58 protein-coding genes and 1 pseudogene (2 of these 59 only partly in view) are annotated in these 55,951 nt (G+C 65.7%); 26 read left to right on the top strand and 33 right to left on the bottom strand.

Features of this window, described 5'->3' with window-relative positions; all coding sequences use genetic code 11:
• A protein-coding gene (locus tag CH295_RS08745; protein ID WP_052048061.1) for an ABC transporter ATP-binding protein crosses the window boundary here: on the top strand, positions 1–420 show its 3' portion. The gene continues 381 nt to the left of window position 1, outside the view; only the last 420 of its 801 coding nucleotides appear in the window; the start codon falls outside the window, past its left edge; its stop codon occupies positions 418–420.
• Positions 417–2,000 (top strand): ABC transporter permease, encoded by a 1,584-nt coding sequence (locus CH295_RS08740; RefSeq protein ID WP_094740417.1) that lies wholly within the window; start codon positions 417–419, stop codon positions 1,998–2,000. The genes CH295_RS08745 and CH295_RS08740 overlap by 4 nt, the downstream gene beginning before the upstream one ends.
• On the opposite strand, the gene CH295_RS08735 is transcribed toward CH295_RS08740, so the two are convergent.
• Together CH295_RS08735 and CH295_RS08730 are read right to left on the bottom strand one after the other, a co-directional pair.
• On the bottom strand, positions 1,992–2,552 hold the full coding sequence (locus tag CH295_RS08735; RefSeq protein WP_094740416.1) for a sugar O-acetyltransferase: 561 nt from the start codon (positions 2,550–2,552) through the stop codon (positions 1,992–1,994). The genes CH295_RS08740 and CH295_RS08735 overlap by 9 nt on opposite strands.
• Positions 2,553–2,562: 10 nt before the next feature.
• On the bottom strand, positions 2,563–3,069 hold the full coding sequence (locus CH295_RS08730; RefSeq protein WP_094740415.1) for a GNAT family N-acetyltransferase: 507 nt from the start codon (positions 3,067–3,069) through the stop codon (positions 2,563–2,565).
• 32 nt (positions 3,070–3,101) lie between these two features.
• Between CH295_RS08730 and CH295_RS08725 the strand changes: the two genes are divergently transcribed.
• Positions 3,102–4,052 (top strand): D-2-hydroxyacid dehydrogenase, encoded by a 951-nt coding sequence (locus CH295_RS08725; protein WP_170945823.1) that lies wholly within the window; start codon positions 3,102–3,104, stop codon positions 4,050–4,052.
• 53 nt (positions 4,053–4,105) lie between these two features.
• Positions 4,106–4,549, top strand: a complete 444-nt coding sequence (locus CH295_RS08720) for an SRPBCC family protein (protein ID WP_037195120.1) — start codon at positions 4,106–4,108, stop codon at positions 4,547–4,549.
• Here the strand turns inward: CH295_RS08720 and CH295_RS08715 are convergent.
• The 6 genes and pseudogenes from CH295_RS08715 to CH295_RS08695 form a co-directional block, all read right to left on the bottom strand.
• Complete coding sequence (locus tag CH295_RS08715) at positions 4,546–5,796, bottom strand: Nramp family divalent metal transporter (RefSeq protein ID WP_094634976.1); 1,251 nt, start codon at positions 5,794–5,796, stop codon at positions 4,546–4,548. The two genes, CH295_RS08720 and CH295_RS08715, sit on opposite strands and share 4 nt — an antisense overlap.
• An 87-nt stretch (positions 5,797–5,883) precedes the next feature.
• Entirely contained in the window at positions 5,884–6,486 is a 603-nt protein-coding gene (gene lppU / locus CH295_RS08710) for an LppU family putative lipoprotein (RefSeq protein ID WP_502694480.1), read from the bottom strand.
• A gap of 118 nt (positions 6,487–6,604) precedes the next feature.
• Positions 6,605–7,849, bottom strand: coding sequence for a molybdopterin-dependent oxidoreductase (locus CH295_RS08705; RefSeq protein WP_094740468.1), 1,245 nt, complete (start codon positions 7,847–7,849; stop codon positions 6,605–6,607).
• A gap of 60 nt (positions 7,850–7,909) precedes the next feature.
• Positions 7,910–8,164 (bottom strand): annotated as a pseudogene (locus CH295_RS28600) (SCO6045 C-terminal-like domain-containing protein); the annotation flags it as partial.
• Positions 8,161–9,000, bottom strand: a complete 840-nt coding sequence (locus tag CH295_RS08700; protein ID WP_094740467.1) for an MbnB/TglH/ChrH family RiPP precursor modification enzyme — start codon at positions 8,998–9,000, stop codon at positions 8,161–8,163. The pseudogene CH295_RS28600 and the gene CH295_RS08700, both read right to left, overlap by 4 nt.
• Entirely contained in the window at positions 8,997–9,896 is a 900-nt protein-coding gene (locus CH295_RS08695; RefSeq protein WP_094740412.1) for a TIGR04222 domain-containing membrane protein, read from the bottom strand. The genes CH295_RS08700 and CH295_RS08695 overlap by 4 nt, the downstream gene beginning before the upstream one ends.
• A gap of 159 nt (positions 9,897–10,055) precedes the next feature.
• Between CH295_RS08695 and CH295_RS08690 the strand changes: the two genes are divergently transcribed.
• The 3 genes from CH295_RS08690 to CH295_RS08680 are packed head-to-tail and all read left to right on the top strand — an operon-like array spanning position 10,056 to position 13,708.
• Positions 10,056–11,351 (top strand): HNH endonuclease, encoded by a 1,296-nt coding sequence (locus CH295_RS08690; RefSeq protein ID WP_094740411.1) that lies wholly within the window; start codon positions 10,056–10,058, stop codon positions 11,349–11,351.
• A 60-nt stretch (positions 11,352–11,411) separates the two neighbouring features.
• Positions 11,412–12,710 (top strand): lipase family protein, encoded by a 1,299-nt coding sequence (locus tag CH295_RS08685; protein WP_094740410.1) that lies wholly within the window; start codon positions 11,412–11,414, stop codon positions 12,708–12,710.
• A 14-nt stretch (positions 12,711–12,724) separates the two neighbouring features.
• On the top strand, positions 12,725–13,708 hold the full coding sequence (locus CH295_RS08680) for an endonuclease/exonuclease/phosphatase family protein (RefSeq protein WP_094740409.1): 984 nt from the start codon (positions 12,725–12,727) through the stop codon (positions 13,706–13,708).
• Here CH295_RS08680 and CH295_RS08675 read toward each other — a convergent pair.
• Genes CH295_RS08675 through CH295_RS08645 form a run of 7 tightly spaced genes read right to left on the bottom strand, consistent with a single transcriptional unit; the run spans position 13,701 to position 16,450 of the window.
• A complete protein-coding gene (locus CH295_RS08675; RefSeq protein ID WP_094740408.1) occupies positions 13,701–14,279 on the bottom strand; it encodes a hypothetical protein in 579 nt (192 codons plus the stop codon). The two genes, CH295_RS08680 and CH295_RS08675, sit on opposite strands and share 8 nt — an antisense overlap.
• Positions 14,276–14,818: a DUF6286 domain-containing protein gene (locus CH295_RS08670; RefSeq protein ID WP_094740407.1), complete on the bottom strand. Its 543-nt coding sequence runs from the start codon at positions 14,816–14,818 to the stop codon at positions 14,276–14,278. The genes CH295_RS08675 and CH295_RS08670 overlap by 4 nt, the downstream gene beginning before the upstream one ends.
• Complete coding sequence (locus tag CH295_RS08665; RefSeq protein ID WP_037195612.1) at positions 14,815–15,195, bottom strand: Asp23/Gls24 family envelope stress response protein; 381 nt, start codon at positions 15,193–15,195, stop codon at positions 14,815–14,817. The genes CH295_RS08670 and CH295_RS08665 overlap by 4 nt, the downstream gene beginning before the upstream one ends.
• Complete coding sequence (locus CH295_RS08660; RefSeq protein ID WP_027495126.1) at positions 15,188–15,367, bottom strand: hypothetical protein; 180 nt, start codon at positions 15,365–15,367, stop codon at positions 15,188–15,190. Before CH295_RS08660 ends, CH295_RS08665 begins: the two co-directional genes overlap by 8 nt.
• Positions 15,368–15,382: 15 nt before the next feature.
• On the bottom strand, positions 15,383–15,667 hold the full coding sequence (locus tag CH295_RS08655; RefSeq protein WP_094634982.1) for a hypothetical protein: 285 nt from the start codon (positions 15,665–15,667) through the stop codon (positions 15,383–15,385).
• Between the two features lie 4 nt (positions 15,668–15,671).
• Positions 15,672–15,947: an Asp23/Gls24 family envelope stress response protein gene (locus CH295_RS08650; RefSeq protein ID WP_037195611.1), complete on the bottom strand. Its 276-nt coding sequence runs from the start codon at positions 15,945–15,947 to the stop codon at positions 15,672–15,674.
• A gap of 11 nt (positions 15,948–15,958) precedes the next feature.
• Entirely contained in the window at positions 15,959–16,450 is a 492-nt protein-coding gene (locus CH295_RS08645; RefSeq protein WP_037195609.1) for an Asp23/Gls24 family envelope stress response protein, read from the bottom strand.
• A gap of 119 nt (positions 16,451–16,569) precedes the next feature.
• Between CH295_RS08645 and CH295_RS08640 the strand changes: the two genes are divergently transcribed.
• Genes CH295_RS08640 through CH295_RS08625 form a run of 4 tightly spaced genes read left to right on the top strand, consistent with a single transcriptional unit; the run spans position 16,570 to position 20,726 of the window.
• A complete protein-coding gene (locus tag CH295_RS08640; RefSeq protein WP_052064936.1) occupies positions 16,570–17,127 on the top strand; it encodes an RNA polymerase sigma factor in 558 nt (185 codons plus the stop codon).
• The gene (locus tag CH295_RS08635; RefSeq protein WP_037195107.1) at positions 17,112–17,570 is read left to right on the top strand and encodes a hypothetical protein; all 459 of its coding nucleotides are present in this window, start codon (positions 17,112–17,114) and stop codon (positions 17,568–17,570) included. The genes CH295_RS08640 and CH295_RS08635 overlap by 16 nt, the downstream gene beginning before the upstream one ends.
• Positions 17,571–17,598: 28 nt before the next feature.
• Complete coding sequence (locus tag CH295_RS08630; protein WP_094740406.1) at positions 17,599–20,052, top strand: DUF4118 domain-containing protein; 2,454 nt, start codon at positions 17,599–17,601, stop codon at positions 20,050–20,052.
• Positions 20,049–20,726: a response regulator gene (locus CH295_RS08625; protein ID WP_094634984.1), complete on the top strand. Its 678-nt coding sequence runs from the start codon at positions 20,049–20,051 to the stop codon at positions 20,724–20,726. The genes CH295_RS08630 and CH295_RS08625 overlap by 4 nt, the downstream gene beginning before the upstream one ends.
• A gap of 19 nt (positions 20,727–20,745) precedes the next feature.
• Here CH295_RS08625 and ggt read toward each other — a convergent pair whose 3' ends face one another.
• Positions 20,746–22,677 carry a gamma-glutamyltransferase gene (ggt, locus tag CH295_RS08620; protein WP_094740405.1) on the bottom strand — a complete coding sequence of 644 codons (1,932 nt, stop codon included), beginning with the start codon at positions 22,675–22,677 and terminating at the stop codon, positions 20,746–20,748.
• A 21-nt stretch (positions 22,678–22,698) separates the two neighbouring features.
• The gene (locus CH295_RS08615) at positions 22,699–24,930 is read right to left on the bottom strand and encodes a putative bifunctional diguanylate cyclase/phosphodiesterase (RefSeq protein WP_037195101.1); all 2,232 of its coding nucleotides are present in this window, start codon (positions 24,928–24,930) and stop codon (positions 22,699–22,701) included.
• Between the two features lie 198 nt (positions 24,931–25,128).
• Here CH295_RS08615 and CH295_RS08610 point away from each other — a divergent pair, with 198 nt between their 5' ends.
• Positions 25,129–25,839 (top strand): Clp protease N-terminal domain-containing protein, encoded by a 711-nt coding sequence (locus CH295_RS08610; RefSeq protein WP_170945822.1) that lies wholly within the window; start codon positions 25,129–25,131, stop codon positions 25,837–25,839.
• On the opposite strand, the gene CH295_RS08605 is transcribed toward CH295_RS08610, so the two are convergent.
• A complete protein-coding gene (locus tag CH295_RS08605; RefSeq protein ID WP_094740404.1) occupies positions 25,836–26,810 on the bottom strand; it encodes an NAD(P)/FAD-dependent oxidoreductase in 975 nt (324 codons plus the stop codon). The genes CH295_RS08610 and CH295_RS08605 overlap by 4 nt on opposite strands.
• A gap of 237 nt (positions 26,811–27,047) precedes the next feature.
• Between CH295_RS08605 and CH295_RS08600 the strand changes: the two genes are divergently transcribed.
• Positions 27,048–27,290 carry a hypothetical protein gene (locus CH295_RS08600; RefSeq protein ID WP_230596480.1) on the top strand — a complete coding sequence of 81 codons (243 nt, stop codon included), beginning with the start codon at positions 27,048–27,050 and terminating at the stop codon, positions 27,288–27,290.
• Here the strand turns inward: CH295_RS08600 and CH295_RS27745 are convergent.
• A complete protein-coding gene (locus CH295_RS27745) occupies positions 27,287–27,454 on the bottom strand; it encodes a hypothetical protein (protein WP_170945821.1) in 168 nt (55 codons plus the stop codon). The genes CH295_RS08600 and CH295_RS27745 overlap by 4 nt on opposite strands.
• Before the next feature lie 253 nt (positions 27,455–27,707).
• Between CH295_RS27745 and CH295_RS08595 the strand changes: the two genes are divergently transcribed.
• Positions 27,708–28,598, top strand: a complete 891-nt coding sequence (locus CH295_RS08595) for an SGNH/GDSL hydrolase family protein (RefSeq protein WP_230596479.1) — start codon at positions 27,708–27,710, stop codon at positions 28,596–28,598.
• 62 nt (positions 28,599–28,660) lie between these two features.
• Positions 28,661–29,302: a LysE family translocator gene (locus CH295_RS08590; protein WP_094740403.1), complete on the top strand. Its 642-nt coding sequence runs from the start codon at positions 28,661–28,663 to the stop codon at positions 29,300–29,302.
• Here CH295_RS08590 and atzF read toward each other — a convergent pair.
• From atzF to CH295_RS08565, 5 genes are read right to left on the bottom strand one after another with little or no spacing between them, the layout of a single operon-like run.
• Entirely contained in the window at positions 29,252–30,985 is a 1,734-nt protein-coding gene (gene atzF / locus CH295_RS08585; RefSeq protein WP_094740402.1) for an allophanate hydrolase, read from the bottom strand. The two genes, CH295_RS08590 and atzF, sit on opposite strands and share 51 nt — an antisense overlap.
• A complete protein-coding gene (locus CH295_RS08580; RefSeq protein ID WP_094740401.1) occupies positions 30,975–32,984 on the bottom strand; it encodes a 5-oxoprolinase/urea amidolyase family protein in 2,010 nt (669 codons plus the stop codon). Before CH295_RS08580 ends, atzF begins: the two co-directional genes overlap by 11 nt.
• A complete protein-coding gene (locus CH295_RS08575; protein ID WP_170945820.1) occupies positions 32,981–33,613 on the bottom strand; it encodes an urea amidolyase associated protein UAAP2 in 633 nt (210 codons plus the stop codon). Before CH295_RS08575 ends, CH295_RS08580 begins: the two co-directional genes overlap by 4 nt.
• A complete protein-coding gene (locus CH295_RS08570; RefSeq protein WP_037195094.1) occupies positions 33,595–34,377 on the bottom strand; it encodes an urea amidolyase associated protein UAAP1 in 783 nt (260 codons plus the stop codon). The genes CH295_RS08575 and CH295_RS08570 overlap by 19 nt, the downstream gene beginning before the upstream one ends.
• A gap of 3 nt (positions 34,378–34,380) precedes the next feature.
• Positions 34,381–35,928 (bottom strand): amino acid permease, encoded by a 1,548-nt coding sequence (locus CH295_RS08565; protein WP_037195092.1) that lies wholly within the window; start codon positions 35,926–35,928, stop codon positions 34,381–34,383.
• 187 nt (positions 35,929–36,115) lie between these two features.
• On the opposite strand from CH295_RS08565, the gene CH295_RS08560 reads away from it, so the two are divergent.
• From CH295_RS08560 to CH295_RS08545, 4 genes are read left to right on the top strand one after another with little or no spacing between them, the layout of a single operon-like run.
• Positions 36,116–36,817: a TetR/AcrR family transcriptional regulator gene (locus CH295_RS08560; RefSeq protein WP_037195090.1), complete on the top strand. Its 702-nt coding sequence runs from the start codon at positions 36,116–36,118 to the stop codon at positions 36,815–36,817.
• A complete protein-coding gene (locus tag CH295_RS08555) occupies positions 36,814–37,479 on the top strand; it encodes an SDR family NAD(P)-dependent oxidoreductase (RefSeq protein WP_094740400.1) in 666 nt (221 codons plus the stop codon). The genes CH295_RS08560 and CH295_RS08555 overlap by 4 nt, the downstream gene beginning before the upstream one ends.
• A 14-nt stretch (positions 37,480–37,493) precedes the next feature.
• Complete coding sequence (locus CH295_RS08550; protein WP_094740399.1) at positions 37,494–37,934, top strand: cupin domain-containing protein; 441 nt, start codon at positions 37,494–37,496, stop codon at positions 37,932–37,934.
• Complete coding sequence (locus tag CH295_RS08545) at positions 37,927–38,745, top strand: spermidine synthase (protein ID WP_094740398.1); 819 nt, start codon at positions 37,927–37,929, stop codon at positions 38,743–38,745. Before CH295_RS08550 ends, CH295_RS08545 begins: the two co-directional genes overlap by 8 nt.
• On the opposite strand, the gene CH295_RS08540 is transcribed toward CH295_RS08545, so the two are convergent.
• Genes CH295_RS08540 through uraD form a run of 5 tightly spaced genes read right to left on the bottom strand, consistent with a single transcriptional unit; the run spans position 38,742 to position 42,685 of the window.
• A complete protein-coding gene (locus CH295_RS08540) occupies positions 38,742–39,518 on the bottom strand; it encodes an IclR family transcriptional regulator (protein WP_170945819.1) in 777 nt (258 codons plus the stop codon). The two genes, CH295_RS08545 and CH295_RS08540, sit on opposite strands and share 4 nt — an antisense overlap.
• Positions 39,519–39,549: 31 nt before the next feature.
• Positions 39,550–40,953 carry a nucleobase:cation symporter-2 family protein gene (locus CH295_RS08535; RefSeq protein WP_252341968.1) on the bottom strand — a complete coding sequence of 468 codons (1,404 nt, stop codon included), beginning with the start codon at positions 40,951–40,953 and terminating at the stop codon, positions 39,550–39,552.
• Between the two features lie 10 nt (positions 40,954–40,963).
• Positions 40,964–41,854: a factor-independent urate hydroxylase gene (gene pucL, locus CH295_RS08530; protein WP_094740396.1), complete on the bottom strand. Its 891-nt coding sequence runs from the start codon at positions 41,852–41,854 to the stop codon at positions 40,964–40,966.
• Between the two features lie 5 nt (positions 41,855–41,859).
• The gene (gene uraH, locus CH295_RS08525; protein ID WP_094740395.1) at positions 41,860–42,198 is read right to left on the bottom strand and encodes a hydroxyisourate hydrolase; all 339 of its coding nucleotides are present in this window, start codon (positions 42,196–42,198) and stop codon (positions 41,860–41,862) included.
• The gene (uraD, locus tag CH295_RS08520) at positions 42,191–42,685 is read right to left on the bottom strand and encodes a 2-oxo-4-hydroxy-4-carboxy-5-ureidoimidazoline decarboxylase (protein WP_252341967.1); all 495 of its coding nucleotides are present in this window, start codon (positions 42,683–42,685) and stop codon (positions 42,191–42,193) included. The genes uraH and uraD overlap by 8 nt, the downstream gene beginning before the upstream one ends.
• A 278-nt stretch (positions 42,686–42,963) precedes the next feature.
• Between uraD and CH295_RS08515 the strand changes: the two genes are divergently transcribed.
• Genes CH295_RS08515 through allB form a run of 7 tightly spaced genes read left to right on the top strand, consistent with a single transcriptional unit; the run spans position 42,964 to position 50,403 of the window.
• Positions 42,964–43,359 carry an allophanate hydrolase-related protein gene (locus CH295_RS08515; protein WP_032385160.1) on the top strand — a complete coding sequence of 132 codons (396 nt, stop codon included), beginning with the start codon at positions 42,964–42,966 and terminating at the stop codon, positions 43,357–43,359.
• 12 nt (positions 43,360–43,371) lie between these two features.
• The gene (locus tag CH295_RS08510; protein WP_094740393.1) at positions 43,372–44,196 is read left to right on the top strand and encodes a hydroxypyruvate isomerase family protein; all 825 of its coding nucleotides are present in this window, start codon (positions 43,372–43,374) and stop codon (positions 44,194–44,196) included.
• 9 nt (positions 44,197–44,205) lie between these two features.
• Entirely contained in the window at positions 44,206–45,102 is an 897-nt protein-coding gene (locus CH295_RS08505) for a 2-hydroxy-3-oxopropionate reductase (protein ID WP_094740392.1), read from the top strand.
• A gap of 1 nt (position 45,103) precedes the next feature.
• Entirely contained in the window at positions 45,104–46,903 is a 1,800-nt protein-coding gene (gene gcl, locus CH295_RS08500; protein ID WP_094740391.1) for a glyoxylate carboligase, read from the top strand.
• A gap of 2 nt (positions 46,904–46,905) precedes the next feature.
• The gene (locus CH295_RS08495) at positions 46,906–48,057 is read left to right on the top strand and encodes a glycerate kinase (protein ID WP_094740390.1); all 1,152 of its coding nucleotides are present in this window, start codon (positions 46,906–46,908) and stop codon (positions 48,055–48,057) included.
• Positions 48,054–49,097, top strand: coding sequence for an allantoicase (gene alc / locus CH295_RS08490; protein ID WP_094740389.1), 1,044 nt, complete (start codon positions 48,054–48,056; stop codon positions 49,095–49,097). Before CH295_RS08495 ends, alc begins: the two co-directional genes overlap by 4 nt.
• Positions 49,048–50,403, top strand: a complete 1,356-nt coding sequence (gene allB, locus CH295_RS08485) for an allantoinase AllB (protein ID WP_094740465.1) — start codon at positions 49,048–49,050, stop codon at positions 50,401–50,403. Before alc ends, allB begins: the two co-directional genes overlap by 50 nt.
• On the opposite strand, the gene CH295_RS08480 is transcribed toward allB, so the two are convergent.
• The 4 genes from CH295_RS08480 to CH295_RS08465 form a co-directional block, all read right to left on the bottom strand.
• Positions 50,400–52,697, bottom strand: a complete 2,298-nt coding sequence (locus tag CH295_RS08480; protein ID WP_094740388.1) for an HNH endonuclease signature motif containing protein — start codon at positions 52,695–52,697, stop codon at positions 50,400–50,402. The genes allB and CH295_RS08480 overlap by 4 nt on opposite strands.
• Positions 52,698–52,985: 288 nt before the next feature.
• Positions 52,986–54,062, bottom strand: coding sequence for an XdhC family protein (locus tag CH295_RS08475; RefSeq protein ID WP_212556154.1), 1,077 nt, complete (start codon positions 54,060–54,062; stop codon positions 52,986–52,988).
• 1 nt (position 54,063) lies between these two features.
• Positions 54,064–55,506 carry an NCS2 family permease gene (locus tag CH295_RS08470; RefSeq protein WP_094740387.1) on the bottom strand — a complete coding sequence of 481 codons (1,443 nt, stop codon included), beginning with the start codon at positions 55,504–55,506 and terminating at the stop codon, positions 54,064–54,066.
• A 122-nt stretch (positions 55,507–55,628) separates the two neighbouring features.
• A protein-coding gene (locus CH295_RS08465) for a xanthine dehydrogenase family protein molybdopterin-binding subunit (RefSeq protein ID WP_252341966.1) crosses the window boundary here: on the bottom strand, positions 55,629–55,951 show its final stretch. Its footprint extends 2,002 nt past the window's final position; only the last 323 of its 2,325 coding nucleotides appear in the window; its start codon lies beyond the right edge, outside the window; it ends in the stop codon at positions 55,629–55,631.

Genomic DNA, 55,951 nt, shown 5'->3' with positions numbered 1-55,951 from the left:
GCGCAGCGTCGAGACGAGCTGTTGAACGCGTTGGATCTCGCCGACGCCGGCGGAACCGTCATCGCCGACTACTCCGCGGGCATGACCAAGAAGATCGGACTGGCCTCGGCGCTGCTGCACGGACCCCGACTGCTGGTGCTGGACGAGCCCTTCGAGGCGGTCGACCCCATCTCCTCCACCACCATTCGCAACATTCTGGTCCAGTTCGTCAGGTCCGGCGGGTCCGTGATTCTGTCGAGCCACGTGATGGCCCTCGTCGAGCAACTCTGCACCCACGTCGGCGTCATCACCGGCGGCCGCGTCGTGGCGGTGGGAACGGTGGACGAGGTCCGCGCCGGCGGAAGCCTCGACGACGCCTTCGTTCGCCTCGTCGGTACTCGCGAGCAGAACCCCGACGGTCTGTCCTGGATGCGCTCGTGACGTCCCTCGGTCGCACCGCGCTGCAGATGCGAATCACGCTCTACCGCAGACAGTTCAAGGGCGGGCAAGCAGTGGTGAAGACCGTGTTCGGGTTGTTGGGCCTGGTCTTCGCCGTCGTGGCATGTGTGTTGTCTGCGCGCAGTGGAGCCTCGCAGGTGTTGGTCGGTGGCACCGTGAGCCTCGGGCTGACACTGATGGGTCTGAGCTGGGTACTGTTTCCGGTGCTCTCGGGGATCTCCGACGACAACATCCAACCCCGCCACTTCCAGATGCTGTCGGTGGAACCCGCACGCCTGGCGCGGGCGTTGTTGACCACGTCGGCGTACGGCATGGTGGTGCCGTTGACGGCCATCGCAACCGCGTCGATTCCGATCTATGCCGTGTCCCGTTCTCTCGCAACGCTTCCGCTTGCCCTGGTGGCCTGGCCTGCGACCGTCGTTCTCTTCGTGACGCTGTCCAGGGTGGTCACCGTGGCGATGTCTCAGCTGTTGAAGAGTCGGCGCAGTCGAGAGTTCGCTCTGCTCGCGTTCGGTGCGGTGTTCGGCGGCCTGTACTTCCTGCAGTTCCCCATCACCCAGAACTTCTCTCGGGTGCTGTCGGGTGAAGTGACATGGCCGTTGACACTGGCACATTCGATTCCGTTCAGCTGGGGAATCACCGGAGTCGATGCTGCGCTCGACGGTAATTGGCCGACGGCGATCGGCGCAGTGGCGGGACTGCTGCTGCTCGATGCCGTCCTGGTGTGGTCGTGGCAGCGACTCGTGCTGCGGCTCTTCGAGGGACGGGTGTCCGCCTCGTACGGCGCGTCGCGCAAGCAGATGGCAGCGAACGGCCACAACGGCGATACCGGCTGGCGTGCAACCCGTGTCGGCGCGGTGGTGACGCGCGAGCTGTCCCTGTGGCGCGGCGATATGCGTCGTCGAAGTCAGTTGCTGTCGGTCCTGATCTTCACGGTGCTCGGAGGCGTCGGTCCGTTGGTGACCGACTCGATTCCGTTCAGTGCCGCATGGGGTGCCTGGATGGTGATCTTCATGGCGATGGGCGCGGGCTCGAACCTGTACGGCCTCGACGGTGGTTCGATGTGGCACCTGGTGATGATTCCGCAGGCTCTGCGCGACGACGTTCGCGGTCGACAGATCGCATGGCTGATGGTCGCTGCACCGTTTGCGATCGTGTCCACGGCGGTCGTCCGAGTGTTCGGCGATCTCGGACTCGACCGGCTGGCGGTCCCCGTCTCGGTGACGTTGTCGATGCTCGGCGTCAGCGCTGGGCTCATCGTCGTGATCTCGGTCCGTGCCGCCTATCCGGTCCCCGAACCCACCAAGGCCTTCTCGCTGAACACCCGAGGGTCGTTCAACGGAGGGTCGTTCGCGTTGGTCCTGCTGTCGATGGTCGTGCTCGCAGTATCGGTGGTACCCGGTCTGCTGCTGGCACTACTGCTCCCCGGTGCCTTCGCGTATCTGTCCGTTCCCGTGGCCGCGGCGATCGGGTGGCTGGGGATGTGGTGGGGTGCGAGGATTGCCGTCGACACGCTCGTCGGTGACTCCGACAAGATCTTGCACGACGTGATCTCACGGTAGAGCGCGGATTGCCCGACACGGGTTGCCCGCAGCGAAGGTGTGCGACGGCACGTCGCGGGTGACGACGCTGCCTGCACCGATCACCGAGTTGTCGCCGATCGTGACTCCCGGGCAGACGATGACCCCCCCGCCCAGCCACACGTTGTTCCCTATGGTGATGGGAAGCGCGCTCTCCCAACGTGTTCGGCGTGCCTCGTGATCCTCCATGGGGTGCAGCGCCGTCAGCAGTTGTGCTCGTGGCCCGATCGATACATCGTCACCGATGGTGATGGGGGCGCAGTCCAACAGAATTGCGTCGTAGTTGAGGAAAGTGTTCGACCCGATGGAAATGTATGTGCCGTAATCGCATTGGAACCTGGGCATGATCCACGAATCGTCTCCGATGGATCCGAGCAGTTCGCTGAGCAGTTCACGCCTTTCTGCGTTCCGGTCTGCCGTGGTCGCGTTGAACCGGTCGAGCAGCTTCCCGCACGACACCCGGGACGCCACCAGGTCGGGGTCACTGTCTCGGTAGAGTTCGCCGCGCAGCATACGATCTCGGTTCTCGCCCATGGACGAGAGACTACCGATCGGTCGACTTCTCGAACAGGGCCACGCTGAACCACGCACTGCCGTCGGCGAACTCGCGGCGGCCGACGTGGCGGAACCCCTGATTCAGGTAGTAGCTGCGCAACTCACCGTTGGTCTCGGCGCAGTCCAGACGCAGCAGCGAGCGTCCTGCCCGACGAGTCTGCTCCGACGCCCAGTCGAGCAGCAACGTACCGAGGCCGGTGCCCGCCTCGCTTCTGTCGATCACCAATCCGTGTACGTAGCAGGCCGGTTCGTCGTGCTCGGGCCAGATGATCGGATCGGATCCGATCAAGCGTAGTGCTGCGGCTATCGGGCCGCGGGGATCGCGTCGGGCGACGTGGAACTCTCCTGCCTCGATCTGCGCAGCGACCGTGGTGAGGGGCACCTCGCGTGGCGTCCACTGATCGATGCCGCGAGCGAACAGCCAGTCCTCGGCGGCGTGCCGGAGGCCGAGTATCGTTGCCGCGTCGGAGGCAATTGCGGGTTCCACGATGAGCACGGTGTCATGGTACGGAGGTGGCGAGTCCTGTGGTGAACGTGCTTGTGGTCGAGAGTGGTTCGGACCGAAAGTCGTTCCCGGCGATCGATGGGGTCGACTTCCGACGCTGCTCGATCGATGAACTCGCCGATGTCGTGTCGTGGGCCGAGGTGCTGCTGTTTCGGACCTTCGAGACCGCCGATCTGCGGGCCGTCTGGCCCGATGCCGAGAACCTTCGCTGGATCCACGCGTCGAGCGCCGGCGTCGATCGACTGCTGGATCCGGTTCTGCGCGAGGGCCCGTGGCTGCTGACGAACTCCGGCGGAATCCTCGACCGGGCCATCGCCGAGTATGTCGCAGCCGGCATTCTGGCGTCGGTCAAGAAGCTGCCCCGCGCGCTTGCTCGGCAGCGCGATCGAGTCTGGGAGCACAGAGTCACCAGCGGAATTCATGGTCGCGCCGCTCTCGTCGTCGGTCCCGGTTTCATCGGGCGCGAGATCGGCCGGGTTCTCGGCGCGCTCGGGATGCGCGTCGATGCCGCCGCAACGTCCGAGCGGGCGGGCGATGCGGAGTTCTCGCGAATCCGAAACGTCCGACAATTGCCGACGTATGCAGGCGAATACGACGTGATCGTGCTGGCGACACCCTTGACCGACGCCACGCGCGGACTCGTCGACGCGGAGGTCCTGACGGCCATGCGCTCCGATTCGGGCCTGGTCAACGTCGCCCGCGGACCCGTCGTCGACGAACATGCCCTGTGTGACGCCCTGGGGTCCGGCAACATCGGGTGGGCGGTGTTGGACGTGTTCGAAGTCGAACCACTGCCGGAAACGAGCCCACTCTGGGGCATGGACAACGTCATCCTGACCGCGCATCTGGCGGGCGACGCCGACGACTTCGCCGAGCGTCTGTGGGCGCTGTTCGAGGACAACCTGCAGCGATATGTCCGCGGTTCGGCACTGGTCAACGTCGTGGACATGCGGTTGGGATACGTACGCCGCTGAAACGGACCGCGAAAGTATGCGTAACACTGCGTAGCGTGTACTAGGGTGCACCGGTGCGTGAAATAAATCGTTCGGCCGTGGCATCGACAAGTCGCGACGCGGCGTTCGCTTACATGGACGACTTCAGGAACGTCCCGCAGTGGATGTTCGGCATCACCCGGTTCGAGCCGAAGAGCGACATCCTGTCCGGCCTCGGTGCCACGTACGACGCGACGATGCAGATCGGTCCGAAGGCCCTCACCTCCGTTGTGCACGTGACCGAATGGGTCCACAACGAGAGGCTCACACTCGAATCGGTCGAGGGCCTGTCCAACTCGTCCACGTGGTCGTTCTCCGATACGGCAGACGGCGGTACCCGTCTGGACGTGGTGTTCCGCTACAGCCTGCCCGGCGGCATCGCGGGCAAGGTGCTCGGCGCTGTGGTCGAACCCGTTGTGGGTCAGGCGATCAAGCACACGGAGTCGACACTGCGGTCCCGCCTGGAAGCGGCCGACTAGTACACGTACTTGTCGAGCGCATCCAATACCTGGTCGACGGCGAGCCACGCGAACAGGAATGCGCAGACACCCAGCGTGAGGTTGGTGAACCAGCCGTTGCGCCACTGCCGCGGCACACGGTCGCTGTTGAGCAGAATCAACAGCGTCACCGCCAGGAACGGCATGAACACCGCCCCGAGGACGCCGTAGGTGAGCACGAGCCCGATCGGTTGGTCCAGCCAGAGCAGCGCCATGGGCGGGAACGTCAGCCACGCGACGTACCAGCGGAAGTATTTGCCGCCCACTCGCGTTTCCGGGTGACCCTGTTCGAGGCCCTTCAGATTGCCGACGAAGTCCGCGAACATCAGGCTCACGCCGTTCCACACCCCGATCAGCGACGAGAACGACGCCGACCAGAATCCGATGAGGAACACGTAGCCGAACACCGTGCCGTAGCGGTCGGCGAGTACGTCGGAGAGTTGGATCAACCCTTGATCGCCGGTGGAGATCGCGATCTGCGACGAGTACAGCAGTTCGGCACCGACGATGAGCATCGCGAGGACGAAGATGCCGGAGATGACGTAGGCCATCGAATTGTCGATGCGCATGACACGCATGAATTTCGGTGTGATCCAGCCTTTCTCGCGTAGCCAGTAGCCGTATGCGGCGAGCGTGATGGTGCCACCGACGCCACCGGCGAGGCCGAGGACGTACACGATCGAGCCGTCGGGAATGGTGGGGACGATGCCCTTGACGATCGCGGGAACGTTCGGAACCGCCACCACTGCAGCACCGATCACGGTGACGAACATGATCCCGACGAAGACGGTGATGATCTTCTCGAAGAATCCATAGCTGCCCAGCCAGATCAACGCGAACCCGAGGAGCCCGGATGCGATGGCGACGACCTTGAGATCCAGTGCCGGGAACAGTGCGACGATCGGTAACGCGCTCGACGACATCGCTGCCGCCCCGTAGACGAATCCCCAGATCACGATGTACGGCGCGAAATACACCGTCGTCCATCTACCCAGCGAACGCCAGCCCTGGAAGATCGTGTTGCCCGACGCCAACGTGTAACGGCCGGCACCTTCCACCAGAACGACTTTCATGACGACGCCGACGATGATGACCCAGAGCAGTGCGTAGCCGTAGCGCGAGCCGGCCACCAACGTGGCGACGAGGTCGGCGGCGCCGATGCCGGTTGCGGCGACCACCAGTCCGGGGCCGACCACCTTCCATTTCGGAGGTGCAGTGGTCTCGGTCATCGGTTCTCCTCGCGTGCCGGCGGGTGCTCAGTGACCTGTCTCACTCTTTACGAAACGCATGGTCTCTGGCAAGTCGGCTCGGCGCGACTAGGAGATCGTCGTGGTGCAGACGACGAATTGCCTTGATTCGTAGGCGAATCCACCTTCGGGGCATTCGTTGGGATCGGCGGTACCGGTTTTGATCTCGGTGACCTGTTCGACGTCGGTCGCACTGGGGTCGCTGCAGTCGACTCGTGATGGCTCGTCCATACCCATGGTGGGGACGCTCATGCAGCCGTCGACAACCCAGTCGACGTCGAGGCACAGAGCGCCCTGCTCGACCCCGTCGAGCGTCTCGTAGTAGGTCTGGTTCACGTCGGTGGGGCACTGCTCGTTCTGCTCGGCCTTGGCGATGACCTTGTAGTTCGATTCCATGCTGCCGCATTCGGCGTTCTCGATGGTGGCGGCCGTCATCGTCCCGCCGAGCTGGACGCATTGACCGATCTCCACATCGATGTCGGTGGAGCCGCCGGCGTCGATGCCCTCTTGGCCCGAGACGTCGTCGGTCGTGCTGGGAGCGGTGGACGTCGAGGCGGCTGTGGTGGTATCTGCGGCGACCGCGTTGCCGGCTTCGGACGACGAACAGCCTGCGGCGAACAGCAGAGTGAGAGCTGCACCTGCGGCGAGGAGGCCTCTGGACAAAGCAAGCATGGCGACATGACCTTCGGAACTCATCCAGGCGAGGGCATACCCTCGTCGGCAGCCCCGCGGGCCACCGAAGAAAGATTCTTTACCATTCGCGGGGGTTTGAAAAGCGCACAGCTGGAAGTCACGAACGGAACACGATGTCGGCGACCCATTTGGTGTTGTGGACGCCCGGGAGGGCAGGAACGATCACGCGCGCGGGAAATCCGTGATCGAGCGAGAGATCGACACCGTTGACCTTCAAGGCCAGCAACGAGTCCGGATGCGCCGCTTGATTTCCCTGCAGCACCGCACGGGTGAAGGCTCCGTTCTGCTCCAGCGAGCTCACCTCGGCCGAGCGCGGTGCGGGGACGCCTGCCAGCGCGGCGAGTTCGGCCAACGGGACGCCGGTCCACGTCTGCGTGGTGGACCATCCTTCGACGCACGCGATCGGAAGTTCGGCAGTGCGCTGCGGCATCGACAGCAGCCTGCCTCGGGTCAACACGATCGGGACGGCGTCCTCGGCTGCGCTGCTGATCGTCAGTTGCCAGTCGGCTCCGGTCTGCGCCTCGGTGATCCCCGCGGCTTCGGCCGTTCGGTTGATCTGGAAGTCGTTGGGGCCATCACCGTAGGAGCGCCCGCGGGGTAGCAGAATCGCTGCCTTGCGCAGCACTCCCCCGAGCGTCTGTCCCACCGTCAGCACGGCGATGAAACCCATTCCTGCAGCGACCAATCCGATGGCACCGCGTCGACTCATGGTCGACGGAGGGTTGTCGTCGGTCTGCTGGTCCGGCGCTTCGTTGCGGGCGCGCAGAACGTCCATCAGCGACTCGGACCGCAGGGTGCGCCACATCAGCGGGACCTTGAGACCCAGGTGGACCAGAAATCCGGAGATGAACACCCAGGCACCGAAGTAGTGAGCGGCGTAGAAGTCGAAACCGAACACGTAGTCGTACTGGATGTTGAGAACACCGGTGACGATCTCGAACAGCAAGCCACCGACCAGTGCCAACAGCGACAGTCGTTCGAGCGCATGTGCAGGCGATCGAACCGGTGGCAGTTCGACGAGCTTGGGCATCACCGACCACAGTTTGGCGATGACGAGCGGCACGATGATCAGCCCGAGCCCGACATGCAGGCCCTGCGTGAGTTGGTACAGCCAGGCAGGGTCGGTGGGCCAGTCGAAGTACGGCAACCGCAGCCACCCCACGGCACCGGGTTTGGCCTGGCCGAACTGCGGCCCGTAGGCGCTGTACGAGAGCAACCCCGTCACCGTGACGATCGGCAGCGCAACGAGAAGCACCGCACCGAACAGCGACGTCAACCACGTCCCGCGCAGCGGACTGCGAAAGCGCACGAGAGAGTTGCGGGCTTCGGCCATGTAGGGCATTCGCTGCCCAGGCAGTCCCGGATGTGTCGCGTCCAACTCCCCTGCCCGACGCATCGCCTCGTAGAAGGCTTTCGCATCGGCGGCGGTGGACGTCTTGGGTCGGTCGGACGCCCATCGGTCGAACAGCTCGTCGTACCTCTCCCCCAGCGCCGACGGCGCCGCCGGGTACCGAGCCGCGATCTCGGCTGCCCGCTTGCGCAGCAGAGCTGTTCGCGTGGCGTCGATGGTGGCCGAATCGAACCCCGGGGGCAGCGGGTCTCCCGCGACGAGTGCGCGGATCAGCTCCTTCTGTCGTCGCGCCAAGTTCTCGTTCACGTGGTCCGGCCCAGCAGCCGGTTCGGGGTGATTCGTGTCAGGCCGGCGGAATCGGAGATCGCATCGAGTTCGTCGAACAGCTCGTGTTCGGGCGGGTAATGGCCGTCGCGTTCGAGCATCAACGGCGGGCGGTGCCCTGCCGCGGTGAACGTGCGGAGCAGCTCGAGCACTTCCTCCGGTACGGATGCAGTGTGCGTGTCGTGGTAGAAGCCGTCGCGAACGGTGCCACCGGCGATGTGGCAGTAGGCAATTCGTTCCAGGGGCAGTCGTGTCAGTTCGATCCAGGGGTCACGGCGTCGGTTGCGCGCGTTGGCATGGACGTTGGCGATGTCCAACACCAGACACACGCCCGTGCGTTCGACCAGCTCGGTGAGAAACTCGCTCTCGGTGAGCTCGTCGTCCGGCCAATCGAACAGTGCCGCAATGTTTTCCACGGCCAGCGGGACGGAAAGGCCGTCCTGGGTCCGCGTGATGTTGCGAGCCAGCACCGTCAGGGCTTCACGAGTCCGCGGCACCGGTAGCAAGTGACCGGCCTCGATTCCGTCGGCGCGGACGAAGGCGACGTGCTCGCTGACGATCGGTGAGCCGAGCATCGACGCCACCCGTTCCAGGTGCGCAATTCGGTGCGGCTCGACCGGCTCGGCACCGCCCAGGGACAGGGCGATTCCATGAGTGACGACGGGGACGCCCAACGCGGTGAGGCGCTCCGGTGCGTGGTCCCCGATCGATTCGGCGATCACCTCGCAGAACGCGAGACCCGGCAATTGCGAGATGATCCCCGAAATCTCGGAGCGCCAACCGATTCCGAGGCCCGCAGGCAGGGCATCGATGCTCACCCGCCGCACCCGCCGCCGCAGCCGCCACCGCCACCACCGCCGTCACCGCCGCCGCTGTCGCCACTGCTTCCGCTGTCGCCGCCGAATCCGAACGATGCAGCTCCGCCGGCGTGAGCGGATCCGTAGCTCAGCGCGCCCGCCATCGCTGGATCGAGCAGCATCAGTGCTCCCGCTCCGAAGAGCGCGGCCGACATGCCAGCGCGCGACGGACCGTAGGCGGTGAAGGACGGGCGAGAGCGTGGCGAGAGATAGTCGTTCTCGGTGCGGAGGCGTCGCAGTTCGGCATCGCCGAGTGCGGTTCGACGTCGTCGGCGAACTGCGAACGGAAGTGCCACGAGCAGCAGGACGACGATGCCGACGAGGAAGCCGACCGGCTTACCGTTCGCGATGCCTGCAACGATGCGTGCGACCCCGAGGGCTGCGACGAAGAGGATGGGGAACGTTCGGGGCAGCATGGGCTGCGCGGCGGCGCCGTGCATCAAGCCTTCGTCGACGAGAGCGTTACGCAGCTGCGCACACGAACCGGACATGTTCGTCACCAGCCGGGATCGAACCAGGGGTGCCTTTCCGCTGCCGAGTCGTTCGAGGACGGCGCGCGTGAACCAATCCAGCTGCATGCGCTCGGAATCGGTCAGGGTGCGCCGCCGACTTCCCCGCGAATCGATCACGTCGGCACCGCGCAGGATTGCCAACGACGCCATCACCGCCTGGTCGTCGCTGGTGAGCGCCCCGACCTCGGGTGGGGTGAGGGCTCGTCCGGTCGGCGATGCCGAAGCGGACCGATGTGCAGCGAGCCGGTTACTCACCAGCGTCAGGGCCACTGCGAGGACGGCTGCGAGTAGATACCACCGCAGGAACTCCGCGCCGGCAATGCCCCAGGTGTCGGTACTCTCCACGGCTGCACCACCCTTCGGTCGGAACCAGCATCTGGTGTCAGTATCGGGCCCACCGGCCAGAAAGCAAGCCCGAGACGTCCCCGCGGGGACGAGTCGAACCCCGTCGAGAAGTTCTTGTCGGTGCCCCACCGTACTGTTCGTCGAACATGTATTCGATGAATGGGGGCGTTCGTGATCGACATGGCCGAGACGGGATCCGAGGCGGGACGGATCGAGACGAGAGAGATCGAAACCGAGATATGCGCTCTGGCCGGTCAGATCGCTGCGGCGTCGGCGCAGTATCTGATCTTGGTGGGTGAGTTCGACGTGCGACGCGGATGGGCGGGCTGGGAAGTGCGGTCGTGTGCGCACTGGTTGTCCTGGCGTGCGGGAGTCGACCTGCACACGGCCCGTGAGCAGGTGCGGGTTGCCAAAGCGATGCGAGAGCTACCGCTGATCACCTCGGCGTATCTGAGCGGCACGGTCTCGTACTCGAAGGTACGGGCGATGACGCGGGTGGCGACGGCCGAGAACGAGGCGTCGCTGCTGCAGAAGGCGCTCGATGCTCCCGCCGCACATATCGAACGGCTCTGCCGTGGTCTGAAGAAGGCGATGCGTCCCACTCGGCAGAACGGTGTGGACCGAGATCCGTGCGTCGGACGGTGGCGCTGGGACGAGGACGACGGCTCGCTCGTGCTGACGGCGCGCTTTCGGCCCGAGGACGGTAAACGGATCATGGCTGCATTGACCAGGGCGGAGTACGAACGCACCCGCACGGAGGAGGAACGCGGCGCAGATCGGGCCGCCCCCGCTCCCATCGATCCGGTGCCGGCGATGATCGCCATGGCCGAGATGGTCTGCGCTGCGCTGGATTCGCCGGTTGTCTCACCGGCAGCGGAAGTGTTGGTCCACATCGGCAACAGTGCCGAAGCCGGATGCGATCACGCCCATTTCGACGACGGCCCGGGTCTGGACGACGAAACGTTGGCTCAGGTGCTGTGCTGCGCAGTCGTGCGGACGGTCGGTCACGGCCGCCTCGGCAAGACCGTGCGTTGGAGTGCCACCGCCAAGGCTCCGAGCCGAACCCAGTTGCGTCAGTTGATCATTCGCGACCGATGCTGCGCGGTGCCGGGATGCGGCCGTACTCGCTTCATGCATGCGCATCATGTCACCTATCGGTCACGCGGTGGTGAGACCACTCTCGACAACCTGGTCCTGCTGTGCGGCGAACACCATCGAGCGCTGCACGACGGTTACTTCTTCATCGAAGCCCGTGGAGATCAACGCTTCTCGTTTCGTCATCCGTCGGGAACCGAGGTAATCCACGCTCCCGCGATGTCGGGAGTCGCCGACGAGATGAGGCGACGGTACGGCGGCATCGCGCCCGACGCCATCGTCCCGAACTGGGGTGGTGAAGGCCTCGACCTCAGCTACGCGACCGATGTCCTGATCACCAATTGGCAGCAGGCTGCATGAAATGGGGTCGTCGAGGGCAAGTTAGTGTGACGGCGAGACTCGGACAAGAAGCGGTGGCACATGAGCGTCGACAGATCATTGGGGGACGAACAGCCCTGGCCGGTGGAACGAGCACCGAGCCGGAGCGACGCGACCAGGCCCGAGGACGACCCTTTCTACACTGCGCCCGAGGGGTACGAAGCAGCTCTACCGGGCACGATTCTCAAGGTGCGGCCGGTCGAGGTCGCGATGTTCGGTCGCGTGCGCCAGCGAGTCGACGCCTGGCAGCTGCTCTATCGCACCGCTGATCTCGGTGGTTTTCCGCAGGCCAGCGTCACGACTGTGCTGCGCCCGCGGGATGCCCAGCCGGTGCTGCTGTCGTATCAGTGTGCGATCGACGGCGTCGCATCCTCGTGTTTCCCGTCCTATGCGCTTCGGCGTGGCTCGCGGGCGTTCGGTGCGGTTCCGCAGTTCGAGTTCCTGCTGGTACTGCACGCCCTGCGCCGTGGTTGGACCATCTCGATCCCGGACCACGAGGGTCCCGACGGTCACTGGGGTTCGCCGCAGGAACCCGGGTTCTGCACGCTCGACGCCGTTCGCGCGGCGCTGTCGTTCGAGCCGCTGGAACGGCATTCGACCACGCCGGTAGCGCTGTGGGGCTACTCGGGCGGCGGGCTCGCGACATCCTGGGCGGCGGAGATGGCGCCGGAATACGCTCCGGAGATCGAAGTGGTCGGTGCCGCCCTCGGCTCGCCCGTCGGAGATCCAGGTTCGGCGTTCACCAGGCTTAACGCAACGTTCCATTCGGCGTTGCCGACACTGGTGGTTGCGGGTCTGCGACGCACCTATCCCGAGCTGGACCGGGTCATTCGCCAGTACGTGGACGAGGACGGAATGCGCATTCTCGATTCCGTCGAGAACATGACGACCGTCCGGGCTGTCACCCGCCTCGCGCGGCACGATCTGGACCGCTACATCGACGTTCCGTTGGCAGACTTGCTGGCTCTGCCCGAGATCGTGCAGGTGTTCCAGGACATTCAGCCGGGCCGAACGGCTCCGACGGCACCGCTGCTGGTCGTTCAGTCGGTGCACGATCAGATCATTGCCGTCGACGACGTGGACGGGCAGGTGGATCGGTACATCGAGGCGGGTGCCCACGTGACCTATCTACGAGATCGGCTGAGCGAACACCTGTCGCTGCACCCGCTCAGCGCGCCGCTGACACTGGACTGGCTGGCCGATCGATTCGCCGGCCTGCCGGTCGAGGAACCGTCGACGCGAACGGTGTGGTCCACAGCGTTCTCGCTCTCGGCGGTGCGCGGGTTGTTGTCGCTGACCTGGACAACCATCACAGCGTTGGTCGTCGGCATCCGGGCGTAGCTACTCTCGGGCTGATGCGACGAACCTGGATACGAATACTCACCGGCACGATCGCCATTCTGGGCATCGCCACCGGGCTCGTGGCGATGGGCGTCTACTACACCGACACCCGGGTCAACGTGCTGATCGCGCTCGCGTCGTTCGCTCCGTTGATGTTCGTCGCCGTCGTCGTCGCTGCCCTGGTGGCGTTGATCGGTCGACGCTGGGTTCTGGCGGGAGTCTCCGCGCTGGTGCTCGCTGCAGGCGCATTCGCGTACGCACCGCTCTACGTTGCGGACGCGGCACCCGAGGACGGCACGAGCTCCGACGGCGTACGACTGCGCGTGATGCAGGCGAATCTGATGATCGGGCTGGCCGATCCGACTGTCGTGGTCGGGCAGGCCCGCGACAGCGCCGTCGATGTCGTCACGATTCAGGAATTGACCGACGCATCGGTCATCGGTCTGCGTGACGCCGGCATGGAAGAGCTCTTTCCCTACCGCTACCTCCAGCCGCACGTGACAGGCGGCGGTGGGGCCGGAATCTACAGCCGATTCCCGATCTCGGACAACCGTGAGCTCGACGGGTACGGCCCGGTGAATCTCGCCACCGAGGTCGAGATCCCCGGTTCCGAGCCGGTCACGCTGCTGGCCGTGCATCCCGGTCCCGCCTACATCACCCCGGCCGATATCTGGACCGCCGAATTGGACACGCTCCGAGACGATTTGGAGGCAGCGGCGGGCAGCGGTCCGGTGATCGTCAGCGGCGACTTCAACACGACGTACTCGCACAAGAAGTTCCGCAACCTGCTCGACGCCGGATATTCGGACGCCGCAGCGCAATTGGGGATGGGACTGATTCCCACGTATCCGACGGACAAGGGGACACCGGCCGTCGTCGGGATCGACCATATCCTCACCAACACCGGTCATGCTCGGTCCTTGGAGCGAATCGATCTCCCCGGATCGGACCACCATGGGTTGATCGGGGAGATCGAGTTCTCCTCGAGCGTCAGCTGACGCGAACGACCTGCTTCCGAGACTTGCCGCATTGCAGGAGGATTCGCACCGCGGCGGGAGTGCCGTCCAGCGACGTCACGATCTCGTTGCGGGTCTGTGCCGCCGCGCTTGCCACCTTGTCGAGTGACGTGACTGCTGGGTCGAGCGTCGCGGTGATCTCGACGACTCTCTGACCACGGTCGGACACCGAACGACCGGTCGCCGAGACGACACCTTCGTGCGCGGCCAGTGACTTCGCGGCGCTTCGAGCAGCCGTTCCCAGGTCGACACTGAGCCGGCCGTCGACATCTGCATCCGCAGTGGACGCGAAAGCGACGGTGCCGACCGAGCGGCGCGGCAGGTGGGCGAGTAGCCACCACAGACCGAGCAGAACGAGGACGATGGCTGCTGCTCCGAGAGCCCAGGGCCACCAGCCTGCGTCGACGGCGGTGTCGACGAAGGCCGCGTCGAGACGTTCGCGGCCGGGAAACTGTCCGCGCTCCCAGGCGATTGCTCCGCCGCCCAGAGCGATCAGGGCAAGGCCGACGACGGCGGTGCTGGTTCGGTCGACCGAAGCGGTGGCGCGTTTCACGATGGTTGTCCTGTCGTTCGCACTCGGGTGCGGACCTTGGGAGCCGACGCGAGTGGGCGGAGGGCGTCGTCCACGGAGGTGACGACGGAGGACTTCAGCTCCGAGGTGTCAGTGCCGGCGACGGTGGACACGGCGACGGTGACCTTCTTGTTGCCGGCCTTGGCGGTCGCAGAATCGACTCCGACGCTGTCGAGAGCGGCGGTGCGGGCAACGGCTGCTACGTCGCCCTTGCGGAGCCAGACGTCCTGCTCGGAGAGGGCGCGGTGGGTGCGCCGACGGGGGCGGATCGCGGCGAAAACCAGAACGAAGCCCACGACGACCGCGGCGATGCCTGCGGGCAGCATCCACTGCTGCGCGGTGAGTCCGTCCAGGTTCGTGGCGGCGGGTTCGACCCACTCGGGGCCGTCGATGGCACCCAGGGCGAGCAGTGCCTCGCGGCCGAGGACCACTCCGGCACCGATGAGGACGAGTGCGAACAGGATTGCGGGTACGGCTGCGGTGGGGTTCGCCACCGGCTTCTTGCCTGCCTTCTCGATCACTGCACTCTCCCTTCTTCATGGGTGGCCTCGGCGGGTACGCATTGGACGGTGACGTCGACACGGTCGACGGTGTAGATGCCCAGCTCGGACAGATCCCGTGCCACGGCGGCACGGACGTCGGCGGCCACCTTCGCCAGCGGCGAGGGCCACGTGACCGCCACCGCTACCTGCGCGCGCACACGGGAGCCGTTGACCGTCACGTCGGCCTTGGGCAGATCGCGCCCACCGAGGACGCGTAGACCCGGCTGAGGTCGGGCGACCGCGTCGGTGCTGCGGGCAGCGAGGACGGCGAGACGCTCGACGGCTTTGTGCTTGATCTCCAGCGATCCGCGTTGACCGGCGTCCCCGAGCGTGTCGGTCGTCACTGTCTCAGTCACGACCGCGACCACGCATGATCGAGTTCAGGTCCAGCTCGCCGTCGATGTAGCGGCCGACGAAGAAGCCGAGGCCGCCGAGAACGATGGCGATGAGGAAGCCGGTGAAGCCGCCTGCCGCTGCGGCGATGGCCAGCAGAAGTCCCACGAACAAACCGATGGTCGCTGTGGTCATGGTCTTGATCTCCACTCAGAGTTCGAAGTAGTTGCGCCTGGTGACGCGTTTGCGGATGCGAGCGATCCGCTTGGGAAGTGTGCGTATCGGGGACGGAATCGAGGACGCGCGGAACGCCGTCGGCGCACTCGCTGCGTTGGCAGGGGCCGAGGGCAGCACCGCGAATCGTCGGTCGACGGCGGCGAGTTCGGCCATGTACTGGGCCGGATCCCCACCGATATCGGGGTGGTGTTCGCGTGCCACAGCGCGCCGAGCCGCCTTGTACGCGGCGGCTCGGTCGTGCGCTGCATGCTCGTTCACCTGGTCAGACTCGCACAATGTCCTCGACGGTGACGTGCACGGGCCCGTCGACCATCGTCGCTACTGTGCGACGCACGGCGTCGGCGGTCTCACGTACCGCAACCCCGAATTCGAGAGTGACGTGAACCTCGGTTCCGTCCTCCCCGATTCGAATGCCGGCGATCCGGCGTCCGGGCAGGTACGTAGCGGCTTCGCCGAACATGCCTCCGTGCAGGCCGACGACACCGTCGATCGCCAGAACGGCGTCGGCGATGTCCTCGGACCTGTCACGTTCCGTCATGTGCGGATCGGTCACTGCACTCGGGTGGTGGCGGGCTCGGTGGCGGTGTCGTCGTCGTCCGAGCCGTCGTCGAGGTAGATGTCGTGGACGACGATGTTGACCTCGGTGACCTCGAGACCGGTCATGCGCTCGACGGCGTTGATGACGTTGCGACGGATGCCTGCCGCGAGGTCTGCGATCGAGACGCCGTAGTCGGCGACGATGTCGATGTCGACGGCTGCCTGACGCTCGCCGACCTCCACCGAAACGCCCTGCGACTGGTTGACGCGTGCGCCGGGGATGCGCTCACGGAGGGCTCCGATCGCGCGGCTCGCTCCGCCGCCGACGGCATGCACTCCCTGAACCTCACGGGTGGCGATACCGGCGATCTTGGAGACGACGGTGTCGGCAATGGTGGTGCGGCCCTGCGAACTGACGAGCACGGAATCCGACTTGGTGGTGATGTCGGTCTTGCCTTCGCCGGTTGCGGATACGGTTGCCTTGGTGTCCGTCGTGGAGCTCATGAATGCCTCTCTTCGTTGAGTGTCGTGCAGAGTGTGTGTCAGGAGTTGGTCGTAGCTCGATCGCCGAAACGCACGTACCAATAAAGTGAGCTACGTCATAGATTACGTCTGGGGGCTCGATGGAGTGGGTTGATGCATCGGACCGCGTACTCGTCGGCGCAGCCGCGCTCGGCGAGACGGATGCGTTCGAGGAGATCGTTCGGCGCTACGGCCCGGAGATGTTCCGGTACGCGCGGAACATGTTGTCCGATCAAGGTGCAGCCGAGGAGGTGGTGCAGGACGCCTTCGTGGCAGCGTGGAAGGGCCTCGACAACTTTCGTGGTGACTCGGCTCTGCGAACATGGTTGTTCTCGTTGGTCTCGCACAAGGTGATCGATCATCGACGCCGTCGCAGCGTTCCGCCCGCAGAAGATTGGGTATTCGAGCGAAAGAGCACCGGCGCGGGCAGTGATCCCGAGGCGGATGTCGAAGCCGACAGCTTCATGACCGAGCTGGGCACAGCGCTCGCCGAGCTGCCCTACCGGCAGCGGGCCTGCTGGCTGCTTCGCGAGGTGGAAGGCCTGACGCACCCCGAGATCGGGGCGATCATGACCCTGTCCGCCGGAGCAGTACGTGGTCAGTTGACCAGAGCACGAGCAACATTGAGCGAAAGGTTGGCAACATGGCGAACCCACTAGAGCCGGACTCGGTTCTCGCGCGTGCTGCCACCGAACTTCGGGACGCACCGCAGGAACCCAATTGGGTGGACATCAGCGCGTCCATCATCTCGAAGGTACGCAACACCACCAGACGCACGTGGCCGATCGACAGCGCGTTCCCCTCCGGCTCCACGGCCGGACCGGAGGACTCGCTGCGGGTCAGCGACCACATCGTCAAGACGACGCTTCGCCGTGCGCTGGCAGGCGTGCACGGCGCACAGCCGACCGAGATCGACCTCGATCTCGACGACCACGCCTGCATCGGTCTGTTCGTCGCGGTGATCGGGGTGTACGGCGACGACCTGCAGGCCGCCGGAGACGAGCTGGCGACCATCGCGATCGGTACCGTGTCGGACCTGTTGGGCGTCACCCTCGGGCGCGACGTCGTCGAGATACGCGTCGACGACATCGAGGAGCGCTAGCTGTACCGGCCGGGTGAGGAGACAGGCTGTGGCGGACAGGGGTGAGCTGAGGATCTACCTCGGCGCAGCACCCGGCGTCGGCAAGACCTTCGCCATGCTCGGCGAGGCGCACCGATTGCGCAGCCGAGGCTGCGACGTCGTGGCCGCGGTGGTCGAGACACACGGCCGAGCGCGGACGATCGACGCACTCGACGGCATCGAAGTGCTGCCGATGGCGACCGTGAACTATCGCGGTTCCTCGGCGCAGGAACTCGATCTCGACGCCGTCCTGGCCCGAAAGCCGCAGGTGGTGCTCGTCGACGAACTGGCGCACACCAACACCCCGGGGAGCGTGCACGGCAAGCGGTGGCAGGACGTCGAGGTGCTCCTCGACGCGGGTATCGACGTCATCTCCACCCTCAACGTGCAGCACCTCGAATCGCTCAACGACGTGGTGCAGCAGATCACCGGAGCGCCGCAACGGGAGACGGTGCCCGACAGCGTCGTTCGAGCCGCCGACGAGGTCGAGTTGGTCGACATCACCCCCGAGGCGTTGCGCAGTAGGTTGCGGCACGGCAACGTCTACGCCGCCGAGAAGGTCGACGCGGCACTGAGCAACTACTTCCGCGGCGGCAACCTCACCGCTCTGCGCGAGCTCGCGCTGCTGTGGATCGCCGATCAGGTCGACGCGGCACTGGTGAAGTACCGCAAGGACAATCGCATCACCGACACGTGGGAGGCCCGCGAGCGCGTGGTGGTGGCAGTGACCGGCGGCCCGGAATCGGAAACCCTGCTCCGCCGAGCGAGTCGGATCGCCTCGAAGTCCAGTGCAGAACTGATGGTGCTGCACATCGTCCGCGGTGACGGGCTGATGGGCGTCTCGGCACCGCAGATGGGCTCGGTCCGCACGCTCGCCTCCGGCCTCGGTGCCAGCGTGCACAGCGTTGTCGGTGACGACGTGCCGTCGACCCTGCTCGACTTTGCCCGCGGCGTGAACGCGACCCAGCTGGTGATCGGCACCTCGAGAAGGTCCCGCGCGGCGCGAATCCTGGACGAGGGAATCGGCGCGGCAGTGGTGCAGAACTCGGGAAAGATCGACGTGCACATGGTCACTCACGCCGAGCAGGCTCGGCGACGGGGAGTGCAGGTCGACTCGGGACGGCGCCGCATTCTTGCGTGGGTTGCCGCTGTACTGGTGCCCTGCCTGGCCGCGGCAGTGCTGAGCACGGTCGGGCCCGACTTCGACTCGAGCGGCGAGAGCGCCCTGTTCTTCATGGTGGTGCTGTGCGTCGCGCTGCTGGGAGGGGTTGCGCCGGCGGCGCTCTCGGCGTTGATCGCGGGCTTCCTGCTGAACTACTTCTTCACCACCCCCAGATACAGCCTCACCATCGCCGAGCCCGACAACTTCGTCGTCACCGTCGTACTGCTCCTCGTCGCCGTCGCCGTCGCAGCCCTCGTCGACGCTGCCGCCCGGCGGACGCGTCAGGCACGCCGGGCGACGCAGGAGGCCGAACTGTTGACGCTGTTCGCCGGCTCGGTGTTGCGCGGCGCGGACCTGACCGCACTGCTCGAACGCGCCCGCGAAACGTACCGGCAGAGCGGGGTAGCGCTGTGGGACAACCAGTCCGGATCGATCGTGGGTAGCGCGGGTGCGCAGGCTCCTGTCGATCGAGCCGGGGCGGACACCGAGGTCGACGCAGGCGACTTCACGTTGTTGCTCGTCGGCGAACGCACACACGCGCACGATCGGCGAGTACTCGCCGCAGTGGCCAATCAGGCCGCCGGCATGGTCCGGCAGGCGCGCCTCGCCGAGGAAGCCAGCCGCGCCAACGCTCTCGCCGAGGCCGACGCGTTGCGTCGAGCATTGCTCTCGGCCGTCAGCCACGATCTGCGGACGCCACTGTCGGCGGTCAAGGCGGCGTCCTCGTCTCTGCGCAGCACCGATGTCCAGTTCTCGGCCGAGGACACCGACGAGTTGCTGGCCACCATCGACGAGTCTGCCGATCAGCTGACCGCTCTGGTGAGCAATCTGCTCGACTCCTCGCGGTTGCAGGCCGGTGTGGTGCAGCCGAGCCTGCGGCCTGTGTTCGTCGACGACGTGCTCAGGGGCGCGTTGGTCGGAGCGGACGACCGAGTACGCGTCGAGGTGGGCGATGTCGAGGTACTGGCCGACCCGGGTCTGCTCGAACGGGTGCTCGCGAATCTGGTGAACAACAGTGCCCGCTACGCCCCCGTCGGCGACATCACCGTCAGTGCCGCCGCGCACGGCGAACGGGCGAGTATCTCCGTCGCCGACCACGGACCCGGCATCACCGAGGGAACCGAGGAGACCATGTTCGACGCGTTCCAGCGCCTCGGTGACCGCGACAATTCGGTGGGCGTCGGGCTCGGGTTGTCGGTGGTGCGGGGATTCGTGCGGGCGATGGGCGGTACCGTCACGGCATCGAACACCGTCGGCGGCGGGCTGACGATGACGGTCGAGTTGAAGGCGGCGAGCAGGTGAAGGTGCGGGTGCTCGTCGTCGACGACGAGCCGCAGATCGTGCGAGCGTTGAGGATCAACCTCAACGTGCGTGGGTTCGAAGTGGTCAGTGCGGCGAGCGGCGGCGAGGCGCTCCGGGTGGCTGCGAACTTTCACCCGGACATCGTGATTCTCGACCTCGGCCTGCCCGACATCGACGGAATCGACGTCATCGCCGGTCTGCGCGGCTGGACCGACGTACCGATCCTCGTGCTCTCGGCGCGAACCGATTCCGCCGACACCGTCGAAGCACTCGACGCCGGTGCCGACGACTTCGTCACCAAGCCGTTCGGGATGGACGAGCTGCTGGCCCGATTGCGCGCAGCCCTGCGCCGTGGACCGCACACCGTCGCCGACCCCGTTGTCGTCACCGAGGACTTCACCGTCGACCTCGCCACAAAAACCGTTGTGCGAGACGGTGCGAGCGTGCACCTGACCCGTACCGAGTGGGGTGTGCTCGAACTACTGGTACGCAACGAGGGCAAGCTGGTGTCGCAGAAGGACATACTGCGCACCGTCTGGGGGCCCGGCCATGAGCGCGAAACACATTATCTACGAATCTATCTCGGCCAACTGAGGCAGAAGCTCGAACGAGACCCGGCCTCCCCGGTGCATCTGATCACCGAAACCGGTATGGGTTACCGATTCGTGAGCTGACCCCTATCCACGCTCGCACCTATCCACCGAGTACCTCACCCTCACGGCGCGGGTCCGCTCCGCCGATCCAGCCGCCGTCGGTGCGCTGCAGCGCGCTCAGTCCACTGGACTGATCTGCGACCGACACCTCGTGGCCCATCTCGCGGAGCGCCGCGACCACCGGATCGTCCTCGCCCGAGACGTTCGGGTGTTCACCGCCGTAGTTGGTCGACGGCGTGTTGGCCGCTCCGAAGTCGACCATCGACACCGCCTGCTGCGGATCCATGCCCCAATCGAGCAGTCCCACCAGCGTTTTGACGACGAACTGGATGATCACCGAGCCACCGGGAGAGCCGGCGACGAGGACCAGATCGCCGCGCTCGCCGTCGTCGTTGCGGTCGAAGACCAACGTCGGGGCCATCGAACTGCGCGGACGCTTCCCCGGCTCGACGCGATTGGCCATCGGAGTTCCGTCCTCGGCCACGGGAGCCGCGGAGAAATCGGTGAGCTGATTGTTGAGCAGGAAGCCGTCGACCATGTGGAACGAGCCGAAGGCCGACTCGACGGTCGTCGTCATCGAGGCCGCATTGCCCTGACTGTCGACGACCGAGATGTGGCTGGTACCGAACTCTGGATCGGTGGACGAGGCGAACTGCACCGGGCCGAAGTCGCCGGGCTGCGCGATACCCATCGACTTGCCCTCGTCGATCAGTCCGGCTCGCTCGCTGAGGTATTCGGGATCGAGCAGCGCATCGGGTGAACCGCCGGGCAGGGGAACGAAGTCCGGATCGGCGACGTACTTGTCACGATCGGCGTAGGCCAGGCGCTCGGCCTCGGCGATCAGGTGCACACCCTCGGCCGTCGGGGTTCCGCCGTTGGCGTCCATCCCCGTCGGCGCGTACTGCGACAGGTCGAAGTTCGACAGAATCCCCATCGCCGACGCCACCGCGATACCGCCCGAGGACGGGCCTGGCATACCGCAGATGTCGTGGTCGCGGTACTCGGTGCACACGGCCGTGCGGGTCTTGGGTTCGTACGCGGCGAGATCCTCCAGCGTGATCTGCCCGGGAGTGCGGCCTGCGGTGGTGTCGGCGGTGGCGTCGACGATGGCCTGTGCGATGTCACCGGTGTAGAAGGCGTCTGCCCCGTCGGTTGCGATGGCGGACAGCGTCTTCGACATCGCCGGGTTGTTCAGCACCGTCCCGGCCGGCTTGCCGGTGCCGTCGGGCTGCAGGAAGTAGTCCTTGGACGCTGGGTCGAGGGCGAGCTTCGGTGCCGAGTCGGCGATGGACGAGGCCATCCGTGGGCTGATCTCGATTCCGTTGTCGGCGAGGTCGATTGCAGGTTGGAAGAGCTCGCCCCATTGCTCGGTGCCGTGATCGGCGTGGGCCTGCTCGAGCATCCGCAGCACCCCCGGGACGCCGATCGAGCGACCACTGGACCGGGCATCGGGTTGCGGCAGAGTGCGATTCACGTCGTCGATGTACCGCAGGTAGTCCCCGGTGGCGCTCATCGGGGCGGTCTCGCGGCCGTCGTAGCTCTGCACTTCACCGGTCGCTGCGTCGTAGTACATCAGGAATGCACCGCCGCCGATACCGGAGGACTGCGGCTCGACGAGGCCGAGCACCGTCTGCGCCACGATCAGTGCGTCGGCCGCGGTGCCCCCGTCCCGCAGGACCGCGCACGCGGCCTCGGTGGAGACCGGATTGGCCGTCGAGACGGAGTACGAGGCCGTCTCCACCGGGGTCATGTTCGATCGATACCCGGTCGCCACTTCGGGATTGGTGGAGATGTCGCCCGAATTCGCACTCGGTGTCGCTCCTACCGGGGTGCCGCCACTGGCACCGAGGACGCAGCTGTTCTCGGCCGCGGAGTCAGGATCGGTGCTCTCGCTGCTACTGCACGCGGCGAGCGGCACCAGCAGCAGGGCACATGCAAGGACAGTCGAGCGGTGCACTCCGATTACAGACACCGACCGACGCTAACATCCGGCTCACCTGCCGGCACGGGTCTCGGCAGATTCGAGAAGCCAGTGTGCGACGGGTGCAGGTCTACCGAACAGAAAGCCCTGCGCGAAGCGGCATTCGAGAGCCTCGATGATCTCGGCCTGTTCCTCGGTCTCGACGCCCTCGGCCACCGTCGCCACCGGCAGCGCCGACGCCATGGCGACGATCGCGCGAATCAGCTGAGTGTCGGATTCCGAACTGCCGATCTGGTGGACGAAGGACTTGTCGATCTTGAGCAGCGCGATCGGCATCGCGCGCAGCCTGCTCAGCGAGGAGTAGCCGATGCCGAAGTCGTCGAGAACGATGAGCACACCCATCGCGGCGAGTCGGTCGAGAACGCTTTTCGCCGTGCCCATGTCGTCGATCAGGACGCTCTCGGTGATCTCGAGGGCCAGATCCGCTCCGTCGAGGTCGTACGTGTCGAGCAGTCGCCCGACGATGACCGGCAACGAATCGTCCCGCAATTGCATCGGGGACACGTTCACCGACATGGTGACGTCCTGGCCGTTGGATCGCAGTGTCACCAGGTCCGACATCGCGGTGCGCAGCACCCATTCGCCGATTTCCTTGATGAGATTGGTCGATTCGGCAATCGAGATGAACTCGTTGGGGGTACGCACTCGCCCCTGCCAGTTCCAGCGCACGAGTGCCTCGTAGACGACGGTGGTGCGCGAGACGGTCTCGATGATCGGCTGATAGTACACCTCGAGCTCGCCGCGTCTGATCGCGCCGCGCAGCGCGGTGGCGGTCTCGATCGCGGATGTCGCTCGCGCACGCAGGGACTCGTCGAAGAATGCGTAGCGCGCCGCGCCGAGAGACTTGGCGTGATACATCGCGGTATCGGCCTCGCGGATGGCGTCGTGCAATCGGTCCGCGTCGGCGATCCCCACCGAGGCCGTGACGTATGCCGTTGCGGCGCTCAGGGGGAACGGTTCGTTGGTCCGATCGATGATGCGGCGGGCCAACGCCTCTGCTCCGCCGCGATCGCGACGGGTCAGCACGACGAACTCGTCACCGGCGTACCTGACCACGGTGTCGGCGGCACCGAGTGCGGCGCGGATGCGTCGCGCTGCGGCCACGATGAGTTCGTCACCGACGCGGTGACCGTACGAGTCGTTGACCATCTTGAAGTTGTCGAGGTCGACGAACAGAACGCATGTGCGTCCCGGAGTCTGGCTGCGCTCGAGCCGGGTGAATTCCTCGTCGAGCATCGTGCGGTTCGGTAGGCCGGTCAACAGATCGTGAGCGGCCAGGTATTTCGCGTGCTCCTCGCCGACCTGCACTCGGGTCAGCGCGCGTTCGCCGCGCAGGAAGGCACCCACCAGGATCGACGCGAGCAACAGGGACCGGACGATCAGATCTCCGGTGGACACGGCCGAGCCCAGCAGCGGCACCGTGGCACAGACGACCAGCAGCGTCACCACGAACACGACGCGACGGCTGCTGTGCGCCGGTGCAGGAGTCTGCCGTTGGGAGACGGTGCGCATCGACGGATCGAGGGCCGCCATCGCCAGGGAGAGATACGCGAACAGGTAGATGCCGTCGAGCAATCCCGAGGACGGCGCGTCGTCGGTGGTGGCAGCGAATGCGTACGAGATGTCGCCGACGAGTGTCGCGACGAGTGCGATCAAGGCCCACTGCAGCGCTGGGGTACGGGGCTTGGACGAGAACAGTAGGTAGGTGGTCAGGGTGATCAGTGCTGCGTCTATCGCCGGATACAGCCCGTTGACCACCGTCGATGCCGAGGAACGAGGAGATTCGAGGGCCGGTGAGATGAACAGCAACCACGACAGGAAGAGGGTGCCGAGGAAGATCAGGCCGGCGTCGACGAGTGGAGTGATGTCGTCGATCGACTGCCGATCTCGGATCCACCGCGAGAGTGCGTACCCGACGAGTGCGTACCCGGTCAGTGTGAACAGATCCGGCAGCAGCGGGAACGAGTGATTCAGTGCGGTGGGATCGCTGCGGAGCGAGACCCCGAACATGAACAGCACCGAGGCACCGAACAGTGCCCACCAGCATCGAGAGTCGTCGGGGCGGTATCTACGGATCGCGGCGCTGATGGTGAGTACCGATCCGACGGCAACGGTGGCGAGGACACCGGCCCGCACTCCGGCGTCGCCGAGAACGAAGACGGTGCTCGCGACGACGACCACTGCCACCAGACCCGCGGTTCTTCTGGTGTGCATGGGGAAGGGCGCAGCGACCTTCGTGTTCATCGAAGGACCTACTTCCTTCTCGCTCGTGGCGTTCGCATGGCTGTTCGCGACGCCTCCATGGGTGAATATACGTCTTTGCGCAGCGCACACGGGGCCGAAGTTCGCCGCCGTCGGTGAAGAAGTTCAACAGATGTTGCAACGGCACAGTGTCGTCAACCTAGGGTTGACGGCTGCACATCGTCAACCTACAGTTGACGCATGACGCAACCACTGAAGATGACGAACCCCGTCCGTCTCGACGATCTCATCGACGCCATCGAGAAAGTGCACACCGATGCGCTCGACCAACTCTCGGGTGCGGTGATCGCGGCCGATTCCCTCGGCGAGGTCGCCGACCATCTGATCGGGCATTTCGTCGATCGAGCCCGCCGCTCAGGGGCGTCCTGGACTGCGATCGGAGCATCCATGGGAGTCAGCAAGCAGGCGGTGCAGAAGCGCTTCGTTGCGAAGGGCGGCGACGATCCCGCCGATCTCGATGCCAGTCAGGGCTTCTCGCGCTTCACTCCACGGGCGCGCAACGTGGTGGTCGGAGCGCAGAACGAGGCTCGGGCCACTGCCAACGACTGCATCACCACCGGGCATCTGATCCTCGGTCTGCTCGGCGAACCCGAGGGATTCGCAGCGAAACTGCTGGGCGCGCAGGGCCTCACGCCCGAGCAGATCCGTTCTGCGGTGACGGCGACGCTGCCGGAACCGACCGACCCCGTACCCGATCTCGTGCCGTTCGACGCCGGTGCCAAGAAGGTGCTGGAACTGACTTTCCGTGAGGCGCTTCGGCTGGGGCACAACTACGTCGGTACCGAGCACATTCTGCTGGCACTCTTGGAGAACGAGGACGCCACGCTCGCCTCGCTCGGCGTCCGCAAGGACACCGTCGAAGAGGGGCTGGCGGCGGCGCTCGGTATCTAGGAAGCGATGGCCTTCGCTCGTTCGAGAGCGATGCGGACATCCTCCTCGATCAGGTCACCGTTGATCGCAGCGCCGGCCTTGACTCCAGCCGCGGACGCCGCCACCACGGTGTCCATCGGTGCAGACACGTTGCCTGCAACCCATACTCCGGGAACGGATGTGGCACCGACGGGATCGGCCTCGACGTACGTGCCGAGGACGTGGTCGTTCATGACCATCTCGGTCGTGGCCAACCCCAGCGACATCAGGATGTCCGCGCGCGAGGTGAAGTTGGGTCCTACGACCAACGCGTCGAGCGGGATCTGCGTGCCGCTCGCGAGTGTCACTCCCACGATCGCGTCGCTGTCGACATCGACCCGAGCGATCTCCTCGCCGACGACCTCGATGCCACTTGCGGCGAGTCGCGCGAGGTCCTCTTCGGCCAGTGTCGGTGCCGTGTGCGCGAACACCGTGACGTGCTCGGTGAGCTGACGCCACATCTGTGCCTGGTGTCCGACCATGGCGCTGCCGATGATTCCGATCCTGCGATCGCGTACCTCCCAGCCATGGCAGTACGGGCAGTGCAATACATCGCGCCCCCACCGATCGGCGAGGCCGGGGATGTCCGGAAGAACATCGGTGAGGCCGGTGGTGACCAGGAGGCGGCGGCCGCCGACGACGGAACCGTCGGCGAGAGTCACCTCGAACCCGGTGTCGGTTCGACTCGCGGATGCGGCGACGCCCTCGACGATGCGTACGCCGTAGTGCCGCGCCTCGTCTCGGCCGAGTCGAACCAGCTCGAGAGGCGACTCCCCGTCGCGGGTGAGGTAGTTGTGGGAATGCGCTGCCGGTGCGTTGCGGGGATCGCCCGCGTCGATGATCGCGACGGATCGTCGGGAACGGCCGAGGGCCACGGCGGCGCTGAGTCCGGCGACTCCGCCGCCGACGATGATCGCGTCGACCTGAGTGTGTCGATCGGTGTCTGTAGTCATGTGGAGAGTGTCCGGCAGAGGGTAAGTATTGGCAAGGAATATTGCCATTGCAGCAAATGGTCGGAGCGAAAAATACCGTGTGCTGGGATTGGAGGCGCAGATTCGGCCATTCGCCGAATTGTGATCGTGCCGACTGGCGTCGAGGCTGCCAGAGGTCGATGTAAGCGCGGATCTACCGCTTGAACAGGGCGTTCACTCGAGGTCTACTGGTCGGTAAGAATCGAGCCGGGGGGGCATGTGGGGCACTTCGAGATCGGCGAGACCGTGATCACGGTCCGCAACCTGGGACATGTGCGATGGCGCAGCGGAATTCCTAAAGGGACCGTGGGAATCGTCGTCGGAATCGATTGGCTCGGTGACGCTCGCGTGAACTTCACCGTCGACGAGTCGATGCTCACCCGAGGTGAGACGGTGGAACACATCGTCGCCGACGGCGACGTCCGCACGCTGCGGGCCGCTCCCCGCCGTCTGATCGGCTAGTTGCTGTCGGTTCGCTCGTCGTCGGTCGCGGGACCGGTTTCGATCGCTCCGCCTTCGCTCGACCAATCGTTGTCTTCCGCCGCTGCGGCCGGATCAGACGTCACGTCTTCCTTGGCGGCGGGAGCAGTGTCGTCGTTCTTCGAGTCGTTGTTGTGGGTAGTCATGACTCCGGGGTACCCGCGCGGAACCGAAGCAATCGTCGGCCCCGCGCGGGCGGGCGTTCCGGCGGTCTCTACAGCCCGAAGGGCAGCGTTCCCGGTGCCAGCTCGAAGCCGCTGCTGCCAGCGGAAATGGAGCCGAAGCCGCTGAGGATCTGGTTGATGAACGCGGTGATCATGTAATTCCTCTGTTCGATGCGATGGACGTTCTGTCCTGGACAACCAGGTCGAGGTTACCGGCAGCTGTAGCGTCGAAGCTGTGAGGAGCCAGGGAATTCTCGTCGGTCTTGCTGTGTCCGCCTGTGTACTGGCGGGCTGTTCGTCGGACTCTTCGGTGCCGGAATCGCCTGCTCGGCCGTCGGAAGCCCCGGCTTCGGCAAACTACGTCGCGTTGGGTGACTCGGCCGCATCGGGCCCGCGAATCCCCAACCAGGTCGGCGCACCGGGATGCCAGCAGTCCGACGCCAACTACCCGCACGTACTCGCCGAGGATCTGGCCGTCGGTTCTTTCGTCGACGTCACCTGCTCGGGTGCCGTCACCGAGAACATCGTCTCCACTCCGCAGGGAACGTCCAGTGGCGAGGTTCCGCTGCAACTCGACGCAGTGACCCCCGAGACCGATCTGGTGACCGTCACGATCGGCGGCAACGACATCGGGCTGGTCTCGACGGCCGTGCAGTGCCTCACCTTCGCGGACACCTCCGCCACCAACGTCTGCAAGGACCGCCTCACCGCAGGTGGCGTGGACACCGTCGCCGCTGCCATTGCAGACAAGGCCCCCAGCTGGGGTGCGATGCTCGACGCGGTGGCCGAGCGTGCGCCCGACGCGCGGATCCTGGTTGTCGGCTACGGCACCTATCTGCCGAGCGGTGGCTGCTTCCCCACTCAACCCATGCTGCCCGAGGACGCCGACTACATCCAGGGCAGCATCACCGCCATGAACGAGGCCCTGCGGACGCAGGCGAACGAGCACGGAGCGGAGTTCGTCGACACCGAGCCGTCGAGTGTCGGCCACGATGTGTGCGTGGCTCCGGACCAGCGGTATTTCGAGGGCGTCGTCCCGCAGAATCCCGCTGCGCCGCTGCACCCGACGGCGGCGGGGATGGCAGCCATCGCCGATGCGGTGGCCTCTGCAGTGCGTGCCGGGTAGGGAACCACAAAACCGTAACTGGCTCTTCTCGAGCGGGACGGTCGACGTGAAGTCTTGACCGCATGGTCTCGTATTCCGCAGTTCTCGGAGTGTTCGCTGTGGCTCTCGCGTTGGTGCTGACGCCGGGGCCGAACATGATCTACCTTGTCTCGCGCAGCATTTCGCAGGGCCGACGAGCGGGAATGGTGTCGCTTTCCGGAGTCGCGATCGGCTTCCTGATCTATCTGACGGCCACCAATCTCGGCCTGGCCGCGGTGTTCACCGCCGTGCCCGCGCTGTACACGGCGGTCAAGCTCGCCGGCGCGGCCTACCTCGCCTGGTTGGCGGTGCAGGCCTTGCGCGGCACGGTGTCGGCCTTCGAACCGACCGAGCTGCAACAGGATTCGACGGGGCGGCTGTTCACGATGGGATTGGTGACCAACCTGCTGAACCCGAAGATTGCGATCATGTACATCTCGGTCATCCCGCAGTTCGTCGATCCCACGGCCGGACACCTTCTGCTGCAGGGATTCACGCTCGGCGGCGTGCAGATTGCCGTGGCGGTGGCGGTCAACCTGGCGATCGTGGTGCTCGCCGGTTCGATCGCGCAGTTCCTGGCCGTTCGCCCGACGTGGCTGAGAGTGCAGCGCTATCTCATGGGTACGGTGCTCGGACTACTTGCGGTGCGTGTCGCCATCGACGGCAGCAGGCCCGTCTCCGCGTGAGCGGTAGGCCCGCCAGCCGCCGAATTCGGTGATGTCGGTTCCGTTCTCGGCCGCGTCGTGTGCGCAGCAGAACCCGGTGACCCAGCGACCGTCCGACAACTCGACCGGACCCAGACCCATCGGTGACGGTAGCCCGGCGAGGAACGTGCCGAGCGCCGCAGCGGACATGCGGTAGAGCTCCCCGGAGATGGGAGCGCCGTCACCCGCGCGCCGTACCAGACCGGGCTTGGGCGGTGTGGTGTGCAGATCCACGAGTCGGTAGTCCGCAGAAGTGGTCACCTCGCCGCTGAATCGCGCGCCGCGATCGGTCAATTGGTGATGCACCGGAAAACCGCGCAGATGGGCACCGACGGCCAACACCTCGATGCCGTCGTCGATCAACGACGGAGAAGCGATGCCACCCAGTCGAGCGGCGAGGTCGATCGCGACCTGATCCTCGAACGCGGGCACGACGAACATGACCCCGAACGGGGTGCCCTCGTGCGTCGGGGCACCGGGAACCGCCACCGCGGCCATGTCGAGCAGGTTGCAGAAGTTGGTGAACGTGCCGAGGCGTCGATTGATACTCATCGGATCCGACTGCACCGCAGCAATAGTGGGATGTTCGGTGGTGGTGGGCAACAGCAGGCCGTCGAACTCGCTCAGGAGCGTACGGACCGCTGTCTTCGCTCGCGCGAGGGCATCGAGATCGTCGACGTATCGGTGGGCGGACGGCTCGGCAGCCGAGCCGACGATCGCGGCCACCGTGGGATCGACACCGGCAGGAGCGGTGTCGAGAAACTTTCCGACGGCCGAATAGCGCTGCGCCACAATCGCTCCGTCGTACAGCAGTGTTGCAGCGTCGAGCAGGGCGGAGATGTCGACCTCGACGTGGGTGAACCCCTTGTCGGCCAGTCCCGCGACCGTGTCCTCGAATGCTCGACGGTATGCCGGGCTCAACGACGCCAAGTCCTCACCTCGGGGGATGGCAACGCGGGGATCCGGTGACGCGGCGAGCCGGACGTCGGCAGGCCAGACCCGGCTGCGTGGATCGGTTGCGGTGGGCCCGGCCATGACGTTCATCGCGGTCGTGGCAGTGTCGAGATCGTGAGCCAGTACGGTGACGCAGTCGTAGTCGGCGCACGCAGGAACGACGCCGGTGTTCGGCACGATTCCCAGTGAGGCCTTGATACCCACCAGGCCGTGGAAGGCCGCGGGAACTCGTCCCGATCCTGCTGTGTCGGTGCCGATTCCGATGTCCGCGATACCCAGTGCCACCGCGACGGCGGAGCCGGAACTCGAGCCTCCCGAGATCAGTGTTGGGTCCCAGGCGCAGCGCACCGCGCCGTAGGGGCTGCGGGTGCCGACCAGTCCGGTGGCGAACTGGTCGAGATTGGTCTTGCCCAGGACCAGTGCGCCCTGGCTTGTCAGTCGCTCGACGGCGACGGCGGATACCTCGGGTGTGTAGGCGAACTCCGGACATCCAGCGGTGGTGGGTAGACCGGCCACGTCGATGTTGTCCTTGACGGCGACCAGTGTGCCCGCGAGCGGCAGATCCGCACCGGCCGCGAGCGCCTCGTCGAGTGCGACGGCGTCGGCCAGCACGTCGTCCTCGTCGCGCAGGGTGATCCACACCTCGGGCCGATCGACCTCGGCGATCCGCTTGTAGGCCTGCAGAACTCGTTCTCGTACCTCAGGCAGCATCGATCTTGCCTCTCTTGTCGAATTCTCCGGCTGCCGACCACGCGTCCCGCTCGGCACCGAAGGCCACGGACTGAGTTGCGCGGAACTCGGCAATGGAGTCCGCGTTGGTCTCAAGAAAGCTTTCGTGCTCGGCGAGGGAGAACTCACCGTCGGTGATCTGTACTCCACCGCCGCGGCCGGCCGCCAGATCGGCGCGCAGGTCCATCAGTTCCTCGGGTTCGACCGGGTACCAGGAGATTCGGTCGAAGAACCGCAACAGCCACGGCGTTCCTTCCTCGAACGGCCCGCCGCTGTACGCGGCACTGTGGTTCCACACCTGCGTGGTTCGGCCGACGAACTGGTATCCACCGGGGCCTTCCATGCCGTAGATACACAGGTACGCTCCGCCGATACCGACGGCATTTTCCGGCGTCCAGGTGCGGGCCGGGTTGTACTTCGTCGTCACCAGGCGGTGCCGCGGGTCCAACGGGGTCGCCACCGGCGCGCCCAGGTACACGTCGCCGAGCCCGAGCACCATGTAGTCGGCGGCGAAGACAGTGTCGAACACGTCGGCCACCGAGTCGAGTCCGTTCATCCGCCTGATGAACTCGATGTTCCAGGGACACCACGGGGCATCGGCGCGCACACCGTGCATGTATCGCTGGATCGCTTCCCTGGTCGACGGATCGTCCCACGAGAGCGGCAGCCGAACCTGGCGGCTGGGAACCACGAGTTCCGAGGCTGCGGGCAAATCGTCCTCGACCTCGGCGAGCAGTCCCATCAACGAATCGATGGACAGCACATCGGGATTCACCTTCACCTGCAGCGAGCGGATTCCCGGTGTCAGGTCCAACAGGCCCCGGGGCGCGATGCCCTCGATCCGCTGGTGCAGGGCGTGCACTCGGGCTCGCAGCGCCAGATCGAGTTTCATGTCGCCGTACTCGACGAGCACGTTGTCGTCGCCCGAGCGGCGGTACGTGACGCACGTGTCGGCGTCGCGTCGGGCGATCACGCCGTCGTCACCGTCTCCGCCTGCGGAGAACACTGCGGGCAGCGATGCGCGGCGAGCGAGCCCGAGTGATCCCAGCGGCGCGGTGGCCGCGGCCTTCACGGGAACGAAGCGGATGGTGTCCCCCGGTCGCAGTTGGCCGAGCTTCCACCGTTCGGCTGCGACCACGGTGACGGGACAGACGAATCCGCCGAGGCTCGGGCCGTCGGGTCCGAGCAGGATCGGGGTGTCGCCAGTGAAGTCCAATGCGCCGACGCTGTAGGCGTTGTCGTGAATGTTGGACGGATGCAGTCCGGCCTCGCCGCCGTCGGCTCTGGCCCACTGCGGCTTGGGCCCGATGAGCCGGACTCCGGTGCGATCGGAGTTGAAGTGCACCTCGTAGCGGGTGGCGTAGAGGGTGTCGATGTCGTCGCGGGTGAAGAATTCCGGTGCGCCGTGTGGGCCTTCGGTGACGGCGATGTCCCAGTTGGACGTCAGCACCGGCAGGTGTTCCATGGGGATGGGCCCGAGGACGGCGGAATTGTCGGAGCGTCCGGCCAGGCCGATGACGTCGCCCTCACCGAGGGTGCCGCCTCGATGTCCGCCGAACTTGCCGAGCGTGAAAGTCGCTGCGCTGCCGAGATAGTCGTCGACGTCGAGGCTGCCCTGGATCAGCACGTACACCCGCAGACCCGACCCGGTGGTGGTGCCGACATCGAGGATGGCACCGGCGGGTACCAGAACGGGTTTCCACTGCGGGACCGGTGTGCCGTCGATGCGTACCGGTACCGCAGCACCGGTGACGCAGACGTAGGTGTCGGCGTCGAACGTCAATGCAGGCCCGGCCATGGTGGATTCGAGGCCGGGTGCGCCCTCGGGATTGCCGAGCGCGGTGTTGCCGAGCCGGAACGACAGATCGTCCATCGGCCCCGACGGCGGCACGCCCACCTTCCAGTAGCCGATGCGTCCTGGCCAGTCCTGCACCGTGGTGAGCATCCCGGGCCGGTGCACGGTCATCTTGGTCGCGGTCATGATCGCGTCACGATCATGCGCACTGCGGTGGGGTCGAATCCGTTGCAGGGGTTGTTGATCTGCGGACAGTTGGACACCAGCACCAGCGTGTCGATCTCGGCACGCAACGACAGCTTCTTGCCGGGAGCCGACAGACCGTCGACGATGCCGAGGGTGCCGTCGGCGTCGACGGGGACGTTCATGAAGAAGTTGATGTTGGGCACCAGGTCTCGCTTGCCGAGTCCCCACTTGGATCCCTCGATGAGGAAGTTCTCGACACACGCGTGTTGATGCTGGGTGTGGTGGCCGTAGCGGAGGGTGTTCGATTCCTTGGAGCACGCTCCTCCGACGGTGTCGTGATTGCCGACCTCGTCCTCGACGATCGTCATGATCGGCGTCGAATCATCGCTGCGTAGAACGGTTCCGGTGGTCAGGAACAGGTTCCGCTGCGCGGCGACGGTGGCGGGGGCCGAGTATCGGATCGAGTGATCGTGTGCGCCGTACATCAGTGTGTCGACGGCCTGATTGCCGTACAGATCGACGATCGTCAGGATGTCACCGGCCTCGACGACGGCGGACCAGGGGCCGAATGCGGGGGCGATCTCGTCTTTCACAATCACTGCACTGGTAGTCACTGTGCTGCCTTCCATGCGTCCTCGGTGTTCTGCACTGCGCGCTGGTACTCCGGTTCGGTGTTGTCGAGAGCGAGTAGCTCTTCCGGGGCACGCCACGCCAGCACGTCGAGGGTGGTGGTGGGGTACTCGGTGCTGGGGTCCAGTGGGTGAGCGGTGTTGGCCAGCAACACGATCACCGGCAGGTGGATGAGCAGGTCCACCGAGCGGCCCGGTCCGGCCGAGCCGGTGCTGACGAGGCCCCCGTCCGCGGCGACGGTGACGCCGTGGAAGAACGACAGGGACGGCGCGACGTCGCGTGGTTCGAGCCCGTGCTTGGCTGCGGCGAGGGTGAACAGTTCGCGTCCGGCCGGAGCCGACGAATGTGGTCCGCTGACTCCGTATTTCGCGGTGTTGGTCGCCGAGGACGTCGTGCCGCACAGTGCGTCGTGGCGACCGGAGGTGTCGTCGACGATGGTCGCCAGCACGCGGCCCTGGTCCGAGAGCAGGGGGTGGCCTGCACTCAGGTAGGCCTGCCACGGAACCTTGACGGTGTCGGCGGTGTTGAGTCGCTCCCACGGGGCGTCGGCGCGGTAGAGCAGCAGATTGGCGCAGGCGGCACCGTCGACATCGACGAGGCGTAGCCGGGTTCCGCGAGCGAGCACCTTGGTGGTGTAGCTGCCGCCGGGTACCGACTCGGCCCACGTGAGCTCCGAGATGCCCGCCGGTGCAGTGGGTGCCGGCGCGACGGTCGCTTGGGATCGTGCGTGTTCCTTGGCGGAGTACGTTGTTGCGGTGCTCATGGTTCAGGCTCCGATCGTCACGGGCTTGGGGTGGACTTTGCCGCGGGGCAGGCAGGCGATGCCGACCACGATCACGGCGAGGACGGTCAGTGGTGCGGCCCATCGCAGCAGTGGGAATTCGCCGGTGGGGTCGAAGATCTCGGCCCGCGGCCACGACAGGTTGATCACCATCAGGCCGCCGTAGAGAACTGCGGCGATGTTGACGGGCAGGCCGAGGCGGCCGAGGGTGAAGAGCTTCTCGCCGTCGCTGTCCTTCTGCACTCCGCCGTGCGGCCAGCCCTTGAGTCGCTGGATCAGCAGTGGGACGGTCACCATCATGTAGGCGAGGTAGATCAACACGATGCAGACGCTGGAGAGCGTGGTGAAGATCGCGGAGTTGCCGACGTTGACGGCCAGGATCGCCACGCAGGCCAGACCGATGAGCACCGACGGTGCGATGGGAGTTCCGGTGCGCGAGTTGACCTTCGCCAGCGCTGTCGAGGCGGGCAGGCGACCGTCGCGGGCCATGGAGAACATCAACCGAGAGGCCGCGGTCTGGATCGCGAGGGTGCAGATGAACACGGCGATCGCGACGTCGATGAGCAGGACCTTGCCCCACGGCGAGGTGAGGATCGAGTCGATGACGTACGGAAGTCCCTGCGTCGCAAGCTGACCGTCGGTCAGGCTGGGTGCGGCCATCAGAGCACCGACGATCATCAGGCCACCGCCCAGTGCCGATGCCGACAGGGCCAGGCGGATGGTGCGGGGCGCGACGCGTCGGGGATTGCGGGTTTCCTCGGCGAGTTCGCCCGCCGAGCCGAAGCCGACCATGACGTAGGCGGCCATCAGGCCCGAGACGATCCAGGCACCGATGTAGCCGGGATCCGCTCCGGCACTTCCGGTATCGAAGACGACCTGCGGTCCGCGCTCGGCGTGGGTGAAGAACACCAGCACGAGGGCGATGACGCCGACGATCTCGCAGGTCACACCGATGCTGTTGATGCGCGACATCCAGTTGACGCCGATGCAGTTGATGGTGGTGGTGAGTACCAGCAGAATCGATCCGAGCACAACGGCATTCGCAGCTCCGCTCGACGAGGTGAGTGCGGTGTCCTCACCGATGAACTGGAAGCCGCCCCAGATGCTGGGGAGTACGACCTGCAGTGCGATGGCGGCGGCGGAGGCAGTGACGATCTGCGCGATGATCATGAACCAGCCGGCGAACCACCCGACCAACTCTCCGCCCATACGCCGCGACCAGTGGTAGATCGCGCCCGAGATGGGATAGCGGGCAGCGAGTTCGGCGAAGTTGAGGGCCACCATGAACTGACCGAGAAACACCAGCGGCCAGGTGAGGAAGAAGGCCGGGCCGCCGAAGCTGAAGCCGAGGCCGAAGAGCTGGAAGATGGTGGTGAGGATCGAGACGAACGAGAAGCCGGCGGCGAACGACGCGTACTTGCCGAGGCTGCGGTGCAGTTGCTGGTCGTAGCCGAGGGCCGCCAGATCCGAATGGTCGGTGGTGGACGACGGTTCCGAACCCGCGCCGGGGGCCGGCAGTGTTGTCGAGCTCATGTTCTCTCCTACAGGCGAGGTGGGTGGTGAGTGACCGCCCGCTGCATCGCCGAGGCGGGTTTCTGTCAGTTGATAGTTTTCGGCACCGCCGTTCCCGGCCGGTGACCGTCGTGCAACAAGCTCGTTTCGTCTATTTCGATCAGATGACAGAAATCTCACCGACACGTCGACCTGACAAGATGAGGCCATGACCGGCGCAGGCAGACCCAGGCTGAGCACGAAGAAACGGCCCGGCGATACCGCTCGCGAGGAAATTCTGGACGCCTCGGCCGAGCTCTTCACCACCCGCGGCTTCACCAGTACGTCGACTCGCGTCATCGCCGACGCCGTCGGACTGCGTCAGGCCTCGCTCTATCACCACTTCGCCACCAAGGACGACATCCTCGACGCGCTCCTCAGCGGCACCGTCGATGCACCGCTGGCCGTCGCGCAGCGCATCCGCAGCGCCTCGGCCGATGCCGCAACCCAGATGTACGCGCTCGCCTTCTTCGACGCCGAGCAACTCGCCGCGTCCACCTGGAATCTGGGAGCGCTGTACCTACTGCCCGAGCTGCGCAGCGAGCGATTCGAGACTTTTCGCGACCATCGGTACACGCTGATGAGCCTGTATGCGGCTATCGCGTCGGACACTCTCGTTCAACTCGGTTCCGAGTGCCGACCTGGCACCGAGGACCTACCGTTTCGCCTGGTGGAGACCGTGGTGAATGCGCGGGCCGATCGGGAGAACGGGCGCGGTGACCCCACCGCCGACGCCGCGGGGATCGCCGCAGCCGCCGTGCGCGTGCTCGGTTGGGCCGGAGATGTCACTGCGCTGCACCGGAGTGCGGAGGCCCTGCTCGAGACGGTCGTCGGAATAGTCTTCGATCGTCGGTCCTTGCACGGGACATGACTTCCATAGCAATTGTCGGAGCAGGTGCAGGTCTCGGAGCAGCAGTGGCGCGCAAGTTCGGCGCGCAGGGCCATTCGGTCGGCCTGATCTCCCGCAACCAGGCTCGTGTCGACGTCCTCGCAGATCAGCTCGCTGCCGACGGTATCTCCGCGAAGGGCTTCGTCGCCGATGTGCGCGACCCGGCCTCGATCGCGTCGGCCTTGGAGCAGGTCACCGAAACGCTCGGTCCCATCGAGGTGCTGCAGTACAGCCCGCTTCCGCAGAAGGACTTCATGCGGCCCGTGCTCGAGACCACCCCGGCCGACATGGTCGGACCGGTCGAGTTCTCCATCTACGGTCCCATCGCCGCCGTCCATCAGGTCCTGCCGGGTATGCGATTCCTCGGCAAGAACAAGGGCACGATCCTGTTCGTCAACGGCGGCTCTGCCGTGAAGCCCGGTCGCACCGTCACCGGCACGTCCATCGCGTTCGCAGGCCAGGCAGCCTATGCGCAGCTGCTCAACGAGGAGTTGGCCGAGGAGGGAATCCAGGTGTCGCAGTTGATCATCGGTGGTGCCATCGACGGCAGGGATCCGAAGAAGAGCCCCGAGGCTCTCGCCGAGCAACTGTGGAGCCTGCACACCGAGCGCGACAGGTTCCGGGTTCAGGTCTCCACGGACTGACTAGGGTTGCGTGCATGACGTCGCTGCCCGACTGGGCTCTGAGCCTGGACCTCGCACCCCATCCCGAGGGTGGGTGGTTCCGCGAGACCTGGCGCAGCGAGGTCACGATCCCACAGACATCTCTGCCCGACGGTTATCCCGGCCCGCGGGCGGCAGGCACGGCGATCCTGTTCCTGCTCATGCCCGGTCGACAATCGGCGTGGCACACCGTCCGCGGCACCGAGATGTGGCTGTATCACCGCGGTAGTCCGGTGCAGCTCGACCTCGGTGGGGCCGGCGACGAGCCGGGCACCGTGACCTCGCTGCTGGTCGGACCGCAGTCGCCGCAGCAGATCGTGCCACCGTCGGTGTGGCAGCGGGCGCGTCCGATGGGCGACGAGCCGAGTCTGGTCAGCTGCACCGTCACCCCGGGATTCGATTTCGAGGACTTCCGGCTCGAGGACTCCCATGGGTAGGAAGCGGGAGTCCGCCGGGGGCCTGAAGCCCGGTCTGTTCGAAATCGATTCGGGCACCTGTGAATTGGTCCGTGACGCATTCTCCGACGACGGCTGGGTCGTCAACGTCAACGACGTCCCCAGCTCGCACATCGACATGAACGACCCCACCGTGCTCGAGTTCGAGTACATGCGGTGGATCTCGGGACTGGTTCGAGCGCAGTGGGATTCGACTTTTCCGCTGCGGGCGCTCCATCTCGGGGGCGGGGCGTGCACCCTGGCCCGCTCGTTCACCGCCGAATTCCCCGGTGCACGTCAGGTGGTGGTGGAGCTCGACGGCAAGCTTTCGGAGCTGGTGCGCGAATGGTTCGACCTACCGCGTGCACCGCTGCTTCGCATCCGCGTCGGTGAGGCACGGGCCGTCACCGAGACGCTCAACGAGAACAGTCGGGACCTGATCGTGCGAGATGTGTTCGCGGGAGCGGTCACTCCGGAGCCGCTACTGACTGCCGAGTTCACCGCGCATGTTCGACGCGTCCTCTCGCCCGGCGGCATGTACGTCGTCAATTGCGGTGACCGACGCGATCTCTCGCTCGCGAAGCAGGAGGCGGCGACTCTTCGCAGCGTCTTTCCGCATCTGGCGATCGTCGCCGATCCGGCGATGCTCAAAGGCAGGCGCTACGGCAACATCATCATCGCCGGCAGCGACGTGCCGATCGGGGATTCCCCGTCGTTGGCCCGCGAACTACTCGGCGGAGCGGTTCCGGCGCACGTGTGGTTGACCGAGCAGGTCGAGTCCTTCGCTCGCGACGCGCGAGTATTGAAGGATTAGGGCGCTGGAACGTTGCCCGCCAGGTCTTTCGCCAGTCGCTCGGCGGCCGAGATCAGCAGGGGTACGAACTGCTCGGCCGACTCCAGCGTGACCCGGGCGGTGGGCCCGGCGATGGACATCGCTGTGAGCGTCGGCGCACCGAGCACCGGTACGGCGAAGCAGCGCACTCCCACTTCCTGCTCACCGTCGTCGATGGCGTAGCCGCGTTCGCGGATCGTCGCGAGGTCCGCCAGCAGTGCGTCGAGGGTGGTGATGGTGTTGACGGTACGAGCGGCCATGCCGAGCCTGCCGACTATGGCGCGGACGGCGTCGTCGTCCAACTGCGACAGCAGTGCCTTGCCGACGCCGGTGGAATGCGGCAGGACGCGCTGGCCCACCTCGTTGAACATCCGCATCGCGTGTTCGGACGGCACCTGCGCCACGTAGACCGCCATGTCGTCCTCGAGGAAGGCCATGTTCGACGTCTCGTGGGTTATCCGGACCAGCTCGGCGAGGTACGGCTTCGCCCATCCGCCGATCAGCTTGCTTGCGCTGTCACCCAGGCGAATGAGTTTGGTGCCCAATGCGTATCGACGGGACGGCAGTCGCCTGACGTAGCCGAGAGACACGAGGGTCCCGATCAGTCGGTGCACGGTCGGCATCGGCAGATCGGTACCCTCGGCCAGTTCGCTGATCCCGATGGATCCTCCCGAGGCGGCCATGATGTCGAGCAGCTCGAACGCGCGCTCCACGGACTGCACCCCGCCACCTGCCGCCACAGTCCCACCTCGCATGCTCGTAGCTCCTACCGATCTCGATAGAACACTACTGGTGATGCCGCGTCGCCACCGGTGGTGCAGCGGTCACCACCGAGGGCGAGGGTTTCTGGCCGATCGTGACGACGTTGAACAGGATGTTCAGCACGACGGCAACGATGCTCGCGGCGCTGATGCCCGAGTCGAGTACCACGTGGACCCAGTCGGGGAACGCTGCGTAGAAGCCCGGCACCGCGATGGGGATGACGCCGAAGCCGATCGCCACCGCCACGATGACGAGGTTGAGGTTGCCGTCGAACTCGACCTTGGAGAGCGTCCTGATGCCGCTGGCGGCCACCGAGCCGAACAGCACGATGCCTGCCCCGCCGAGCACCGGCAGCGGAACCGATGCCACCACCAGCCCGAGGATGGGAAAGAGTCCGAGGAACAGCAGCACCGAGCCGCCGGCCGCGACGACGTAGCGACTCTTGATTCCGGTGACGGCCACCAGGCCGACGTTCTGGGCGAACGCACTGGCCGGGAAGGTGCCGAACACGGGAGCGATGGTGGTGGCCACCATGTCTGCGCGCAGCCCGTCGCCGACGCGTCTGGCATCGACGTCGGTGCCGACGATCTCGCCGACGGCCAGGATGTCCGCGGTGGTCTCGGTCATGATCACCAGGATGACGACGACCATCGACATGATGGCCGCCACCTGGAACGTCGGCGCTCCGAATGCGAACGGCTCGGGGAAGCTGAAGATGGCACCGTCGCTCACACCGGAGAAGTCGGCCTTACCGACGAGGACCGCGAACAGGGTTCCGACGATGATGCCGATCAGAATGGACAGGCGCGAGAGCGTGCCCTGCACCAGTCGACTGACGAGCAGCACCACCACGAGGCTGAACGCCGCGAGCCCGATGTTGGACATCGAGCCCCAGTCGGCGGCCTGCTGATCACCGCCCATGGCCCACCGAACCGCAACGGGCAGTAGCGAGATGCCGATGACGGTGATGATCGTGCCGGTCACCACCGGTGGGAAGAAGCGCACGATCTTGCTGAAGAACGGGGTGATGAGGATGCCGATGGCACCGGCGGCGATGATGGCACCGAACACCGAGTTCAGTCCACCCGGCCCGCTCGCGATGGCCACCATCGTCGACACCGAAGCGAACGAAATACCCTGCACCAAAGGAAGTTTTGCACCGAAATACGGCACTCCCAATGTTTGCAGCAGGGTGGCCGCTCCACTGACGAACAATGCGGCCGAGACCAACAGGGCGATCTCGGTTCCGGTCAGTCCCGCTGCGCCACCGACGATCAGGGGTGGTGCGATGACGCCGCCGTACATCGTCAGGATGTGCTGCAATCCATAGAGATACGACCTGCCGATCGACAACCGCTCGTCCTCGGGACGGGCGGGATCGTGCGGCGCATGAGTGCGTTTAGTCAGCTTCGGGGTCGTCAGTTTCACGGCGGCGCTCCTAGCAGAATCCGGGAACGGTATCCCAGGCGCGGCCTGCGTCCGGGGCATCGTCGCGCTGCACCGTGGCCTCGATCAGACCGTAGGGACGATCCGCGACGTAGAAGACCTCACCGGGGTTGTCGAGTCCGAACGGCTCGAGGTCGACGAGGAAGTGGTGGATGTTGGGCATCGAGAACTTGATCTCGCCGATCTCCGGGTGCGCTTCGAGAACCTGCTTGCCCATCTGGAACAGACTCTGCTGCAACGCAAGAGAATGCGTGGAGGCGAACGCGTCGAGCATGATGGAGCGGACGTCGTCGAAGGTCTTGTCGAAATCAAGCTCGGTGGTGAGGTACCGCCAGCGCGCGCTGACCGAGGTGGCCAGGATTCGGTCGGTGGTCTCCTTCAGCGTGGTGTACCGGTCCTTCGGGTATCCCCAGAACTCCGACGCCGTCGAACTGAGGACCACGAGGTCGCTGATTCCGGAGACGATGGAGATGTTCTCGCCATCGACGGTGACGATGGTGTTCCGCTTCTCGTCACTCGCCTTGACGAACGAGTGGTCGTAGCCGTCCTGACCGTTCGCGATCCGCGACCACTGGTACTGCTCGATTTCCCAGCGCCCACCGGTGATCCAGTCGAAACTGCCGGTGAAGTGCGCCCCGAGACGAAGTGCGAAGCTCTCGATCGCGCCGATGCCGTCCCGCGCGAACGCGTACACGGTGTTCTTCTGAGTGTCGGTCGCGACGACGTGAGCGTTGTCGCCCTCGGTGTGGACGGCCTCGAGGTCGCCGCGCAGCTGCGAGGTGACGCTGACGTCGGTGATGCGGTGGCGAGGAGTCTCGCGGTCGATGCGGACGAGTCTGCATTCGGCTTTGCCGTACTGGTTTGCTCCGAGCACGATGGTCATGGGTTCTAGCTCCCTCGATAGGTGGTGAAAGCGAACGGGCTCAACAGAAGTGGGATGTGGTAGTGCTGGTCGGGTGCGGTGATCTCGAAGGTGACGACGACCTCGGGGTGAAAGCATTCGGTGTGCTGGGCCGCGAAGTAAGCACCGGTTGCGAAGGTGAGGCGGTAGGTGCCCGGTTCCAGTTCGGTGGGGCCGAGCGCTCCGACCCTGCCCTGCTCATCGGTGACGGCGTCGGCAACGTGGATACCGTGGTGATCGGCGAGGACGATCGAGACACCCTGCGCAGGAGCGCCTCTCGCCGCATCGAGTACGTGGGCGGTCACATGGCTCTTCGGGTCAGGCATCGCCGAGACTTCCTGTTGCGCGAATCTCGGCGATCTCCCGCAGTTCGTGTTCGACGACGACGGCCTCGGTCTCGGGGTCGTTGGCGAGCCTGCTGTGCAGAGCATCGAGAACTGCGTGGGCATCCCGGCCGGCGGCCCTGATCAGAAACACCTGCCCGAACCGGTTCTCGTAGGCCAGATTTCCTGCTCTCAGCCGCTGTTCGACGGTCGTGTCGGAGATGTCGACGCCGGATTGCTCGTTGCTCGCGTGCCGAGCGCTTGCGTTGTCGCCGTCTGGTCTCTCGCCGATGCGCGGATGCACGGCGAGTGCGCGGTGCACTTCATCGGTTGTCAATGGTGCGGCAGCGCGATGAATGGCGTGGCGCAGAGCCTGCACGTCGGTGAACGGCCGGGCGCTCAGAACTCCCTCGACCCAGCGAGGCACGTCGAGGCAGAGCGAGAGCGTGCGTGCGGCTTCGGTCTCGGAGGCGGTGTTCAGATTGGCCACGACCCCGGCTGGCCCTAATTCCGCAATACGAAATGATGATTCCACCAAATGAGCGTGACACCGATCACATCCACTGTCAAGGGTTGATCCGAAGCTGCTCGCTTCGGCCCCTGCAGCGTTGCTGCACTGCGGTATTGGGCGTTCCGCCCGGGCGGTCCGGGTGCCCGGGTCTTGACAGACCCGCGTGGCGCACGCCACACTCGAACCACAAAACGGAATCGTTATTCCGTATGACGGACTTTCAGTCCGGACCGTTCGAGCCCGAGAGGAACGACTTCATGACGGAGCTTTTCTGCAACGGTGGTGCGATGCGCGGCGGCAGCCTGCACCACAACGTCTCGTCCCACCCGTTCGTGGGGACAGTGCGCACCACCCCGAACTACCGCTTCTTCTCGGTGCGTGACGAGTTCCCGGCACTGTTGCTCGACCACACCGCAGGAGCGGCCATCGAGGGCGAGCTGTACGACATTCCTCTCGACGACATCCGAACTGCATTCCTGCCGGACGAACCGCCGGAACTCGAACTCACCGTCGTGGCGCTCGAGGATGGGCGCTCGGTCCTGGGCGTCGGCCTGCGCCCCGGGGTGCTCGATGCGCAACCGGACGAGCTGACCGACATCACCTACGCAGGCAGCTGGCGTAGATACCGCGGACTGCCGCAACCTCAGAACTGAAAGGCACTGTGCATGAATATCTTTGCTGATTCTCGACTCCGATACACCGTCAACTGTTCCATCCTCTTCACCGACGTGCCTCTGCTCGATCGACCGCAGCGCGCGCGAGATGCCGGATTCGACGCCGTCGAATTCTGGTGGCCGTTCGGGGGCCCGGTGCCCTCGGACGCCGATGTCACCGCATTCGTGTCCGCCATTCGCGATGCCGGGGTACAGCTGACCGGGCTGAACTTCGCGGCCGGCGACATGCCTGCAGGCGATCGTGGGATTCTGTCCGATCCAGCGCAGGTGCAGGCCTTCCGAGACAACATCGCCGCCACCGTCGGCATCGGCGAACAACTCGGCACCACAGCGTTCAACGCCCTGTACGGAAACCGCATCGACGGCGTCGATCCGCTCGACCAGGACGAGGTCGCGATCGAGAACTTGGCCGCCGCCGGGAAGGCCGCCGCGAAAATCGGTGCGGTCGTGTTGATCGAGCCCGTGAGCGGCGCACCCGCCTACCCGTTGAAGTCTGCCGCCGGAGCCGTCGCGACCATTCGCCGCGTGGCCCGTGAACAGGACGTACACAACCTCCGCCTGCTCGCCGACCTCTACCACCTCGCCGTCAACGGAGAGGACGTTCCCGCAGCGCTCGAGGCACACCACGACCTGATCGCGCACGTACAGATCGCCGATTCCCCCGGCCGCGGAGAACCGGGCACCGGATCGCTCGACCTCGGCGGACAACTTGCCGGCCTCGCAGCGCGGGGTTACGACGGCTACGTCGGACTCGAATACAAAGCCACCCAGCCGGATCCGTTCGCGTGGCTCGAACTGGCCACCACTACCAAGTAGGGATTTCTCATGAGCACCATTGCATTCATCGGCCTCGGGATCATGGGCAGTCCCATGTCCGTTCATCTCGCCAAGGCAGGCCACCAGGTGGTCGGCTACAACCTGACGCCCGATCGCACCGGTCCCCTCGTCGACGCCGGCGGCACCGCAGCCGACTCGATCGCCAAGGCCGTCCACGACGCCGACATCGTCGCGATCATGGTCCCCGACTCCCCGGATGTGCAGGACGTTCTCGCCGGTGAAGGCGGTGTGTTCGACAATGCTCGACGCGACGCGCTGATCATCGACTTCTCCAGCATCCGTCCCGACGTCACCGCCACGTTGGCTGCCGACGCGTCCTCACGCGGATTCCGGATCCTCGACGCCCCGGTCTCCGGTGGCCAGGCCGGTGCCGAGAACGCGACTCTGTCGATCATGGTCGGTGGCAGCGCGGACGACTTCGCCACGGCCAAGCCGATTCTCGACGTCGTCGGCAAGACCGTCGTGCACGTGGGTCCCAGCGGATCCGGGCAGACGGTCAAGGCGGCCAACCAGCTGATCGTGGCAGGCAACATCCAGGTGCTCGCCGAGGCGATCGCGTTCCTCGAAGCCTACGGCGTCGATCTGGCCGCGTCGGTCGAGGTTCTCGGCGGCGGCCTCGCCGGTTCGGCCGTGCTGAACCAGAAGGCCCAGAAGATGCTCGACCGCTCGTTCGAGCCCGGGTTCCGCATCGACCTGCACCACAAGGATCTCGGCATCGTCACCTCGGCCGCTCGCGAGGCGGGCGTCGTGATTCCCATGGGCGCAGTGCTGGCGCAGCTGATGGCCTCGGCCCGAGCCAACGGCGATGGCGGCCTGGATCATTCGGCGCTGTACCGCGGCGTCGCTCGGCTCTCGGGATCCCCGACCACAAGCAAGGACAACTGACATGGCCAGGATGCGTGCGGCCGATGCCGCAGTGAAGATCCTCGAACTCGAAGGTGCAACAACCGCATTCGGTCTCCCCGGTGCGGCCATCAACCCCTTCTACGCGGCGATGCGCAATCACGGTGGCATCCGCCACGTGCTGGCCCGCCACGTCGAAGGTGCCTCGCACATGGCGGAGGGCTTCACCCGGGCCGCACCGGGCAACATCGGAATCTGCATCGGAACCTCCGGTCCGGCCGGCACCGACATGATCACCGGGCTGTATTCGGCCATGGCCGACTCGATTCCGATCCTCGCCATCACCGGCCAGGCCCCGGTGGCGCGGCTGCACAAGGAGGACTTCCAGGCCGTCGACATCGCGTCGATCGCGGCACCCGTCACCAAGATGGCGATGACGGTGCTCGAGCCGGCTCAGGTTCCCGGTGCCTTCGCGCAGGCGTTCCATCTGATGCGCTCCGGTCGCCCCGGTCCGGTGCTGATCGATCTACCCATCGACGTGCAGCTGGCCGAGATCGACTTCGATCCCGAGACGTACCAGTCGCTGCCCGTGCACAAGCCCGTCGCCTCGCGTGCTCAGGCAGAGAAGGCCATCGACATGCTCCTGGCTGCCGAGCGCCCGTTGATCGTGGCCGGCGGAGGCATCATCAACGCCGACGCGTCCGACTTGCTCGTGCAGCTCGCCGAGATCCTCGACGTGCCGGTCATCCCGACCCTGATGGGCTGGGGCACCATCCCGGACGATCACCGCCTCGCCGCAGGCATGGTCGGTCTGCAGACCGCGCACCGTTACGGCAACGCGACGCTGCTGGCCTCGGACTTCGTGCTCGGTATCGGAAACCGTTGGGCCAACCGGCATACCGGCGGACTCGACACATACCGCAAGGGAAGGAGGTTCGTTCACGTCGACATCGAGCCGACCCAGATCGGACGCGTCTTCGCACCGGACTACGGCATCATCTCCGACGCCAAGGCCGCACTCGAGCAGTTCGTGGCCGTCGCCGAGGAGCGCCGTGCCGCAGGTACCCTCCGCGATCTCTCGGGTTGGGTCGAGGACTGTGCGACCCGCAAGCGCACGATGCACCGCCGCACTCACTTCGAGAACGTGCCGATCAAGCCGCAGCGTGTGTACGAGGAGATGAACAAGGTCTTCGAGCGCGATACCCGCTACATCAGCACCATCGGGCTCTCCCAGATCGCGGGCGGTCAGTTCCTGCACGTCTACTCCCCGCGCAACTGGATCAACTGCGGGCAGGCCGGCCCGCTCGGCTGGACCATTCCCGCGGCGCTCGGTGCGGTGGCTGCCGATCCCAAGGCGAATGTCGTTGCACTGTCCGGAGATTACGACTTCCAGTTCATGATCGAAGAGCTGGCCGTCGGTGCGCAGTTCAATCTGCCCTACGTGCACGTGGTGGTGAACAACTCGTACCTCGGGCTGATCCGTCAGGCGCAGCGCGCGTTCGACATGGACTTCTGCGTGCAGTTGGGATTCGACAACATCAACCACCAGGACACCGTGGACACTCAGCCCGGTATCCCCAAGGGCTACGGCGTCGACCACGTGCAGGTGGCAGAAGGGCTGGGCTGCAAAGCGCTTCGCGTCACCGAGCCCGAGCTCATCGGTGAGGCGCTCGTGCGGGCCAGGACTCTGGCCAACGAGCACAAGGTTCCGGTCGTCGTGGAAATCATCCTCGAGCGGGTCACCAACATCTCGATGGGCACCGAGATCGACAACGTCGGTGAATTCGAGGAACTGGCCAACACCTCGGCGGACGCACCCACCGCGCTGCTTCTGCTGGACTAGAGATGACACGAATTCTGCTCGCTCCGGACAAGTTCAAGGGCTCGCTGTCGGCAGCCGAGGTCGCTCGGGCATTGGCCGAGGGTCTGGTTGCGGTCGACCCGTCACTCGAGACGGTGTGCCTGCCCGTCGCCGACGGCGGTGACGGCACCGTCGATGCTGCCGTCACCGCCGGGTGGGACCGAGTGGCAGTGACCTGCTCGGGACCGACCGGTGAACCGGTCGACACCTCGTACGCTCGTCGGGGTGATACCGCCGTCGTCGAACTGGCGTCGGCGGTCGGGCTCGAGCTCCTGCCCGAAGGACGGCCGGATGCGCTGGGATCCAGCACATTCGGGCTCGGTACCGTCATTGCACACGCACTCGAGGCAGGTGCAGGGTCTGTTTCAGGTGCGCGGCGAATCGTCGTCGGACTCGGGGGCAGCGCATCCACCGACGGCGGTGCCGGAATGCTCGTCGCACTCGGTGCGCGGATCCTCGATGCCGACGGCAACGACGTCGCGCTCGGCGGTGGTCCGCTGCGCGGTGCAGTCCACCTCGACTTGAGAGGCTTGTTGCCGTCGGCTCGGAATGCGGTGTTCGAGCTGGCCTGCGACGTCGACAATCCGTTGCTCGGTGTCACCGGAGCCGCGGCCGTCTACGGCCCGCAGAAAGGTGCCGGACCGCAGGAGTTGCTGTATCTGGAACACGGCATGCGGCAGTGGGCGCATCTGGTGCGCAACGCAATCGGCCGTGACCTCAGCGGTCTGGCGGGCACCGGGGCGGCCGGCGGAACCGCCTTCGGTGCCATGGCCGTACTCGGTGCTGCGGCCAAACCGGGGATCGAGACCGTGCTCGGGTTGATCGACTTCGGCAGCGCTCTGGCGTCGGCCGATCTGGTCGTCACCGGCGAGGGCTCGCTGGACGAGCAGAGCCTGCACGGCAAGGCACCGATCGGCGTCGCGCACGCTGCGCGTGCAGCCGGTGTTCCGGTGATCACCGTTGCGGGACGCAGCGTGGTCGGCATGGATCGATTGCGCCCCTACGGAATCACCGCCTCTTATGCACTGACCGACCTGGAGCCGGACGCGCGGATCTCGATGCGTGACGCGGCCAGGCTGTTGCACGAGGTCGGCCGAACGTTGGCCACCACACACATTTTGGAAGGAACTTCATGACCGGAACCGATTTCACCACGCTCACCGATCTGGCTTCTCGGGCGCTAGGCGGCAGCGTCTCGGCGGCGAACGACGAGCTGTTCGCCCAGCGCGAGAACCTGATCAAGCCCGATGCTCCGCTGTTCGATCCCGCGGACTTCGGCCACAAGGGAAAGGTGTACGACGGGTGGGAGACTCGGCGTCGTCGTGACGAAGGCGGTCACGACTGGGCGATCGTGCGACTGGGCTCCCCGGGCATCGTGCACGGCGTCGTCGTCGACACCGCTCACTTCACCGGTAACTACCCGCCGTTCGTCTCCGTGGAGGCGGCGTCGATCGACGGCTATCCCTCCATCGAGGATGTGCAGAATGCGGAGTGGCACAGCATCGTCGACAAGTCCCCCGCAGTCGGTGACACCGCGAACACGTACGCGGTGGCCGATCGGCACCGGTGGACGCATGTGCGGCTGTCGATCTACCCCGACGGCGGCGTCGCCCGGTTCCGTGTGCACGGTCAGGTGGTGCAGGATCCGCGGTTCCTGACAGGCACCGTCGACCTGCTCGCCGCCGAGAACGGCGCTCGGCTCACCGACTGCTCCGATGCGTTCTACTCCTCGCCGGCCAACATCATCCTGCCCGGGCGGGCTCGCAACATGGGCGAAGGCTGGGAGAATTCCCGACGACGCAACGGCGGCAACGACTTCGCAGTGTTCGCTCTCGCATCACCCGGCACCCCGCGCCACGTCGAGGTCGATACGAGTTACTACGTCGGGAACGCACCGGGGTGGATCCGGCTCAGCGCCATCGATTCTCGTCGCCGACACATCACGGACCCTACGGCGTGGAGCGAGATTCTGCCCCGCACCGCTGTTCAACCGGATACGCGCCACCGGTTCCTGCTGAACGAGGCCGCCGCGTACACGCACCTGCGACTGGACGTGTACCCCGACGGCGGACTGTCCCGATTGCGATTGTTCGGGGAGCTCGACGCCGAAGCCCTCGATGCGGCAGATGTCGCATGGAAGTCGTCCGAGCTCCAGAGTGTCTCCAGTGCAGTCTGACCTGGTTGTTCGCGCTTCGCGGGCCGTGATCGGCGGACGGGAGGTTGCGGCCTCGATCTCCGTGTCCGACGGGCGCATCGTGGCAATCGACTCCGTGGATGCGCGCGTATCTGCGGCGGCGGTGGTCGAGCTCGGGCCGGATGAGGTGCTGCTGCCGGGTTTGGTGGACACCCACGTTCACGTGAACGAGCCAGGACGTACCGAATGGGAGGGGTTCGCCAGCGCCACCCGGGCTGCCGCGGCTGGTGGCATCACCACCATCGTCGACATGCCGCTCAACAGCATCCCCCCGACGGTTGACGTTGCGGCCTTGGAGATCAAGCGCCGGGTGGCGGCGGATCAATCGGTGGTGAACGTCGGATTCTGGGGCGGTGCCGTGCCGGGGAACGTCGATCAGCTGAGACCACTGCACGATGCGGGTGTCTTCGGCTTCAAGTGCTTCCTGCTTGCGTCGGGGGTGGACGAGTTTCCGCCGCTGACGATTCCGGAGCTCGAGAAGGCTCTGATCGAGATCGCGTCGTTCGACGGGCTGATGATCGTGCACGCCGAGAACGCCGAGGTGATCGCCGAGGCACCGTCGCCGGCGGGCCGCGAGTACTCGGGATTTCTCGAATCGCGCCCACGTGCGGCCGAGAACCGGGCCATCGAGCAGGTGATCGAGTTGTCTCGTCGGACCGGGTGTCGGGTGCACATTCTGCATCTGTCGAGCGCCGATGCGTTGCCGATGATCGCGGCGGCGAAGCGGGACGGGGTTCGGGTTACCGTCGAAACCTGTCCGCATTACCTGTATTTCGACGCCGAGGCCGTGCCGGCGGGGGCTACCCAGTTCAAGTGCTGCCCGCCGATCCGCGAAGCCGGCAACCGAGAGTTGTTGTGGCAGGGTTTGTCCGATGGCACGATCGACACCATCGTGACCGACCACTCCCCCTGTACTCCCGATCTGAAGAGGTTCGACACCGGAGACTTCGGTGATGCCTGGGGTGGGATCGCGTCGTTGCAGGTGTCGATGGCTGCGGTGTGGACCGAGGCGCGCGCCCGTGGGTTCGCGCTGACCGACATCGTGCGGTGGATGGCCACCAACACCGCCGACCAGGTGGGGATGACGGATCGTGGACGCATCGAAATCGGAAGCGCTGCAGACCTTGTGGCGTTCGCTCCCGACGAGAGGTTCACCGTCGACGTTGCGCAGCTGCACCACCGCAACCCGGTGACTGCCTACGATCGACTGGGTTTGTCGGGTGTGGTGCGACGGTCGTGGATCGCGGGGTCGGAATCCTCGACCGGGCGATTGCTGGCGCGCAACTAGAACGGCGGTGTTGCCGTGTCGTCGGTCTCGGGGTCCTGGTTGTCGGGTGGGTCGGGGTAGGCGATGATGCCGGATCGTGTCGGTCGGGTGGGGATGTGTGGTGTGAGGTCGTTGCCGAGGATGGGGACAGCTGTGCCGTTGGTGGGCAGGGTGATTCGTGTGGTCTTGGATGTGGATCTCCAGAGGATGGCTCCGCCGGGGAGCATGGTGGCGGTCCAGTAGCCGGCGGTTTTGACGCTGTGGTGGTATTCGCAGAGGCATTGGAGGTTGTTGACGGTGGTCCAGCCTCCGCCGAGTGGGTTGGTGTGGTCGAAGGGGGTGATGTGGTCGAGTTGGCAGCGTGCGGCGGGGCGGTGGCAGCCGGGGAAGCGGCAGTGTTTGTCGCGTAGTCGGACGGCTGCGGTGGTGAGGGTGTCGGGTCGGCAGATCAGGGCGCGGTCGGTGAGTGGGTCGCGTGCGACGGATGTGCCGAGGGTGGGGTCGGCGGCGATCGCGGCTTCGAGTGCTGCGGCGAGGGATGCGTTGCCGATGTAGATGCCGGCGGGTGTACAGCCGGTGCGGTTGCCCGAACGCCCGAGTTCCGAATGGTTCAGGGCGGCGTGGTTCAGGGCGGCGCGGTTCAGTGTCGGGAGATCGAGGGCAGAGCTGTGCCGTGTGCCCCGGCCGACGGGGGTGTGGGTGCAGAACAGGGCTGCGGCGGAGGTCGGTGATCCCAGGCGGCGTTGGCGTGGGTTGTCGCTGGCGGCAGCGGCAGCCGAGCCTGTTCCCGGTGCTGGGCCTTCGGTTGACGTTGGGCCGGATGTTGTGGAGCCGCATGCGGGTGTGGGCGAACCGGATTCCGGACAGTTCGGTGCGATACCTGGTACCGGCGATGGCTGTTCCGCAGGTGATCGTGAAGCTGACGCGGGTTCGGACGATGCAACTGCCTCAGGGCCGGTGTGCGACGTCGCTTCCGGCAGCGGGTCGGTCAGCGGTGCGGTAGCGCGTGTTGCTGCGTGCTTCCGGACAGGATCGGCGACGCCTGGGTTGGGAGTCGTCGTCGGGTCGGCAGCAGGTGTAGGTGCGGACTCGTCGTTCTTCTCGGCATCGTCGCTCGCGTCGGTCTCATCTGCCGGTGCCTCGGGTGCTGCTGGTTCGGTTGCCGAGGTGCTCCCAGGTACAGCTGCTGGTGCAGGTGAACTGGCCGAATTTCGTTCGGTCGAGGAATCAGCCTCGCTACCCGAGTCCGTGGCCGACTCAATTCCCGCATCAGCAGCCGAGTCTCCAGCCATGCCCGGGCCCGAGCCCGCGTCTTTGTCTTCGTCCGTCGCAGTTCCCGTCTCGGGTTCTGTTGGGCTCCCGTCCTTTTCGCTGTCCGAGGTCTTTTCCCATTCCCCGGTCTCCGGGTTCTGGACTGCCAGTCCGAGTTTCTCCGCAAGAGTCACCGCCTCGGTGAGCAGGATCTGCCAATGGCTGTTGCGTGCCAGCTCCTGCGCGAGATCGGGGTCGATGGAACCATGCCCGGCCAGGTAGGCGGGGTTGGCGAGCAGTCCGATGAGGGTGGCGATATCGACGGTGATCATCGTCAACGGCACCCGCCGATCCGGCAACACGGTGTCGTTCTTCGGGCAATCCTCGCGGTGGCACAGGCATGCCAGTCGGGGTTCGCCGTGCATGCGGGCCATGAACGCATCACACAGGCGCTCCTTCTTCCCTCGCGGGTCTTTCGGGCAGAGGGTGTCGGCCATCTCCTCGAGGAGTTGCCATGCGGCGGCGGCTTCGGGTGCGGTCAACTCGGCTCGGATGCGGGCGAGTTCGCCGGCGGGACTGTAGGTGACGGTGCGGAATTTCTTCGCGAACTCCCGCAGTGCTGCTGCTTCCTCGGGTGCGACGCGCAGCAGGATGTCCCAGATCGCCTGCTCGAGCGGGCCCGGGGACGACCTCCGCGCCGCCTCGACCACCTCTTTCTCGACCGACGTGACGATGGCGTCGGAGAGGTTGTCGAGGATCCGGCATGCGGTCCGCACGCGGGGGAGGTCGATCTCCCCTGTCTCGAACGCTGCCCGTAGCAGTGGGAGTCGGGTGTACAGGGCGACTCCGATGGATACATACGATTCGGCGACGGTCGCCGAGCAGCCCAATGCGACAGCCATTTCGGTGCGTCCGTATCGGCTGTAGTGCTTGTGTTCGGTGTCGCGGGCGATCCAGTCGCAGTGCACGCGATAACAGGCGGCGATCTTGCGGGCCGCGTGCCGATTCTCCTCACGCGCGGCAGCGGTCAACGCGTTCAGTGACACGGTCGGTATCGCACCCATTTTTTCACCCCCCGGTGAGCATCAATTCAGAACGTGCGTTCGAGCTGAAAGAAGACTAACCCGGGCCACCGACAAGAACCGAAAGTGTCGATTCAGGCGACTCGAGCAGGCAATCTCGGGTGGAAGGGAGAGTGCCGGGGGATGACCCCTCATCGGCGGTCCAGGTGGATTCACTACCCACGTCTTGCACGGGGAGTCGAAGCGCAGGGGGTATAGATGAGGCGATCCGGCCGGGGGTGCCGGGCAGAAGTCGAAGGTTGACGACGGGACGTTGTCTACATCGAAGGCTTACGCGTATTTCGCATTCGCCTCGTCGTGGTGGATCGGGCCCGCCGTACGTGTCAAAGGCAGCGTGCTACCCCCGCGTCGCACGGCCACGAATTCCGCCGCGATGGCCAGCGCAGTTTCCTCCGGAGTTCTCGCACCCAAGTCCAAGCCGATCGGCGACTTCAACCGTGCGAGCTCCTGCTCGGTCAACCCGACGTCACGCAACCGGGCCGCCCGATCGTCATGAGTTCTGCGCGATCCCATCGCCCCTACGAATGCGACGGGCAACCGCAGGGCCACCTCGAGCAGCGGCACATCGAATTTGGCATCGTGCGTCAGTACGCAGATCACCGTCCGGGCATCGAGCATAGTTCGCGCCAGGTAGCTGTGCGGCCATTCGTTGACGACCTCGTCGGCGTCGGGAAACCGTGCAGCAGTGGCGAACACGGGGCGAGCATCGCACACCGTCACGTGATACCCGAGGAACTTGCCCACCCGCGCGAGTGCTCCTGCGTAGTCGATTGCCCCGAAGATCAGCAGCCGCGGTGCTGTGGCGTAGGACTGTACGAACACGTCGAGGTCAGGCCGGCACCGCACCGATCGGATACCGGTACCGCCGGAGTCCAGCATCGCCAGCGCCTCACCGACGACCACCGCGTCGACGTCCGAAAAACCGGTCGTACCCATTGTGGCCGAGGACGAGACCGCGAGCGACTGGCCGGAGCCGTCGAGCATCGTGACCGTGGCCACCGCAGTGTCCGACGCGATGGCCGCGAGCACGGCGCGCGGAGGACCGAGGCGCACGAACACCTCGATCACTCCCCCGCAGGTCAAGCCGACCGCAAAGGCATCGATGTCGCTGTAGCCGAACGACTCTCGCTTGGATTCGCCGGTCTCGAGAACCTCGCGGCACAGCTCGTACACTGCGCCTTCGACGCAGCCACCGGAGACGCTGCCGACTGCCTCGCCGTCGGCGCACACCGCCATCGCGGCACCCGGAAGCCGTGGAGCACTTCCGGATACCGCGATGACCGTCGCCACCGCGTAGGGAACGCCTGCGTGGTCCCAGGCGGACAGACGATCGACAATTTCTTTCACGTTACGAGATTCCCAACGCTTCTTCGATCGGGTGCAGGGCGAAGTAGACCAGAAAGATACCCGACATCAGGTACAGCAGCCAATGCGTCTGGCGTGCTTTGCCTTTGGCGAGACGAACGAGCGTGTACGAGATGACGCCTGCTGCAACACCGACGGTGATCGAGTAGGTAAAGGGCATCAGGACGATGGTGAGGAAGGCCGGGATCGCGATTTCGGTGTTCTCCCAGTCGATCTTGCGTACGTGCGTCATCATCAGCGCGCCCACCAGAACCAGGGCCGGTGCAGCGGCACCGACGGGGACCACGCCGGCCAGCGGGGTGAAGAAGATCAGGCTCGTCAGCAATCCGCCGGTGACAACGCTGGCAAGACCGGTCCGGGCACCTTCGGTGACGCCTGCCGCGGACTCCACGACGGCCGTGTTGGCCGATCCGTTGATCGCGCCTCCGACGATGGCACCGATGCCGTCGACGGTGAGGATGCGGCTCAATCCCGGCATCCTGCCCTGCTTGTCGACCAGGCCTGCTTCCTCGCCGACACCGAGGATGGTGCCCATGGCGTCGAAGAAGCCCGAGAGAACGAGAGTGAACAGGACGACCGACGCCGTGACGATTCCGGCCCGTGCGAAGCCGCCGAACAGGTCGACGTTGAACAGTAGGTCGAATTGTGGTGTGGCGACGATGGAATCGGGCACCTTCGGAACGACCGGTCCCCACGCCTCCGGTTCGATGTCGAACACCGAGTTCAGGATGATCGCCAGGTTGGTGGCCACGAAGATGCCGATGAGCATCGCGCCCGGCACTTTCCGCACGAACAGCATGATCATCAGGACCAGGCCGACGCAGAAGACGAACACGGGCCAGCCGGCGAGCTTGCCGAACGTGCCGAGGGTGACCGCGGTTGCTGCTGACTCGTGGTGCCCGACGAACCCTGCGTCGACCAGGCCGATGAGCGCGATGAATGCGCCGATCCCGACGCCGATCGCCTGCTTGAGTACGAGCGGTATGGCATCCATGATGAGTTGCCGAATGCCGGTGAGAGCGAAGACGACGATGACGACGCCCTCGAGAACCACCAGCCCCATCGCCTGCGGCCAGGTCATGTACGGGGCCGCCTGGAACACCACGATCGGGGTCACCCCGAGGCCGGCCGCCATGGCGAGGGGCGCGTTTCCGACGACGCCCATCAGGATGGTCGTCAGACCGGCTGACAACGCCACCATGGTCGACAGCTGCGCCGGATCGAGCGTGGCCCCGGTGACATCGCGGGCGTCACCGATGATCAGCGGGATGAGAACGATCAGGTAGGCCATGGCCACGAATGTGGTGACGCCACCGCGAATTTCGCGGGAGAGCGTGGAGCCCCGGCCGGTGATGTCGAAGAACTTGTCGATCTGGGATCGACCTCGTCCACTTTGGCGAGTGCTGGATGTGCGTATGTCGGTCATGATCGGCCCTCCCAGGGCGTGATCAACCTCGTCGAGCGTGGGGCCGGGCCGACGTGCCGGGGGAGTTGGCGTCGGTGCGGTTGTGCCGGAGAAGGTTTCGTCGAATGGGGATGGAACTCGGATCAGCTGTTGATGATGTGTTCGGGTCGGACGGGCACGCGGGTCAACGCGAGCCCGGTGGCGTTGCGGATGGCCGCGACCACGGCGGGGGTCGAGGAGAGGGTGGGTGGCTCGCCCGCCCCGCGAAGACCGTACGGTGCCAGGGGATCCGGGTTCTCGAGGATGTCCAGCTTCATGGGCGGCATGTCGAGAATCGTCGGAATGAGGTAGTCGGTGAACGACGGGTTCTTCACGAGACCGTCGACGACGACGATCTCCTCCATCACTGCAAGGCCGAGGCCCTGCGCTGTGCCGCCGTGGATCTGGCCTTCGAGCGACAGCCGGT

Source organism: Rhodococcus sp. 14-2483-1-2 (assembly GCF_002259405.1).
Lineage (GTDB): Bacteria > Actinomycetota > Actinomycetes > Mycobacteriales > Mycobacteriaceae > Rhodococcoides.
Note: the sequence above shows the minus strand (reverse complement) of the source record. Positions and strands in the feature narration are given on the sequence as shown.

What these genes read in the sequence shown, in the direction of transcription:
- alc (WP_094740389.1), top strand. Translation starts at nt 48,054, where the DNA reads ATGACCGGAACCGATTTCACCACGCTCACCGATCTGGCTTCTCGGGCG.
- CH295_RS08555 (WP_094740400.1), top strand. Translation starts at nt 36,814, where the DNA reads ATGACTTCCATAGCAATTGTCGGAGCAGGTGCAGGTCTCGGAGCAGCA.
- CH295_RS08510 (WP_094740393.1), top strand. Translation starts at nt 43,372, where the DNA reads ATGAATATCTTTGCTGATTCTCGACTCCGATACACCGTCAACTGTTCC.
- CH295_RS08565 (WP_037195092.1), bottom strand. Translation starts at nt 35,928, where the DNA reads ATGAGCTCGACAACACTGCCGGCCCCCGGCGCGGGTTCGGAACCGTCG.
- CH295_RS08570 (WP_037195094.1), bottom strand. Translation starts at nt 34,377, where the DNA reads ATGAGCACCGCAACAACGTACTCCGCCAAGGAACACGCACGATCCCAA.
- CH295_RS08645 (WP_037195609.1), bottom strand. Translation starts at nt 16,450, where the DNA reads ATGAGCTCCACGACGGACACCAAGGCAACCGTATCCGCAACCGGCGAA.
- CH295_RS08715 (WP_094634976.1), bottom strand. Translation starts at nt 5,796, where the DNA reads ATGACCGAGACCACTGCACCTCCGAAATGGAAGGTGGTCGGCCCCGGA.
- pucL (WP_094740396.1), bottom strand. Translation starts at nt 41,854, where the DNA reads ATGACCATCGTGCTCGGAGCAAACCAGTACGGCAAAGCCGAATGCAGA.
- CH295_RS08705 (WP_094740468.1), bottom strand. Translation starts at nt 7,849, where the DNA reads ATGCCCTACATGGCCGAAGCCCGCAACTCTCTCGTGCGCTTTCGCAGT.
- CH295_RS08580 (WP_094740401.1), bottom strand. Translation starts at nt 32,984, where the DNA reads ATGACCGCGACCAAGATGACCGTGCACCGGCCCGGGATGCTCACCACG.
- CH295_RS08515 (WP_032385160.1), top strand. Translation starts at nt 42,964, where the DNA reads ATGACGGAGCTTTTCTGCAACGGTGGTGCGATGCGCGGCGGCAGCCTG.
- CH295_RS08605 (WP_094740404.1), bottom strand. Translation starts at nt 26,810, where the DNA reads ATGACTACAGACACCGATCGACACACTCAGGTCGACGCGATCATCGTC.
- CH295_RS08735 (WP_094740416.1), bottom strand. Translation starts at nt 2,552, where the DNA reads ATGGGCGAGAACCGAGATCGTATGCTGCGCGGCGAACTCTACCGAGAC.
- CH295_RS08550 (WP_094740399.1), top strand. Translation starts at nt 37,494, where the DNA reads ATGACGTCGCTGCCCGACTGGGCTCTGAGCCTGGACCTCGCACCCCAT.
- CH295_RS27745 (WP_170945821.1), bottom strand. Translation starts at nt 27,454, where the DNA reads ATGACTACCCACAACAACGACTCGAAGAACGACGACACTGCTCCCGCC.
- CH295_RS08470 (WP_094740387.1), bottom strand. Translation starts at nt 55,506, where the DNA reads ATGACCGACATACGCACATCCAGCACTCGCCAAAGTGGACGAGGTCGA.
- uraH (WP_094740395.1), bottom strand. Translation starts at nt 42,198, where the DNA reads ATGCCTGACCCGAAGAGCCATGTGACCGCCCACGTACTCGATGCGGCG.
- CH295_RS08650 (WP_037195611.1), bottom strand. Translation starts at nt 15,947, where the DNA reads ATGACGGAACGTGACAGGTCCGAGGACATCGCCGACGCCGTTCTGGCG.
- CH295_RS08575 (WP_170945820.1), bottom strand. Translation starts at nt 33,613, where the DNA reads ATGGAAGGCAGCACAGTGACTACCAGTGCAGTGATTGTGAAAGACGAG.
- CH295_RS08560 (WP_037195090.1), top strand. Translation starts at nt 36,116, where the DNA reads ATGACCGGCGCAGGCAGACCCAGGCTGAGCACGAAGAAACGGCCCGGC.
- CH295_RS08505 (WP_094740392.1), top strand. Translation starts at nt 44,206, where the DNA reads ATGAGCACCATTGCATTCATCGGCCTCGGGATCATGGGCAGTCCCATG.
- lppU (WP_502694480.1), bottom strand. Translation starts at nt 6,486, where the DNA reads ATGCTTGCTTTGTCCAGAGGCCTCCTCGCCGCAGGTGCAGCTCTCACT.
- CH295_RS08540 (WP_170945819.1), bottom strand. Translation starts at nt 39,518, where the DNA reads ATGCGAGGTGGGACTGTGGCGGCAGGTGGCGGGGTGCAGTCCGTGGAG.
- CH295_RS08615 (WP_037195101.1), bottom strand. Translation starts at nt 24,930, where the DNA reads ATGAACACGAAGGTCGCTGCGCCCTTCCCCATGCACACCAGAAGAACC.
- CH295_RS08590 (WP_094740403.1), top strand. Translation starts at nt 28,661, where the DNA reads ATGGTCTCGTATTCCGCAGTTCTCGGAGTGTTCGCTGTGGCTCTCGCG.
- CH295_RS08610 (WP_170945822.1), top strand. Translation starts at nt 25,129, where the DNA reads ATGACGCAACCACTGAAGATGACGAACCCCGTCCGTCTCGACGATCTC.
- CH295_RS08685 (WP_094740410.1), top strand. Translation starts at nt 11,412, where the DNA reads ATGAGCGTCGACAGATCATTGGGGGACGAACAGCCCTGGCCGGTGGAA.
- CH295_RS08640 (WP_052064936.1), top strand. Translation starts at nt 16,570, where the DNA reads ATGGAGTGGGTTGATGCATCGGACCGCGTACTCGTCGGCGCAGCCGCG.
- CH295_RS08545 (WP_094740398.1), top strand. Translation starts at nt 37,927, where the DNA reads ATGGGTAGGAAGCGGGAGTCCGCCGGGGGCCTGAAGCCCGGTCTGTTC.
- CH295_RS08480 (WP_094740388.1), bottom strand. Translation starts at nt 52,697, where the DNA reads ATGGGTGCGATACCGACCGTGTCACTGAACGCGTTGACCGCTGCCGCG.
- CH295_RS08660 (WP_027495126.1), bottom strand. Translation starts at nt 15,367, where the DNA reads ATGACCACAGCGACCATCGGTTTGTTCGTGGGACTTCTGCTGGCCATC.
- CH295_RS08680 (WP_094740409.1), top strand. Translation starts at nt 12,725, where the DNA reads ATGCGACGAACCTGGATACGAATACTCACCGGCACGATCGCCATTCTG.
- CH295_RS08495 (WP_094740390.1), top strand. Translation starts at nt 46,906, where the DNA reads ATGACACGAATTCTGCTCGCTCCGGACAAGTTCAAGGGCTCGCTGTCG.
- CH295_RS08635 (WP_037195107.1), top strand. Translation starts at nt 17,112, where the DNA reads ATGGCGAACCCACTAGAGCCGGACTCGGTTCTCGCGCGTGCTGCCACC.
- atzF (WP_094740402.1), bottom strand. Translation starts at nt 30,985, where the DNA reads ATGCTGCCTGAGGTACGAGAACGAGTTCTGCAGGCCTACAAGCGGATC.
- allB (WP_094740465.1), top strand. Translation starts at nt 49,048, where the DNA reads ATGTCGCATGGAAGTCGTCCGAGCTCCAGAGTGTCTCCAGTGCAGTCT.
- CH295_RS08690 (WP_094740411.1), top strand. Translation starts at nt 10,056, where the DNA reads ATGGGGGCGTTCGTGATCGACATGGCCGAGACGGGATCCGAGGCGGGA.
- gcl (WP_094740391.1), top strand. Translation starts at nt 45,104, where the DNA reads ATGGCCAGGATGCGTGCGGCCGATGCCGCAGTGAAGATCCTCGAACTC.